Genomic DNA, 55,394 nt, shown 5'->3' with positions numbered 1-55,394 from the left:
GCTTAAAAGCGTGAAATAGGAACAAATAAAGCGGGACGCTTTTAGAATTCGTCTGTAAGTTTTGGAAGGAGGGATCCATGAATGGCTGATAAACAAGCACACGAGACCGAAACTGAATTCACGTTTGAACAGGTAAGGGACCAATTAACAGAGGCCGGAAAAAAACGCGGTGTGCTCACATATGAAGAAATTGCAGAGCGCATGTCCAGTTTCGATATCGAATCAGACCAAATGGATGAGTATTATGAATTTTTAGGAGAGCAGGGCGTTGAATTAATTAGCGAAAACGAAGAAAATGAGGATCCTAATATTCAACAGCTGGCTAAAGCTGAAGAAGAGTTTGATCTGAATGATTTAAGCGTGCCCCCGGGCGTTAAGATAAACGACCCTGTCCGGATGTACTTAAAAGAGATCGGACGGGTTAATCTCCTGTCTGCAAAAGAAGAAATCGAATATGCCAAAAAGATTGAAGAAGGCGACGAAGATTCCAAGCGGCGCCTTGCCGAAGCAAACTTGCGGCTTGTTGTCAGCATCGCAAAACGGTACGTCGGCCGCGGCATGCTTTTCTTAGACCTGATCCAGGAAGGAAACATGGGTCTGATGAAGGCTGTTGAAAAGTTTGACTACCGCAAAGGATACAAATTCAGCACATACGCTACTTGGTGGATCAGACAGGCGATTACAAGAGCAATAGCCGACCAGGCGAGAACGATCAGGATTCCTGTTCATATGGTGGAAACCATCAACAAACTGATCCGCGTTCAAAGGCAGCTCCTTCAGGATCTCGGCCGGGAGCCAACTCCTGAAGAAATTGCAGAAGATATGGACTTGACACCTGAAAAAGTCCGCGAAATTCTTAAGATTGCCCAGGAGCCGGTTTCCCTTGAAACTCCGATAGGAGAAGAGGATGATTCACACCTCGGCGATTTCATCGAAGACCAGGAAGCGACTTCTCCGTCAGATCATGCGGCATATGAACTGTTGAAAGAACAGCTTGAAGACGTGCTTGATACGCTGACAGACCGCGAAGAAAACGTATTGCGCCTTCGTTTCGGTCTTGATGACGGACGGACTAGAACGTTAGAAGAAGTTGGTAAGGTATTTGGGGTAACAAGAGAACGAATTCGTCAAATAGAAGCCAAAGCACTTCGTAAATTGAGACATCCAAGCAGAAGCAAACGTCTGAAAGATTTTCTCGAGTAAGATGAACGGGTCCGCCGGATCCGTTCTTTTTTGGCTTTTAAAGTTATGAAAGCGCTATTATTGGTAAACTCGATTATATTTTACTTAATTTTTTTCGATTTTGCAAATCGTCAAAAATTGTTTTTCAGCCATTATAACCTTGAGGTTCTAGGAAAAGCCCTTTATAATTGTTGTTGAAACCGCATTCAAAATTTGATTTTCAACTTATGAAATAAAACATCCGGTCTTCATCGATCATTTGTCTAAAATGTGAACTTCATTGGCTTTTGTTTCAAAACCGGTTTACTTTTTGTAAAATTAAAGTAGAATTAGAATTGTTTACATAGGGGCAGGGGTAAATGAAAAAGGGGGATGTAAAATGAACCGCAATCCATTGATTCCATTTTTAGTGATCGCCATTTTGGGCATAGGTCTTGTTGTGATTTTATCGATAAAGGGTAATTACGATGCAAAAGAGATTGCCGGAGAAGGGAATAAAACCGCTGAGGAAAACAAAGCGGATGCATCGCCGGAAGAGATCTACAAGGCGAACTGCGTGACGTGCCACGGCGAAAACTATGAAGGCGTATCAGGTCCGAAATTAAAAGGAGTCGGAGACCACCTTGATCAAGGACAAATTAAAGAAAAGATTGAAAAAGGCGGAAACGGAATGCCTGCCGGACTTGTTCCTGCTGAAAAGCTGGATGATATGGCGAAATGGGTTTCCGAGATCAAGTAGCCGTTTTCCGACGGCTGTTTAGGCCATAATATGAAATGGGCAGTATATGCCAAAATCCATAAAAAAAGATTCGCAAAAGAAAGCCTGTCAAGGCCTCTGTGCGAATCTTTTTTTATGGATTCAAAGCATTCGAACACCCGATACTCGGAAGCCACGAAATTTCAATTGCTAAAAGATCTGTTATCCGATTCAGCTTTCTTCAGGAGGATCGGGTGAAAAAGCAGGTTCATTTTACTTTTGGATAGAAGGGGATATTGCAGGGAGTGGGGATTCGTCTGTATATTGCGTCTTTTTTGGGTGAAGCATATGAGTCGTGCATGCACATTGGATTACAGTAACAGCACGATTAACCAAAATTTGAATGATGTATAAAAGAGGCAAAAAGGAAAATTGAGAAAGAACAATATTGCACCTGGAGCATCAGCGATATCGTTAACTTTGTAAATTGGACGCTTGACGATTATATTGATAATATGTCTAAAGCTCAAAAAAAACTGGCAGGACACCATCAACGCCGTTAATGAGCTGGATGAATCGCTCAAATCCGAAGAGCGGCAAAACAGCTGACAAACGCATCCCGCTCGCCAAATCGCCAAAAACGGCGATTACACAAGAAGAAAACAAAATCCTTTCAGGTCCCAACGAAAGTCCGAGTCTATGCCGAACAGTCGTCGTCAGCCACCGGCCACCTCATGATTGATTCTTTAGTTTATAGGTATTATATGTTGAGCTTGATTGGGATCCCTTCAAAACAATTTGGAAAAGAGATGCGGCGTTGACAAAGAACTTTGGGAAAGGTGGTATTATAAATAATGAGTCAAAGTGTATTTAATATCCCAGTTGAAGAAGTTATTCAATTCTCGAAAAGTTTCCAAGTTGAGCGTTCTGAAGCTGTTTTCAATGATATTGTTCTTATTAAAGATTTTAAAACGGCTGAACATTTAGCGTTTGAAGCAACAGTGGGTGAGGATGAATATAATTGGAAAGATATTAGAGAATTAGAAATGAGTGAAGTTTGGGATGTTTATTATTCAATGTCAGAAAGTGAAAAACCTAAAGGATTGGAAGAATTATTAGATATAATTGCTGATAATGTAAGAAAAAGCTCGTTTGAATATGGCATGTTTTATGATGATGTTGTCGCTGATCTTCATAATTGTGCCATAAATAGAGCGATACATGGAAAAACCAATTCCTTTTTTGAAAAAATATTTGAAATATATCAGTTTGGTGCTTTCCCTTGCGGTTGGAGTGGTGATTATCCAGAGGGGAAAATTGTAGCGTATAAATTTGATGAAGTGTCATAAACCGTTTTGGCAAATAAAATATTCGGTCGGCATCTTTTACAACGTAAACGCAAGGAAGCGTGCTCCTTTTTGCAAAGGTTAACCCCCTTTCATTCCCAGGAATAGCCGGTACATTTATTTCCCGGTCATTACCGAGAGGCTAGAGAAATTGCACAGGGAGCAAAACACAAACACAGTATTTGCCTTTAACTTTAACAAGAAAAAACAATAACGGGGGTGAGCGGTGAACTTATGGATTATATCATGGTCACGGATCAGCCGTTATTTGTACAAAATGATTCAAGGGACGAATAACAAATAAGGAGTGATCGATTTGCTTAATTCCATTACATCTTTAGAACCTATAAATATACCAAGCGGCTGGTTCGTTAAATATAATGATTTAACCGTCTCACAAGATAAAGTTAAACCAAATACCAAATTGATAGAATTGGTAAAACAAAGATATAACGCTGTGGTAAACATCATTAAAGGAGAAGATGAATATCTTATACATATTTGCGACGACCATGGGGAACTGAAGGATACCATCAATGTTGAAGAGCGCCGGCAGCTGGTAAACGAATTGGAACGGATCATTTGGAAAATAGAAGCAGCGGCATTTGGAGGGAACATTTTGATTTTTGAAGGTCCTCTTGACTATTTACGTCTGAGAATCCCTCAAGGATGGACCGTCTCTTATAATAAACTAATTGATATCGATCCCGATCAGTTGGAGGAGGACAGTGATGACTGGTTTAACTTTACATCATCATTATTACAGTTAGAACATAAAGAGAGCCGCTTGATTTTAGATGTTGGCTGGTATGAAGATATTGAACCTTCAGGCACTTTTTATGTGCTCTTAATTAAGAATCTAGACTGGGAAAACCCGTTAGAAGATATGGATACGAGAAGACCGGAAAAATTAGTGTCCCAAATAGAAGCAATTCTTCAAAACGCAGCTGAACAAAAATATGCTTAACTAAGCTGAAATTTCGTCGGATTCCCGCTGAACCGAAACACCGGCCAAAAGGTCAACCTGAAGACGATGTATACGTAGATAAAGCTGTATATGTTCGGCCTTACAGCCCGTCATTGGCATGACAAACTGATGATGGGAAGGAAAAATTTTGCACGATGCATTTAGTAGGAGAAGAATGAATGTTTTTTTAAAAAAGAAGGCAAAAGTGACAGAAGGAAAGTGCAAAAGCTTGTTCAGCAGCTGGAAGTTGACCGACATGTGATGACGATACCCAATCCGACATCATGAACATAGACATATTACATATATCTGAGAAAGAAGACCGTTTACATACACTCGTAAATATATCGATAAAATGGGGACAACGTTCTTTATATTTCGAGGCTGAAAATTAAAAGTCATTTAATCATTTTTAAGTCAAAGTACCCCATATCAATATTCTCCCAATGATTACATTACTGACGTGCACAAGAAATAGTGTGAAAGGAAATGAAAAACGTGGAATTTACAATATGATCAGCCAAGCAAAATTCATGAATCCCCAGGCAATGACCAACATATTTGGGGATATGCCTGAATTCACCGGTTCAGAATTAATGAGTGTGGAACTTAGAAGAGACGGTCCTTGTTTATTGATTAGACTTATGACAGAAGAGAAAGTTGAGAATAAACCAAAACGGTGGGATAAGTGGGATGTAATCTATATTGACATGTCCTTTATAGGCGTGCGTCATTTAAACATAAAAGATATTGGTACGGACAATATAATCAATCAATTTGAAATAGATGAGACTGCAAATTCATTAAAAATTAAATGTCTTAATCAAATGCAGATTGAATGTATTTTTGAATGGGAAAGAATTGACAGGATCTCTCCCGGATTATTAGATACATAAATATATGAGAGTCTTTGCTTTGTGATGTCCTGATCGGATAAATTAGATAAGGGAGTTCGGTTTAAAACATGCAAGTAAACAATATCCACGATTTTCACCTGAATAATGAAGATGCTTTTTTAACTTTGCAAATGGAGCTTAAAAGCCAAATTCAGTTAACAAAATCGATAACCGCCGATTCTTTAAAAACCTGCGCAGGTGTCGATTTAGCTTATTGGGAAGAAGGTGGCGAATCAGTCGGTGTCTGCAGTATAGTAGTGTTGGATGTCAACAGCAAGAATATCATTGAAAAAGTTCATAGCGTGGGGAAAATCAATGTGCCGTATGTTCCGGGATTTCTTGCGTTCAGGGAGCTGCCTCTTATCATTGAAGCGGCAAAAAAGCTAACGGCTGAACCTGATGTTTTTTTATTTGACGGAAACGGTTATTTGCATCATAACCATATGGGGATTGCGACACACGCATCGTTTTTTTTGAATAAACCAACTGTCGGTATTGCGAAGACTTACTTGAGAATCAAACAAACCGGCTTTGAGATGCCTGACGATAGAGCCGGCGCTTATACAGACATCGTGATTGACGGTGAGGTTTACGGGCGGGCTTTGCGGACGAGGCAAGGCGTGAAACCCGTTTTTTTATCATGCGGAAACTTCATTGATTTAGAAAGCAGTTATCAAATTGCGATGAGCCTGGTCAATCAAGAAAGCAGACTGCCGATTCCCGTTCGGCTGGCTGATCTTGAGACACACGCTTTAAGAAAATATTATCGGGAAAATAAAAAACTTGCTGAGTAAATTCGCACCGGCTTGGAAACCAACCCGTTTTTTTATATGATAGTAAAGGAAAAATGAATCAGAAAAGTTGTGATGATTGTGAATGAAATGAAGTTATCAAAAAGGCTGCAGACTGTAGCGGAATACATACCAAAAGGGGCGGTGATGGCGGATATAGGATCTGACCATGCTTATCTTCCCTGCTATTGTGTGCTGAATGATCTGGCAAGCGCTGCGATCGCCGGTGAAATTACGGATGGACCTTTTCTTTCTGCGAAACAGCAGGTTGAGAAATTAAATTTAAGTTCGCTTATTTCGGTGCGGAAAGGGGACGGGCTTGAAGTTATTCAAAAAGGCGAAGCAGATGCGATTGCGATAGCCGGAATGGGGGGATCGCTCATTGCTCACATTCTGGAGTCGGGAAAGGAAAAGCTGACGGGCAGGGAACGTTTGATTTTGCAGCCGAATATTCACGCTTACCATATTAGAGAATGGCTGCATAAAGAAGGCTATGCGCTTATAAGCGAAGACATCCTAGAAGAAGACGGGAAATACTATGAGATTCTTGCAGCCGAAATCGGCGATAAGGATGCGGCATACGAAGACATTTCTTTTGAGGCCGGCTTGCTTGTAGGTCCATTTTTGGCTAAAGAAAAAAGCGCCGTTTTTATAAAAAAATGGTCCCAAGAGCTTGAACATCTGAAAAACATTCATCAACAAATTAAAGGCGCTGCCCCAAGCATGGAAAATCAGCAAAAATTGCATGAGCTGTCAGAGCGGATTGAGATTTTAAAGGAGGTTATAGAACGTGGGTAAGTTGGTGAACGGTCAAGAAATGATTCAACTGTTTGAACAGTTTTCCCCGAAGTCTTTGGCCGTTGAAGGAGATAAAATCGGCCTGCAGATCGGGACGCTTAATAAAAACGTCAAAAACATCATGGTAACCCTTGACGTACTTGAAGAAACTGTGGATGAAGCGATTGCGAAAAACGTAGATTTAATCATTGCACATCACCCTCCGGTCTTTCGGCCGCTGCAGAATATCGTGACAGATCAGCCGGGCGGAAGACTGATTGAAAAATGCATGAAACATGACATTGCCGTTTATGCGGCCCATACGAACCTCGACGTGGCTGACGGGGGTGTCAATGACATGCTGGCAGAAGCTCTTGGTCTTGAGGATACAAAGGTGCTTGTTCCGACGTATGAAGAGCCGCTTAAAAAGCTTGCCGTTTATGTGCCGAAAGATTATGAAGAACAAGTCAGGACGGCTCTTGGGAATGCGGGAGCCGGCCATATCGGGGCGTACAGCCATTGCGCTTTTTCCTCAGAAGGAGTCGGCAGCTTCCGTCCGCTTGAAGAAGCAAACCCGTTTATCGGCCAATCCGGAAAGCTTGAACGGGTTGAAGAGGCCAGGATTGAGACGGTCTACCCGTCAAGCCTTGAAAAGGCCGTATTAACGGCGATGAAGAAGGCTCATCCGTATGAAGAAGTCGCCTACGACATTTACCCGGTCGAACAAAATCCGCTGCAAAAAGGGCTCGGGCGGATCGGCACTCTGAGAGAGGAAATGACGCTTGCTGATTTTGCGCGCCATGTAAAGGAAAGGCTTCATGCGAATGGAGCGCGGATGGTGGGAAAACCCGATTCCAAAGTGAAAAAAGTAGCCGTGCTCGGCGGTGACGGAAACAAGTATATTTACGCCGCAAAACGGATGGGTGCCGATGTATATGTAACAGGAGACCTTTATTTCCATACCGCACACGATGCGATGGCGCTCGGCCTGAATGTCGTAGATCCAGGGCATTACGCCGAACACATTATGAAACAAGGCGTCGCCCAAAAGCTTTCGGAAATGTGTGCAGAGAAAAAATACGAGGTCCGCATTTTCCCTTCAGAAACCGATACTAATCCGTTTGTCTTTCTATAAGAAAAACCTGAGGCAGATGGCCTCAGGTTTTTGACTTTACTTTCGGCAATATTTTTTGCAGCGGGACTTCATGACTGGTTTTCCATGTGGACGGATCATTATGATCAAATTGCTCTAAAAAGCGGATGACTTCTTTAGTAATCGGCGTCGGCGTTGACGCCCCCGCCGTCACGGCCACCGTATCCACTCCTTCAAGCCATTCCAGCTTTAATTCGCTTAAGTCTCCGATCCGGTATGCTTTCGTGCCGGCGATTTCCTCAGAGACCTGTGCAAGACGGTTCGAATTGTTGCTTTTTGGATCGCCGACGACGATGGTCAAATCGGCTTTTTTCGCTTGTTCAGAGACCGCTTCCTGCCGAACCTGGGTCGCCAGGCAAATTTCTTGGTGGAATTCGACATGAGGATATTTCTCTTTCACTTTTTCCATAATGTCGTGGACATCCCATTGTGACATGGTTGTCTGGTTTGTGACGATCAATTTGTCTGCATCAACAGTCAGGCGCTCGACGTCTTCTTCGGTTTCGACAAGGTGAACGATATCGGGCGCAACGCCGACGGCGCCCTCCGGTTCAGGATGGCCCTTTTTGCCAATATAGATGACATGGTAGCCTTTCGCTTTCATTTCCCTGATTAAATCATGGGTTTTCGTCACATCGGGACAGGTCGCATCAATAGCAACAAGTCCTTTCTCCTCAGCCGCTCTTCGGACTTCGGGCGATACGCCGTGGGCGGTGAATATAACGGTTCCCTTGTCGACCTTATTTAAAATCTCAAGCCGGTTCGGACCGTCCAGAGTATAGATGCCTTCTTTCTCAAAAGCGTCTGTTACGTGTTTATTGTGAACAATCATTCCCAAAATATAGATGGGTCTTGGCAGGCTTTTATCAAGAGCCGCGTTTTTGGCGATCACCATGGCGTCAACGACACCGTAGCAGTAGCCGCGCGGAGAAATTTTAATAACGTTCATTCTAGTAGTCCTCCTAAAAAGAAGTAAGAGCCGGACATGATAAAAAGCCGCAAAAACGGCTTATATTCTCACAGTCTCTATAGACCCCATTATATCCGATCCTTTAGGAGATATCAAAGAATGTTATATATACAGTTTCGGGATTGATGCTCCTTCATTTGTTCTTTTTGGGGATTCAGGCCGGCTGGATTTTTGACCGCTCCTTTCCGCTTTTGATTTTTCCGGTTTTTTCGATTTTTCCGGTTTGGAAGAGTTCTTGCTTTGTTCCGCGGCTTTGCCAGTTTCACCGCTTTTTTCAGATTCGGACGATTCCGGTGATTCGGTTTCTTGCTCTTCTTCGCTTTCGCTTGTTTCATCGTCGGCAGAGTTCAGCTGTCTGAACATTTTGACCATGCCCGGCAGGTTGCGTACGAGGGGGCCGTATTGCTGAATCATCGGCGTCACTTGCTGAGCCACGCCAAGCACTTTTTGCACATTGCCGAGCATGTTTGAGATAGAAGCCGGGGTTGCAAGTCCTTGGAGCCCGCCGAGTCCGCTCCCCGTTCCGCCAAGTCCCGCTCCTGCTCCGCTTCCGCCGAGTCCTGCTCCGGTGCCCCCCGAAGCGGCTGGTCCTCCGGGAAGAAACCTGGAAAGAAATCCTTGTATTCCTCCTCCGCGTGCTCCGGCCTGCTGGGCTGTGCCCATCGGATTAAAAAGCTGCTGGAGTCCTTGCTGCTGCCCGGCGGCCGGCCCCGTTCTCATGCCCATGTTTCTGGGAGTGAGCAGCCTGCTCGGTCTCTGCAGCCCCGGAGGCCTTCTCATAGGCTGTTGTGGAAACATATTTGTACCTCCTTTCACATCCTTCTCTAAAGTAGGATATGCAGGTCCTTCATAAAGTGCTTTTGCCCCCGTGCCCGATTCCGTCTGTGATGATGGTTTTTTTCCGCAGGATCAGTTATAATTTAATGATGGACATGATACCAGCCTTTTTTTGAGCCGCACGGCATAAAAAAGGATACATAAGCGCACAATTCAGCCATATAGGATAAAGCTTGGGACGCTATAAATAGGCGCTTTCCAAGAAGGAGTTGGGAAAATGAAGCAAACGAAATTTGACATGTACGATTTAAAGCCGTTTATCATAGAGGCTGTTCACCAATTGGGATTTTACGAGCCGACTGATATTCAAAAAAGGCTGATCCCTTCAGCGCTGAAAGGAGAGAGTGCCATCGGGCAGTCTCAGACGGGGACGGGGAAGACCCATGCATATCTGCTGCCGATCCTAAGCCGGATCGATCCTGACAAAACATTTGTTCAAGCCGTGATTACGGCGCCGACAAGGGAGCTCGCGAACCAGATTCATCAGGAAGTGTTGAAAATCACCAAGTTTTCGGGACCGGATGATGGGATTCGCTCAAAATGTTTTATCGGCGGTACGGATAAGCAAAAATCAATCGATAAATTAAAAACGCAGCCCCACCTTGTTGTCGGAACGCCAGGCAGAATCGCCGATTTGATCAGGGAACAGGCGCTTGACGTCCATAAAGCGGATGCGCTCGTCATTGATGAGGCCGATTTAATGCTCGATATGGGGTTTTTGGAAGACGTCGATTTTATCGGCTCCAATATGCCTGAGAACCTGCAGATGCTCGTGTTTTCCGCGACGATCCCGGAAAAGCTGAAGCCTTTTCTGAAAAAGTATATGGAAAATCCGAAGTATGCGCACGTCGAACCGCGGCATATCACGGCGGAAAAAATAGAGCACATCCTGATTCCGTCGAGGCACAGGGATAAAAATCAGCTTTTATTAGAGGTTATGACTCATTTAAATCCGTATTTGGCGATCGTTTTTGCCAATACGAAGACGACGGCTGACGAAATCGCCGCATTTCTTGCCGACAAGGGAATGAAAGTCGGGCTTCTTCACGGCGGTCTGACACCGAGGGAGCGCAAAAAAGTGATGAAGCAGATCGGCGATCTTGAATTCACCTATATCATCGCTACAGACTTGGCCGCAAGAGGCATCGATATAAAAGGCGTCAGCCATGTCATCAACTATGAGCTGCCGGAAGATCTCGATTTTTACGTGCACCGTGTCGGCCGGACGGCGCGCGCCGGCACATCGGGAACGGCCATGACGTTTTATGATACTTCTGATGAAGATGCGCTCGCAAGGCTTGAACAGATGGGGATTATTTTTGAAAACATGAGGCTTGAAAAAGGCGAGTGGAAAAAGATTGATGACAGAAAGCGCCGGCAAAACCGCAAGCGCACTCCGGATGAAACGGATGAAATCGCCAAGCGGCTTGTCAGAAAACCGAAAAAAGTCAAGCCGGGCTACAAGAAAAAAATGAAGACGGAAATCAATAAAATCAAAAGACAGCAAAAGAGAAAGCAATTTAGAAAAGGAAAGTAGGGGAAACAGCTTTGTTGAAAATCGGTTCTCACGTCTCAATGAGCGGAAAGCATATGCTGCTTGCGGCCAGCCAGGAAGCAAGCTCATACGGCGCCAATACGTTTATGATTTACACGGGCGCTCCGCAAAACACACGCAGGAAAAAAATCGAGGATTTGAATATTGAAGCGGGCCGGGCTCACATGGAAGAGCACGGAATCAGCGATATTGTCGTTCATGCGCCGTATATCATCAATATTGCCAACACGACGAATCCGGCGACATTTGAGCTCGGCGTCGATTTTCTCCGTTCTGAAATCGAAAGGACGGCAGCCATCGGAGCCAAGCAGATCGTTCTTCACCCGGGGGCACACGTCGGAGCCGGGGCGGAAACAGGCATAAAAAAAATCATCGAGGGGCTGAACGAAGTCATCGATCCCGGCCAGGATGTCCAGATCGCTCTGGAAACGATGGCAGGCAAAGGATCTGAATGCGGACGGACATTTGAAGAGCTCGCTCAGATCATTGATGGCGTCACACATAACGAGCATTTGTCGGTCTGCTTTGATACGTGCCATACCCATGATGCAGGTTATGATGTCGTCTCTGATTTTGACGGTGTATTAAATGAATTTGACAAAATCGTCGGAATCGACCGTTTAAAAGTGCTCCACATCAACGACAGCAAAAATGTCAAAGGAGCAAGAAAAGACCGCCACGAAAACATCGGCTTTGGAGAAATCGGCTTTGATGCGCTTCAATATATCGTCCACCACGATCAGCTTCAGGACATACCGAAAATCCTTGAGACGCCTTATGTCGGGGAAGATAAGAAGAACAAAAAGCCGCCATACCGCTTTGAAATCGAAATGCTCAGAAACAAACAATTTGATGCTGAACTGTTGGAGAAAATCAAACAGCAATAATACAAGGGGCTTTTTTAGCCCCTTGATACATACTGTTCAAACAGCTGGTTGAGCAGCTGAACGGCTTCTTTTGAAGTTACGGCTTCCACTTGGCTGAGCAGTTTGTTCCGTTCTTTTTCATTAAAAATGTTAATGTTTTTTCCGTTTACGAGCTTTTCCACTTCGAGCGCTTGCTTTCTAGTCACATGTATTCCGTACTGTTTTGCGTATTTGAGCACCTCATCGGCAGTTACCTGATTTAAGCGCTGCAATACGATTTTCTGAAATAAAATCACGCCCATTCCTCCCTTCTGAAATAATGTATGGCGGAAAATTAAAAATGTGTCATTTTTTTATTTCACGCTGTTAAATGATATGATAGTAAAAGGAGTAGATTTGGCCAGTTCAGATAAAAAGGAGAGACAGCATGGCAACAAAAAAACAACATAAAAAGGAATCATTGGTCCGCCTGTCGTTTCGGATCATCATGATTCTCATCGGTGCTGCCTGTGCAGCCTTAAGCATTGAATTATTTTTAGTACCAAACAACATCATCGACGGGGGCATCATCGGAATTTCGCTTATTTTGGATCACATTTTCAAGGACAACCCTTATTTGAACTTTGCGCTGTTCGTCGTGGTTCTCAACATCCCGTTTATGATTTCCGGCTACAAGCACATCGGAAAAACGTTTCTTATCTCCACGATCATCGGGATTGTCAGCTTATCAGTAATTGAAACGATGTTGCATCATGTAGAAGGGGTTACGACTCAGCCCATTTTGGCAGCCGTTTTCGGAGGGCTTTTGCTCGGATTCGGCGTAGGGCTTGTTATTCGTAACGGCGGTTCTATGGATGGAACGGAAATACTGGGGATTTTGTTCACAAAAAAACTCCCGTTTTCAGTAGGCGAATTCGTCATGTTCGTCAACGTTTTTATTTTTGCGTGGGCCGCTTTCATATTCGGCCTTGAGCAGGCGATGTATTCGGTTATGACGTACTACATCGCGATGAAGACGATCGATGCCGTCATTCAGGGGCTTGACGAAACGAAAGCGGTCATCATTGTGTCAGATCAGTACGAGGAGATTTCCGACGCCCTTTTGCACCGTCTTGGCAGGGGAACGACAAAGCTGAAAGGAAAAGGCGGCTATTCGGATGAAGATACGGAAGTGATCTATGCCGTGGTGACAAGGCTTGAAGTCACAAAGCTGAAGTCAATCGTATTTGAAATCGACAGAAACGCGTTTATTACGATTATGGATACGCACGAAACAAGAGGCGGAAAGTTTAAAAACGCCATTCATTAGGCTTTCATTTACTTTTTTAAAGATTATATGTATAATTTAAAAATGAACTGGTCAAACGATGAAAATGGTTTGCTGCATTAGGCTGCCATTTTCTTTTTGTTTGCTAAATCGTAATGATTCTGGAGAATGTGAAGGTGAACGAAAATTGAAACAACCGATTATCGAGATGAAACATGTATCATATTCTTATGATCATCGAAATGTGATAGAAGATATCAATTTAACCATTGAGGAAGGGACGTTTCTCGGCTTGGTCGGTCCGAACGGCTCGGGAAAAACGACATTGCTCAAATGCATTCTCGGGCTCATTAAACCGCAAAAAGGAGAACTGAAACTGTTCGGCGTCCCCCAGAAAAAGTTTAAGGACTGGAACCAGATCGGATTTGTCTCACAAAAGGCAAACAGCTTTAACACCGGCTTTCCCGCTTCGGTGTACGAAGTGGTGGCAAGCGGTTTAACCGCCAAGCTCGGCCTGTTTAAACGAATGTCAAAAGAGGATAGAAAAAAAGTGGATGAGGCGATTGACGCTGTTGGAATCGGTTCCCTTAAAGGCAAGAACATCGGCGAGCTATCAGGGGGACAGCAGCAGAGAACGTTTATCGCAAGAGCCCTTGTAAGCGAGCCTAAGCTTTTGATTCTCGATGAGCCGACGGTCGGGGTTGATCAGCTGACGGTTGAAAGCTTTTATCGCCTGCTTGAGAAGCTGAACAGGGAGAAAGGAATTACATTGATTCTCGTCACCCATGATGTAGGCACCGTTTCCGATAAAGTTACACATGTTGCCTGCATGAATAAACATCTTCATTTTCATGGCAATGCAAACGAATTTGAACAGGTGACAGATCGGGACCTTTCGCAATTTTACGGGCACGATGTCCAGGCACTCAGCCACGATCACCATCACCATGGAGGACAAGAAACATGCTGACACCTTTTTTTCATTATGAGTTTTTGCAAAACGCATTTATTTCCGGTTTATTAATCGGCCTTATCGCTCCTTTGCTCGGGGTGTTTATCGTCGTCAGACGGCTGTCTTTGATTGCCGACGCCCTCAGCCACGTTTCGTTGGCAGGGATTGCGGCAAGCCTTTATTTAGGAAGCCGGTTTACGATGCTTGCCGGCGTCAGTCCGATTTATTTCGGGATGCTGTTCTCAGTTACAGGCTCTTTAATCATCGAGAAACTCAGGACGGTATATAAACATTACCAGGAGCTTGCGATTCCGATTATCATGTCGGGAGGCATCGGTATTTCCGTTATTTTCATTTCGCTTGCGGACGGATTTAACACAGATTTGTTCAGCTATTTATTCGGCAGCGTCAGCGCGGTGTCAAGAGAGGATCTTCTCGTGATCATCGGAATTTCTGCCGCCGTTCTGATCGTCATTTTTTCTCTTTTTAAAGAGCTGTTTTTGCTTTCGTTTGATGAAGAGCATGCCAAAGCGTCGGGAATTTCAGCCAAATGGATTCATTTTATCTTTATCCTGATCGTCGCGCTCGTGATTGCCGCTTCGATGAGAATCGTCGGCACATTGCTCGTTTCCGCGCTGATGACGCTTCCCGTCGCGGCCAGCATGCGCATTGCAAAAGGATTTAAACAGGCGATCTTCTTTTCTGTTTTGTTCGGGGAACTGTCCGTCATTCTCGGACTTATCCTTGCTTATCAATTGGATCTCGCCCCGGGGGGAACGATCGTGCTGCTGTCCATTCTCATACTGATATTGTGTATCAGCTACAACAAAATCAAAAGGGGGATTCGCCGTGAACGTACAGGAAGCGCTTGATCTATTAAAGGAAAAAGGCTATAAATACACAAGCAAAAGGGAGGATATGCTTCAGCTTTTCAGTGATTCTGATAAATATTTAACGGCGAAAAACGTGCTTTCCGCTTTAAACGATGATTATCCGGGCCTGAGCTTTGATACGATTTACAGAAATCTGTCCCTATTTGAGGAGCTCGGCATTTTGGAAACGACCGAGCTTTCAGGGGAGAAGATGTTCCGTTTTAAATGTTCTTCCGCCCATCACCACCATCACTTCATTTGCATGGCCTGCGGAAAAACAAAGGAAATCGAATTGTGTCCGATGGAAAAGCTTACAGACAATCTTGACGGTTATCAGATCAGCGGGCATAAGTTTGAAATTTACGGCACATGTCCCGGCTGTGAGGAAAAAAGCGCGGAAGTATAAGAAAAAACCGGCATACACGTTTATGCCGGTTTTTTTATGATGAGCATCTTATATGCCTTTGGCCGTTTCGAGGGCTTTCCGGTTGTTTTTCAGCCAGTCCGCAGCTTCCAGCCAGCTGTTGACTCTGACGATGTTGGAGTCGGTCGGAAGCTGATTGTACGGGGTGTTGAACAAAAGGACCGGTATATTGGCTTCTTTTGCAATCATAGTTGCGTTCCCGTGATGGTCTTCAAAGAAAACATCCACTCCGTGTTTCAAAACAGCTTCCAGCTTATTATGGCCGCCGACTAGCTCAATATCGTCGTAATGAACGCCGTTTTTGCGAAACCAATCGAACGTAATATCCTTCAAATGGTGTCTTCTTGCCGTAATATAGATCAGCCTGCAGTGATCTTTTAATTCATCAAGGGTCTGTTTGGCGTACTCCGCAAGCGATGCTTCTCTATAAATGCGCGGCTCGTTTTCGTTCATCCATTCCCAAAATTCCTCACCAGATATATTCAAAAGTTTTGTCAAGTCATATTCCTTTATATCTTCCAGCGTAATGGACAGGCTGAACGCCTCGTTTAAATAGGGAACAAATGTGTCTTGAGCCGTAATCGTACCGTCAATATCGATTCCTAAATGTAACATGTCCACACTCCTTATTCTCCATTCCTTCAGTGTATCATAAACTTTTAACATTTACAGTAAAGTTTAGCAAACATGAATCAGTCTAAAATGCTTAAACTATAAATGCTCCTTTATGGACTCTAAGAGGGGGGATAACGAATGGAAAGAGGACAAAATGTCAATGATCATAACCGTGATCGTTATGACAGTAACCTAGTCGATGCAAATTTGGATCGTGATGACTTTTTAGAAGAAACGGCAACAGAAGTTGCCCCGCAGCCGTATCGCACAGAAAAAAGCGATAATGGCGCAAGGGATCGAGATGCAGATGCCGCCGGCGGAAGGATTACCGGATATATCGCGTTAGCTCTGTCGATTATTTCTTTGTTTATGCTTCCTGTTCTGTTGGGAATCGCAGGAATCATTGTCGGCTATATTGCCAGAAGACAAGGAGCAGCTGGCTTGGGAGCTTGGGCGATGGGGATCGGTGCCGTTTCGCTAGTGCTCGGCATATTTGTAGCCCCGTTTTTCTAATACAAAAGCTTGACGGATATCCGTCAAGCTTTTTTTGATGGTTACGTGTTTAATTTTTCCTTTTCGGCGGCTTGTTTGGCATAATGCTCTTCCGCCAGTTTGTCGATTTCTTTTTTCAGTTCTTCGACCATCGTTTCTTCCGGAACTTTGCGGACGATTTCGCCTTTCCGGAAAAGAAGGCCTTCGCCGCGGGCGCCTGCAATGCCGATATCCGCCTCCCGGGCTTCACCGGGACCGTTTACAGCGCAGCCGAGAACGGCTACTTTAATCGGGGCCTTGATTTTGGCGATGTATTCTTCGACTTCGTTTGCGATCGAGATCAAGTCGATTTCGATCCGTCCGCATGTCGGGCAGGAAATCAGTGTGGCCGCATTTGCAGCGAGTCCAAATGATTTCAGCAGTTCCCTTGCGACTTTGACTTCTTCAACCGGATCAGCGCTCAAGGAAACGCGGAGGGTGTTTCCGATTCCTTTTGAAAGGATCGCGCCAAGACCCGCTGCGCTTTTCACCGTGCCGGCAAACAATGTTCCGGATTCGGTGATTCCGAGATGAAGCGGATAGTCAAAGGCTTTTGCCGCTTTTTCATAGGCTTCAATGGCAAGGTTGACATCTGATGCCTTCATGCTGACGATGATGTCGTGGAAATCGAGATCCTCAAGAATCTTGATATGATGGAGGGCGCTTTCGACCATGCCGTCCGCTGTCGGATAACCGTATTTCTCAAGGATTCGTTTTTCAAGAGAACCTGCGTTGACGCCGATTCGGATCGGAATCCCTTTTTCCTTTGCGGCGTTGACGACTGCTTCGACTTTTTCGCGGCGCCCGATATTTCCGGGATTGATGCGGATTTTATCGGCCCCGCCTTCAATCGCTTTCAAGGCCAGTTTATAGTTGAAATGAATATCCACGACGAGCGGGATGGATATCCTTTTTTTGATCTCAGGAATGGCGTCTGCAGCCCGTTCATCCGGGCAGGCAACGCGGACGATTTGACAGCCGGCTTCTTCAAGCCGCTTGATTTCGGCAACCGTTGCTTCGACATCGTGTGTTTTTGTCGTTGTCATGCTTTGAATCACGACTTCGTTGTTGCCGCCTATTGTTAAAGGCCCTACTTTAACAGGGCGCGTTTTTGTACGATGTGTGATTTCACTCACTTTGATTCGCTCCTTAAGTATAATTCTAGAGGCGCTGCTCTTTCTTATACCATATCGTTTACAAATCCTATTGTAACAGCACGTTCATGAAACTGACAAGAAATTAACGCTTAATCCTCCCGGTAGACCGGGAACTTATACGTAACACCGGCTTGAATGCTTCCCGCTTTTACATTCGGATTCAGCGTTTCGAAGTCTTCTGTCATCTGATCGGCGGGAACGCCGGTTTGTCCGATGATTGAAAAGACGGTATCACCGGGTTTCACGGTGACGGTTTTGTATTCGATACCGCCAGATGCAGCGTGTGCCGCTGAAGTAGAAACAGGCATTGCATTCTGTGGAATCGTGCCCGATTTCAAGTCATAATAAACGATGAACAAGCTCAGTAAAATAGAAAGAAGTACGGTGAGACGCTTCATTGGACTTGTCCCCATTTCAATCGTTTTTTACTATGTTACGCTTGTTCGATGTTCGGCATGACTACAAATTATTTCACTTTCAGTTTTGCTTAGCCGGCGTTTCTTTCACGGCAAGGAAAAGCATCACAAAATTGACAAACCAGTACAGCAATTCCTGGCTCGGCACGACGGCCTGAAGGCTGTCCATAATGATAAAGAATACAGTGGCCAGCGTGATGGAATATGCCGACATCACCCAAAGCTGTTTATAGGATAGCTTTTTCCTCAGGCTGTTGCGGATGAACAGGCCGATAACGGCAAGGACGCTGACGTTAATAAATTTACCTGCAGCCGTCGACAGAAACAAAAGCACGCACAATACGGGGACGATCACGGCTTTATTTTGTTCAACGAGAGACAGGATGTCCTGTTTTGTCATTTCTTCGGGGAGCATCTTGTACGGCATTTCCTGGGCTTGTCCGTCTATTGCGATGACAAGCTTGTCTTTAAGAATGCCGACCGAATTGCGCTTCTCTTGTATCTGTTTTGATCCATAGGCGCCTGTCGGATCAAGGACAATGACAAACCCGAATGACTGTGATTCGACAGGTTTTTTTGCATCTGTATGTAATGATCCGTCTTTAATCGAGAAAGCGGGAAATTCTTTTACCGCAGACTGAAAGCTGTTCATCGTTTGCACGACTCCGCTCGAGATATGGTAAAGGTTTGGAAGAGCGGCGAGAATGCTGAGCAAAAAGACGAAAAAAATAGCTTTTCCTACTCCTTGAAATCGCGTTTTGGCAATTGCCGGAGGGGAATATGTGCTTTTAAAAAATAGCTGAAAGATATTCATTCGGTTTTCACTTCCCATTTCTATAGTGTATCTGCATTATTGTATCGTCAGGAAAGAGTGAATACAAGGAACTTACGCTAAGGTATAATAAAAAGCATGACAAGGATTGGGGGGAAACGATTGGACATTTTATACTGGATCATTGTGGCTGCAATGTTTGTGATCGCTTTTGCGGGTTTGGTCTTTCCGATCATTCCGAGCGTCGTGTTTATAATCGCCGGTTTTGTTCTGTACGGATTCTTTTTTACGTTCGCACATTATTCATATATGTTTTGGATTGTTGAAGGGGTATTTACAGCTGCTCTGTTTGCGGCCGATTACGTCGCAAACCTTCTTGGGGTCAAGCGCTTCGGCGGGAGCAGGGCGGCAGTGTGGGGAAGCACAGCCGGCCTGTTAATCGGCCCCTTCGTGATACCGGTGGCGGGCATTATCCTCGGGCCGTTTATCGGGGCGCTCTTAGGAGAGATGCTCGTCCATAAAAAGGACATCAAGACCGCTCTCAAAATAGGAACCGGCTCGCTGATCGGCTTTTTAACGGGCGCTTTGGCGAAAAGCGTGATTCAGTTGATGATGATCGGGTATTTTTTATATACCGTTCTGCATTGAAAAAAATGTCTGAAAGATGTTTAAAACGAAGAGGGAACGGTTAAAGTTTATATGTCCGCCCGAAATGCAAATTGTGATCATTTTGTGAGCATTACCATTGAAACACGCCTTTTCTTTTGATACATTGAAAGAGGAAAGGCTTGCTAATGGCGGCATTTCAAGTACATACAATTTTAAGGAGGAATCGATAATGGCTTACAAACTTCCAGAATTACCTTATGCTTACGATGCGTTAGAACCGCACATCGACAAAGAAACGATGAACATTCACCATACGAAGCACCATAACACATACGTTACAAAATTAAACGAAGCGGTGGCCGGCAAACAAGATCTTGAAAGCAAATCTGTTGAAGAGCTTGTTTCAAACCTTGATGCTGTTCCTGAAGACATCCGCACTGCGGTCCGCAACAACGGCGGCGGACATGCCAACCATTCGCTTTTCTGGAAGCTGCTTTCTCCAAACAGCGGAGGCGCTCCTACAGGCGAATTGGCTGAAGCGATCGACAAAAAATTCGGCAGCTTTGATCAATTCAAAGAACAATTCGCAAATGCTGCAGCAGGGCGCTTTGGTTCCGGCTGGGCATGGCTTGTTGTCAACAATGGCGAACTTGAAATCACAAGCACGCCAAACCAAGATTCCCCGCTTTCAGAAGGCAAAACGCCAATTCTGGGACTTGACGTTTGGGAGCACGCTTACTACCTGAACTACCAAAACCGCCGTCCTGATTACATCAAAGCATTCTGGAACGTTGTGAATTGGGATGAAGTGGCACGCCTTTACAGCGAAGCAAAATAATCTAAAACAATGATGAAAGGCCCGCTAAAAAGCGGGCTTTTTTATTTTGCCTTTCCGGGTACATAACTGACTTTTGATGTGACAGACTAAGGAGTATCAGAAAAGGGGAGTCAGTTATGAGCAAACTCAAAAACATAATAGGCGATGTTGAAGTAAACAGAGACTTGCTGCTTTTGCTTACTGTCGGCGGCCTTTATTCGCTGAGCATTGCCCTTTCAAATACGTTCGTGAATGTGTACCTCTGGAAGCAGTCCGGAAAGTTTCTTGATTTGGCGATTTACAATTTGTCGATCGTCGTTATGCAGCCGTTGACATTTATGCTCGCGGGACGGTTGGCGAAAACGATCGACAGGGTGTTTATTTTGCGGTTCGGCGTAACGTTTTTGGCCGTTTTTTATTTGACGGTTCTTCTGGCGGGGGAAAATGCGGCGTCACGATTGGTGCTTCTCGGCGGTGTCCTTGGAATCGGCTACGGGTTTTATTGGCTCGCTTTTAATGTGCTGACGTTTGAAATCACAGAACCGGAAACGAGGGATTTCTTTAACGGATTTCTTGGCGTATTGTCATCGGGCGCAGGAATGATCGGACCGATTGTCGCAGGTTATGTGATTTCACGGCTTGCCGATAACACCGGGTATACCCTGATCTTCAGCTTGTCACTCGCTTTATTTACGATTGCCGTCATCACGAGCTTTTTCCTCAAACGGAGGGAATCGCGCGGACGGTATATTTTAAAAAAGATCTGGGCGGAACGAAATGAAGATGCAAGCTGGCGCAATATCACCAATGCGCATTTTTTCCAGGGGCTGAGAGAAGGGATCTTTGTCTTTTTAATCAATGTCTTCGTGTTCATCACGACAAAAAGCGAACTTGCCCTGGGAAAATTCGGACTGGTCAATTCAGCTGTTTCTTTTTTTGCATACTTTTTTGCCACACGGCTGATTAAAAAAAAGGCGCGCAAAAAAGCGATTCTTTTAGGCGGCCTCATCTTATTCGGATCATTGTTCCTGATTTTATTCAACATGACCTATGTGACCCTGCTCCTTTACGCGGTGGCGATTGCGATCGGTTATCCGATCCTCCTTGTTCCGTACTCATCGCTGACATATGACGTGATCGGAAAGGCGAGATACGCGAGAAAGGCGCGGATTGAATATATCGTCGTGCGGGAGGTTTTTCTCAACATGGGCCGGGTCGTGTCTATCTTGGTTTTTTTATTGCTCGTGCTTTTATTAAAAGACGATCTGGGCATTACGGTTTCATTGGTTCTGCTTGGAGCAGGCCATACGCTGATCTACTATTTCGTTAAAGATATCCGCCTGACGGAGCCCGCTCAGGAAACGGTCGGTGAGGACGCACACAAGCAGAGAGCAGAGCCTAATTTTTTGGAAGGAAAAAGATAAGGGAAAATAGTAGAAAAATGTCGCAGAACGCTTTACAATGTAAAATGGCACCTTTAATTAAGGTGTCTTTTCTTTCTTAAAAAAGGTGATGTTGAATGAGGAAAAACAAGTTGAAAACCGAAAAGCGGAAATCGCTGCCCATCAGGCTGAATATACTGTTTCTGCTCGCGTTTATCATTTTTACGGTTGTCATCGTCCGCCTTGGCATGGTGCAGATCGTGTACGGAGAAGACTATACAAACGCAGTGCAGAAGCAGGAGGAAACCGACGTCTCCTCGACTGTTCCGCGAGGGAAAATATACGACAGGAACTTAAATACGATCGTTACAAATAAGCCGCTTAATGCGATTACATACACAAGGACAGCCTCAACCTCACAAAAGGAACGGCTGTCTGTCGCAAAAAAGCTGGCGGACATGATTGACGTCGATACCGACAAGGTAACAGAGAGGGACAAAAAGGACTACTGGATTTTGACGAGAACGAAGGAAGCGAAGAAGTTGATCACCACTGCAGACCGCAAAAAAGTGAAGGACGGGAAATTGTCGGAGGACGATTTATACCAGCTTCAGCTTGAGAGGATCTCAAAAAGCATGCTCAACGAATTGACCGAAAAGGACATGAAAATCCTTGCGATCAAACGCCAGATGGACTCAGGCTATGCGTTGACGCCGCAGTATATTAAAAACAAAGGCGTTACGGCAAAAGAGATGGCCTATGTCAGCGAGCATCTTGACGAGCTACCGGGAGTGGACGTAACATCGGATTGGGAGCGCGATTATCCGTTCAACGGTCTTCTCAGGACGATGATCGGCAGCATTTCAAACTCGAATGAAGGGCTTCCGAAAAATATGCTCGACCACTATTTGTCCCTCGGCTACAACCGGAACGACCGGGTCGGAAAAAGCTACCTTGAAGCCCAGTATGAGGACGTTTTGCAAGGGCAAAAAGAAAAGGTGAAAAGCATAACCGACAAATCCGGAAATGTCATTGACACACAAGTCGTTTCAAAAGGAAAAAGCGGCAAAGACTTAGTGCTCACCATCGATGTCCAGATGCAAAAAGAAATCGAGAAAATCATCGAAGACGAGCTGAAAAGTGCAAAACTGACAAAAAGCGCTCCCCTTCTTGACCGCGCGTTTGTTGTCATGATGGATCCGAGAAACGGGGAAGTGTTGTCGATTGCCGGGAAACAGATTAAAACGAAGAACGGCAAACTGAAATTTGACGACTATGCTCTCGGGGCAATGACATCGTCATATGCCATGGGATCGGCCGTCAAAGGGGCGACCGTATTAACGGGGCTGGAGACAGGCGCGATCAATTTAAATACGACGTTTAAAGATGAACCGTTGTGGATCGGATCAGGACCTGGCGTTAAACCGAAAAAATCGTGGACAAACAGCTTGGGAACATTAGGTATCGAGGGAGCGCTTGAACAATCGTCAAACGTCTTTATGTTTAAAACGGCCATCGCGCTCGGCAAAGGGCAATATAAGCCGCATCAGCCGCTAGACATAGACACGAAAGCGTTCGACACATTCAGATACTATTTCAGTCAATTCGGCCTCGGCGTGAAAACAGGAATCGATCTTCCGAATGAAATGACGGGGTATAAAGGCTCGCAAAAACTGCCTGGTTTCCTGCTTGACTTCGCCATCGGCCAGTATGATACGTATACACCGCTGCAATTGGCGCAGTATGTTTCAACGATCGCAAACGGCGGATACCGTATGAAACCGCAGATCGTCAAGGAAATCAGAGAGCCTGATTCGAAAAAAGGCATCGGCGCCGTCACGCAGGCCGTTCAGCCTGAAGTGCTGAACAAAATCGACATGAGCGAGGCGTATCTCAAAGAAGTGCAAGAAGGATTCAGGCGTGTGATGACTAAAGGTACCGCAGCTGGGCAGTTTGCATCGGCAAAATACAAGCCCGCCGGAAAAACAGGAACGGCTGAGTCGTATTATGACGGACCGGACAAATCGAAAACGGGAACGAAAACATACAATACAACGCTTGTCGCCTACGCACCGTACGATAATCCGGAAGTCGCGATTTCCGTCGTGGTTCCTTGGCCTTATAACGACTATAGTAGGCGATATTCGATCACAAACGAAATCGGCAGAAAAGTGCTTGATAAGTATTTCGAACTGAAATCGAAACAGGCAAAAGACAATACTGCAGAAAAAAATATGAACAAGATTGAAAAAGAAGCTAACGAATAAGCGCTTCTTTCTGGAACGCCCGCATCCAAGCGGGCGTTTTTTTTACCTCAAGGCTCCCCTTCACCCCGCGTTTTATACAAACTTCAAGCTTCTTTTACAAAACCTTAATAATTCATTTAAACAAGATTAACACTGAAAAGTTACGCTATACACGTAGGACAAATTACACATTTACGCGGGAGGATTAAGAAGTGAAATCATTTAAAAAAGTCACACTGATGTTCATCATGTCCGTTTTAGTTGTCTTCGCAGCAGCTTGCGGAAGCAGTAGTACGAACGGCAGCAGCTCGGGAGAAGGCAAACAAAACGATAAAGCAGAGGATAAGGCTTCAGGATCTTTGACGATTTCCGGTTCTTCGGCGATGCAGCCGCTCGTGTTAGCCGCGGCTGAAAAATTCATGGATGAAAATCCGGATGCCGATATTCAGGTGCAGGCTGGAGGTTCTGGAACAGGTCTTTCTCAAGTAGCTGAAGGAACGGTTCAAATCGGAAATTCCGATGTATTTGCTGAAGAAAAAGAAGGCATCCCTGCCAAGGAGCTTGTTGACCATCAAGTCGCAGTAGTCGGCATGGCGGCGGCAGTTAATCCGGAAGTGGGCGTCAAGGATATTTCATTAGAGGATCTGAAAAAGGTGTTTACAGGAAAGATCAAAAACTGGAAAGAGCTTGGCGGCAAAGATCAAAAGATCACCCTCGTCAACCGTCCTGATTCTTCAGGAACCCGTGCGACATTTGTTAAATATGCGCTTGACGGAGAAACTCCTGCTGAAGGCATCACCGAGGATTCTTCAAACACGGTGAAAAAGTTAATTGCTGAAACACCGGGAGCGATCGGATATCTTGCATTTTCATATATCAAGGACAACTCAATCACTCCTCTTTCAATTGACGGAGTGAAACCGACCGCAGAAAATGTGCAAAAAGGAAAATTCCCGATTTGGGCTTATGAGCATTCTTATACAAAAGGCGAGCCTACAGGTTTGGCTAAAAAGTTCCTCGATTATTTGATGAGCGACGAAATCCAAAAATCGATCGTCACGGATCAGGGCTATATTCCTGTAACAGACATGGAAGTAAAACGTGACGCAAGCGGCAAACAATCGGATAAATAATAAAGTTAGGCCGGGAAAGTGTGCTCCTGACACTTTCCCTATTATGACTTGTTTTAATAGGAGTGTAAAAAATGGTTCAAAAAATAGAGAAACTGTCCGCAGAAGAGCGGCTGATCAGCTCCAAACAAAATCGCAAAATGGATGAAGTCCGCGGGAAGGTACTGGTCGCTTCGTGCGCGTTTATTATGATGGCGGCGGCGATTTCGATTACGATCTTCCTCGGAAACAAGGGGTTGCAATCTTTTCTGGCTAACGGTGTAAGTCCAATTGAGTTCTTAACCAGTCTAGATTGGAATCCAACAAATCAAAACCCTGAATTCGGAGCGCTTCCGTTTATTCTCGGGTCATTTGCTGTAACCTTTCTTGCATCTTTGATTGCTGCACCGCTTGGAATCGGAGGCGCGATTTTCATGACCGAAATCGCACCTTCGTGGGGAAGAAAAGTATTGCAGCCGGTTGTCGAATTGCTTGTTGGCATTCCTTCCGTTGTTTATGGATTCATAGGCCTTACAGTTTTAGTGCCGTTCATCAGTCATCTGAAAACAAGCGGATCGGGGCACAGTCTGCTGGCGGGGACGATTGTCCTGGCTGTCATGATTTTGCCGACGGTCACTTCAATTTCCACGGATGCGCTCAGCTCGCTGCCAAAAAGCTTGAGGGAAGGATCATATGCTCTTGGTGCAACGAGATGGCAGACGATCAGAAAGGTGCTGATTCCTGCCGCTCTGCCGTCGCTGCTTACGGCCGTTGTGCTCGGAATGGCGAGGGCGTTCGGAGAAGCGCTAGCCGTGCAGATGGTGATCGGAAACTCAAGGAATCTTTTTGAGAGTCTCTTGGATCCAGCGGGAACATTGACAACGATTATTACGTTAAACATGGGACATACAACGTATGGAAGCGTGGAAAACAATACGCTCTGGTCGATGGGACTCGTTCTGTTGATCATGTCGTTCTTGTTCATCCTGCTGATCCGATATCTGTCATCCAGGAGGAAACTGTAATGAACAGCAAAGTAACTGATCGTATCGCAACAGGTGTTTTCGGATTGATCGCCGCGGTGATCACCGCGATTCTCGTCGGGTTGTTTTCTTATATTATCGTAGGCGGTTTTTCGCAGATCAGCCTCGAATTTTTGACGTCGCGTTCCAGCGCGCTGTCAAGCGGAGGAGGTATTCGGGATCAGCTGTTCAACTCGTTTTACATTTTGGTGCTGACCATGATCATCACTGTTCCGCTCGGAGTGGGCGGCGGTATATATATGGCGGAATATGCGCCTGACAACAAGCTGACCGACTTTATCCGGATCTGTATCGAAGTGCTGTCATCCCTTCCTTCCATCGTTATGGGGATGTTCGGCATGCTGGTATTTGTCAACATGACCGGCTGGGGATACACCATTATCGGCGGAGCCCTGGCGCTGACGGTCTTTAACCTGCCTGTAATGGTGCGGGTGACAGAGGACGCGATCCGCTCCGTTCCGAAAGAGCAAAAAGAAGCTTCCCTGGCACTGGGCGTATCGAAATGGCATACGATTAAAACCGTTTTAATCCCGGGGGCAGTCCCGTCCATTATTACGGGAGCAATCCTTGCGTCAGGACGAGTTTTTGGAGAGGCGGCCGCCTTATTGTTTACGGCGGGACTAACAACGCCGAGACTGAATTTTGCCGATTGGAATCCCTTTTCGGAAACGTCTCCGCTCAATATTTTCAGACCGGCGGAAACGCTTGCCGTCCATATTTGGAACGTCAATACACAGGGCATTATTCCTGATGCGGAAGCGATCGCAAACGGCGGGTCAGCGGTTCTCGTTTTGTCCGTCCTGCTGTTTAATCTTGCCGCAAGATGGCTTGGCTCCTTTATTCATAAGAAACTAACGGCTAATAAATAAAAAGGAAGGATGACATCTGATGGTTCAAATTCCGGCTTTGGAGATCGCGCGTGAGACGATTGGAATTGCGCCGCTGCCCGAAACGAAAGAACACATTTTAAAAGTGGAGAACTTAAATATATATTATGGAGAGAAACGGGCTGTCAACGACATTTCTTTCGATATTGACAAACACGCCGTTACAGCTTTGATCGGTCCGTCCGGCTGCGGAAAATCAACTTTTTTAAGAAGCATTAACCGAATGAACGACCTGATCGCATCCGCCAGAACGACGGGTAAAATCGTATATGAAGGGCTTAATATTCTGGATTCGAACATCAACGTTGTCAATCTCAGAAGGGAAATCGGGATGGTCTTTCAGAAGCCGAATCCTTTTCCGAAATCGATTTATCACAACATTACCCATGCGTTAAAATATGCTGGAGAACGAAGGAAATCAGTGCTGGATGATATCGTGGAAGAAAGCTTAACAAAAGCCGCATTGTGGGATGAAGTAAAAGACAGGCTCCATCAGTCGGCACTGTCATTGTCCGGAGGCCAGCAGCAGCGCCTCTGCATCGCGCGGACGCTTGCCATGAAGCCGGAAGTGCTGCTGCTGGATGAACCGGCTTCTGCCCTTGACCCGATTTCAAATGCGAAAATAGAGGAATTAATCGTTGCGTTAAAAAAGGAATATTCGATCATCATTGTCACGCACAATATGCAGCAGGCTTCAAGAATTTCCGATAAAACGGCGTTTTTCCTGAACGGTGATTTGGTGGAATACGACCGGACGGAAAAAATCTTCACCAATCCATCAGAAAAAAAGACAGACGATTATATCAACGGCAGATTTGGATAAGGAGGACGGCTTCATGAGCGCAGTTGCAGCAGTAAAGCAAAAAGAGGTGTACCGGATCAGCGATTTGAATCTGTGGTACGGCAGCCACCATGCATTAAAAAATATTAACCTGACCATTCCGGAATACGAAATTACCGCGATCATCGGCCCGTCCGGCTGCGGAAAATCGACTTTCATTAAGACGCTGAATCTGATGATCAATATGGTTCCGAACGTTAAAATGACCGGTGAAATCGCCTATGACGGAAAAAATGTGCTGAACAGCAAAGTCGATCTCGTCGAATTGAGAAAAAAAGTCGGTATGGTGTTCCAAAAAGGGAATCCGTTCCCGCAGTCGATTTTTGATAATGTCGCATACGGACCGCGAATCCACGGATTAAAAAATAAAAAAGAATTGCACGAAAGAGTGGAAAAAGCGCTGATTGACGTGGCGTTATGGGATGAAGTAAAAGACCGCCTTCAAGCCCCGGCGCTTGGCCTTTCCGGCGGACAGCAGCAGCGTTTGTGCATCGCAAGAGCGCTCGCGACGAATCCGGATGTTTTGCTGATGGATGAGCCGACATCTGCATTAGACCCTGTATCCACCTTGAAAATCGAAGAGCTCATGCTGAAGCTGAAAGAAAAGTACACGATCGCCATCGTGACTCATAATATGCAGCAGGCTTCCAGGATTTCTGACCAGACCGCTTTTTTCCTGATGGGAGAGCTCATCGAATGCAATGATACGGTCAAAATGTTTTCGTCTCCGGACGATGTGAGGACAAAAGATTATATTACCGGCCGATTTGGCTGATGGCAGGCTGCCGACTCATCGGCAGCCTTTTTATTATGCGAGGGGGAGGCTCCGGTCAACGAAAGGAAGCCGTTGGAAGAGGCTTTTTGGCATTGGAAATAGCAAAAAACAGGCTGTGTTGAGACAGCCTGTTTTTTTTAACGGGATAGAGCCTTGACGATGCTTTTTAAGCTCGATCCGCGCTTTAATTCGTATTTGCCCGCGCGGATTTTAGATTCGTAGCCCGCGTCTTTTACATAGTCTTTAAAATCATCTGCTGATGTGACAACTTTTTCTTTTTCGAGAATATCGGCAACCTCTGCCGTGCTCATGCCCTTTTTGATCTCAAGCTTGTATTTGGAGCCTTTTTTCTGCTCGTTGTCTTGTCCTGAGTCTTTCTCATTTTGGCTGGTGTCATCCTGTTTTAACGCCTTTTCTTTATATTGCAGAAGGTCCTGGTAATCTGTGCGTGTAAGCGAGACCTGATCATTGTCTTTCAAATATGTTTTGACATCGGCTTCACTGAGTTTGTTTTTTGAAGATTCTGCGTTTCCGCTGCCCGTCAGGTAAAAAGTGCCCGCCAGAACAGCCGTCGCCAAAATCATTCCCCCGGCGAAAGCTTGTACACTTTGTCTGGTCATACGAGCACCCTCTCATTATCCTTGATGATCGCTTTTACATCTTCAACAGAGACATGCTCTGCTTTGGCAATCGCTTCTTCTGACATGCCGTTTTGATATTTTGAAAGAATTTGTTTTGCGATATGCTGGCTGATGCCTGCGTTCGGTCTGCGGACAACGACGTTTGAATCGAGGAGCTCTTCCTCAAGCACCGTCATTTTCTTTTTCAGTTTATAGATTTCCTGCATGGCGGACAGCTGGAGCGTTTCCAGTTCCTGTTCAACTTCTTTAATCGGTTCTCTCTGAAAATATGAGAATGCGATCAGCGCAATGCTGACAACGAGCAGCGCAATGATAGCAATTTCCACGTTCATCACCTTCAATTCTTATTTTCTCCTTCTTTTTTATACCATAAAAACGCTTGCTTCAAAAGGAATTAATAAAAAAAATAAAAAATTTGTCGACAAAATTCATTTTCATTGGTGCCTTTGCATGATGTATAAGAACACAGGCTCTTCGGGGAGCGGCGTGGTAGTGAAGCGGCAAGCCGGGAAAACGCCTTTTCAATATAATATTCGAAACGGTTATTCGTTTTCTAGCGATCGTTTGCAAATAGATTCCGAACATTAGCCGTCCCTCGGAGTTGAGGATTCTATCCTGTCAGCGGCTTAAGCCGTGCCATGGCGGTCGATGAACTATTTCGGGACATAGCGCCCTAAAGAGGACAAATAAAAGAGGAAGGCTATTATTTTCGGCCTGCATGACCGGCAAACAGCAGAAAAGCATTTTTGGAAGGCGTATATGCCTCAAACTTTTGACTAAACCCGCACAAACTGAAAAAAACGCCTGGCATTCCGGCTTCAATAGTGGTATTATAGATAAGTCTGAACAGCAAATGATATATAGTTTGGAGGGAAAATAATGCGCGTAAATATTACTTTGGCTTGCACTGAATGCGGCGAGCGTAACTATATTACTAAAAAGAACAAGCGTAACAACCCGGATCGCGTTGAATTCAAAAAGTATTGCCCACGTGACAAAAAATCAACTTTACACCGCGAAACAAAGTAAGCAGCAGGAATTTTCCTGCTGTTTTTTTCAATTTGAAAGGGGGATCGATGTGAAGCGTTCGTTAAGAAGCGAGGTCAGAAATCAACTTGCAAAGCTTACGGATCAGGAATTTCGGCAAAAAACAAAGGCGATCCATCAGACGTTTTTGGAGTCGAGGGAGTGGGCGGAATCATCCGTCATCGCCATGACCATCTCAAGAAAGCCGGAGGTTCCGACAAGGCCGATTATTGAGCGGGCTTGGCGCGAAGGCAAGACGGTGTGCATTCCAAAATGCCTCCCTGAAACAAAAGAGATGCATTTCCGCCGCTTCAAAGATGACAGCGAGCTGGAGGTCGTCTACTTCGGGCTTCAGGAGCCGATCATACATAAAACAGAGCTGATCAAACCGGAGGACATCGATCTTATCGTCGTTCCGGGGATATGTTTTGACCTTGAGGGCTACAGAATCGGTTATGGCGGCGGTTATTATGACCGGTATTTGGAGGGCTATATGAATGAGACGGCTTCGCTTGCCTTTCACTGCCAAATCGTTGAGCGCGTTCCCCGCGAGGTGCACGACATCCCGGTGAAGCAAATTTTCACCGAGGAAAGGACATTCGTTTGCCGCTGAATAAATATTGCAAAATGAGACACGATACGGTTATAGGAGGGATGATATGAGGAAAATGACTTTTATTGTGCTGGGCACGCTTGCCGCTCTCGTATTTTTTCAAAACCGCTATCGTGTGATCAATTTCATTCTTGGCCGCGACCGAATCCGCCACTACTTCATTCATTGGATCATGAGAATTCCGTTTATCCGAAACAAGTTTATCCAGCAGGCGTTTTAAATCCCGTGCAAAAAACGGGATTTTTTCATGCGCGATGTGAAACCGCGCATGAAAGGGCGTTTCCTGTTATAATGAACAAAAACCATTGTGGAGCGACGCTATGTATTCATTTGATTACCTGTACTGGAATTTCATCAAACACCTCTTGGAACGGGACTATGAGCTCGTGCAGGCGCCGGCTTCGTTCGGGGAAGCCTGGCTAGAAGCCGGGGGAAGCGCACCGTACGATTTGATCCGCATCTACCGGCAGGATATTGATTTTAGACAGGAGCTCGTCCGCGATCTTGAGTCATTAGCAGATAGAACGGAGCGTTTAAGGGCCGCCTCAGGCAGACGGAAGCTTTCGGTTTTAACCGTTTATTTATCACAGCAAGCGCCTGTTGACGAGTGGGAAGACGTTGTCAGCCATTCGATTGAAGGCAAAAGAGTCAGCATTGCGCCGATATTCATCGATGAAGCCTCCATAGAGGAAGGCCTCAAGAAAATCGCCGTCGCCTTACACATACATACTGGCGGCTGGACGGAAGACATCAAGGATGCTACATACGAAGAAGCCAAGAAAATCAGGGTTGAAGTTTTGGAGGCTGCAAAGCGCAGGGAAGAAGAAAGAAAGCGGGAAGCGGCGCTTTTTGAAAGGGGAACGCCGATTGTCACCTGGTTTTTCGCCGGTCTTCAAGTCATCATGTTTCTTCTATTAGAAATATCGGGAGGCAGCCAAAATACCGAAACGCTCATTCGGTTTGGCGCAAAGGAAAACAGCTTAATATTGGCGGGGGAGTGGTGGAGACTGCTTACGCCGATCGTCCTCCATATCGGACTCGTCCACTTGTTATTTAACACGTTTGCATTGTTGTCGGTAGGAGCGGCAGCAGAAAGGGTCTACGGTTCATTCCGGTTTCTCGCGATTTACTTAACGGCCGGGATTTTCGGTTCGATCGGCAGCTTTTTGTTCAGTCCGTATCCTTCTGCGGGAGCGTCAGGGGCAATCTTCGGATGCTTGGGAGCCCTTTTGTTCCTCGCTTTTTCAAACCGAAAGGCCTTTTTAAAGACGATTGGAACGAATATTATCGTCATCATCATCCTGAACCTCGGGCTCGGCTTTGCCGTTTCGAACATTGACAACGCCGGGCATATCGGCGGCTTGATCGGGGGATTGCTTTCGGCAATGGCAGTCGGGCTCCCCGGGAAAAGGAACGCGGGGCAGCGGGTGATCGGCTGGGTTTCAGTCCTCGTCATTGGCGGAGGAGCGCTTTACTGGGGCTTTCATTCCGCGCCCGTTCAGGAAAGCGCCCTCCTGTATCAGGCTAAGAAGTGGTATGAAGAAGGCGAATACGAAAAGGTGAAGAATGCGCTGCAGGAAGCCGGCGAACGGAAAGATGCTTCAAGCGACATTTTGAAAATGCTCGCCGCTTCCGAATTTCAGCTCGGCGAATACGGCCCCGCTGAAAAAAGGCTCGCGGCAGCTGTTAAAAAAGACCCTTCAGATCATGCTTCCCTCTATTATTTGGCTTTGCTTTACACCAGTAAGGGAGAATTGACAAAAGCGGAACAGACCGTTGAAAAAGCGATAAAAGAAAAACCGGATGAAGCGATGTATCAAACGCTGAAGAATGAAATTAAAAATGAATTAGACAAGTAATCAAGTATGAAATGCTTCCGTTATGTTAAAAATGGTCTGAAAAACAGATCTTTTGACGGGAGCTTTTTCATGGGAAAAAAACAGTTTGTGAAGGAAAATCTGGCTGAAAATGTCAAATATTTAAATGAAAAATTGGGGATCGGCAAAAGCTTTGACATGATCCGGCTCGATGTGATCTACGCCGGAAGAAACATGGCCCTGTATTTGGTCGACGGGTTTGTAAAAGACGATATTACGCATCATTTGCTAAAAAATCTTTCAAAGCTTTCTCCTGAGTGTCTGGAAGACGATCCGCTCGAAAAGCTGATCAAAACCTATATACCTTATATCGAAGTTTCGACAGAGGATGACCTCGACAAAGCAGCAGACCAGGTGCTGGCGGGTCCGGCCGTGCTGTTTGCAGACGGTGTCGACCATGCCATTGTTATAGATGCCAGGACATATCCGGCGAGAAATCCTGAAGAGCCTGACAATGAACGTGTCGTCAGGGGATCGAGGGACGGTTTTGTCGAAACGATTGTATTTAACACAGCATTGACAAGAAGAAGAATCCGCGACCGTTCGTTGAGAATGGAGATTCTCCAAGTCGGGAGAAGAAGCAAAACGGACGTTGTCGTGTGCTATCTTGAAGACATCGCTGATTTGGAGAACGTGAAAAAGCTAAAAAAATCACTGGAAGCGATCGATACGGATGCTTTGACAATGGCCGAAAAAACGCTGGAAGAGTACATCGGCGGCCGACATTGGAATCCGTATCCGACGGTCCGCTATACAGAAAGGCCTGATACGGCCGCAGTACATTTGTATGAAGGCCACATCCTCGTCTTTGTCGACGGCTCGCCGAGCGCCCTGATTACGCCTGTAACCTTCTGGCACCATTTGCAGCATGCAGAAGAGTACAGAAATAAACCGCTGGCAGGGGCTTATTTGCGTATGGTTCGCTTTATATCGGTATTGGCATCGATCTTCCTGCTGCCGCTGTGGTTTTTGCTGTCCATTCACCCTGAACTGCTGCCGGACGCCCTTCATTATATCGGGCCTGATAAAAAGGGAGCGCTGCCGTTACTGGCGCAGTTTCTGATCATCGAATTAGGGGTCGATATGATGAGAATGGCGGCGATTCACACGCCGTCATCGCTTGCCACAGCTCTCGGTCTTGTGGCTGCGTTAATGATCGGCGAAGTGGCGGTGCAGGTCGGGCTCTTCTCCCATGAGGTCGTGCTGTATTTAGCCGTTGCGGCAATCGGCACGTTCGCCACGCCGAGTTATGAGATGAGCATCGCCAACCGCCTTGTCAGGCTCGCCCTTCTCATTGCTGCGGGGGCTTTTGGTCCGATGGGCTTTGTCATCGGCATTTTCTGCTGGATCATTTATCTGGTAAGGATGAAATCCTTTCATGTTCCTTATTTATGGCCGTTTATTCCCTTTGATTACAGGGCTTTCCGCGATATCGCGATTCGCACTCCGATGCCGCTGAAAAACAGAAGGCCCGTATTTTTAGACCCGCAGGACCCCGACCGCTAAAGTCTGTTTTCACAAATAGAAGACAGGCTTTTTTTTTGCTTGACGCCAACCGGGTTTATTTATACGCTATTGTTAGGTTTTTAAAAGAATGGTGGATGACATGAAAACAGCATACGATGTACAGTTGTTCTTGAAACGATTCGGGTGCTATGTGTATTTCGGAAATCGGGAGCTGGAGCTTGAGTATATGATGGACGAACTCAAAGAAATGCTTCTTGCAAACCTGATCGAAAAAAAAGAATGGGCACAAGCGATGTCGATTTTGCAGAATGAACTGACAAATATAAAGAGAAAATAAAACAGTTGGGTTTTAAGGGGGACTTATGATGAATGAAAGCTGGCTGGTCGGAGTCGACCTCGGGGGAACGACCGTAAAACTCGCTTTTGTAAGCGCTTATGGGGAGATCCGCCACAAGTGGGAAATCCCGACGGATAAATCTGGAAAAATGGTGACGGTAGACATCGCAAAAGCGATTGACAGCAAGCTGAAGGAAATCGGAAAGCCGAAACACATTTTAAAATGGATCGGAATGGGTGCGCCTGGACCGGTTAATATAGAGACGGGCGTTGTTTACAAGACGACCAATATGGGCTGGGAAAACTATCCGTTAAAAGACCATCTGGAGGCGGAAACAGGGCTTCCGGCCGTCATCGAAAACGACGCAAACATCGCCGCGCTCGGGGAAATGTGGAAAGGTGCGGGTGACGGCGCAAAAGATCTCATTCTCGTTACGTTAGGAACCGGTGTCGGCGGCGGCATTATCGTCAACGGTGAAATCGTCCACGGCAAGAATGGAGCCGGAGGAGAAATCGGCCACATTTGTGCTGCTGCAGAAGGAGGTGCCCCTTGCAACTGCGGGAAAACCGGCTGCATTGAAACGATTGCGTCCGCCACCGGCATTGTCAGGATCGCCAAAGAGAAAATTGCGGCAGGCGATTGTGAAACCGTTTTAAAAGATCACCCTGCACTATCTTCACGCGAAATTTTCGAAGCGGCTGAACAAAACGATCCGGCAGCAGCGTATGTCATCGAATATGTTACAAACCACCTCGGACTGGTTCTCGGCAATCTGGCAAGCTCCTTGAATCCTTCAAAAATCGTCATTGGCGGCGGCGTGTCAAAAGCGGGCGAAATCCTCCGCGCCAATGTTGAAAAATCGTTTAAAAAGTACGTGTTTCCAAGAGCTGGAGAGGCTGCTGATATCGTGATCGCTTCACTCGGAAATGATGCCGGCGTTATCGGCGGGGCGTGGATCGCAAAGAACGCATGGCTGCAAAGCGAGGCCCAGCTTCATTAAGGGAAGCTTTGTAAAAATGGATTGATTTTTTTAAAAAGACACGCTAAGATATAATTTAGTTATTTTTAACTTTTTTACTAAAACATGAAATTTATGGAATCTGCCCGAGTGCTGCATAGGGAGGTTTGGAATGCAAAAGTCATTTTTTTCGAAAATTTCGTTTTTGCTCATTGCGACATTGCTGATGTGGCTGAAAACGTATGTCGTGTATAAAACAAGCTTCAACATTAAAATCGAAAATTTTATGCAAGAGTATATTTTGTTCATCAATCCACTAAGTTTTTTGCTGTTTATTTTCGGATTCGGCCTGTTTTTTAAAGAAAAAAACAGAAATCGTTTTATTATCGGGGCGAGCATCGTTCTGACGTTCGTCCTCTTGGCAAATATGATTTTCTACCGTTTTTACAATGACTTTCTGACGATCCCGGTATTGTTCCAGACGAATAACATGGGCGACTTGGGAAGCAGCATCAATTCCTTGTTCATGCCTACCGATCTCCTTCTCGTCGTTGACATCATCATTTTGATGTGGCTGTACAAGCGCCAGCCGGAGAAAACCGTCGGTGCGGCGACAAGGAAAGAGAAGGCGGCTTACTTTCTGTTTGTCGCAGCCGTTTTCTTTTTTAATCTGGGAGTATCGGAAACAGAGAGGCCGCAGCTCTTGACGAGATCGTTTGACAGGGAAGTGCTCGTCAAAAACATCAGCCTCTACAATTTCCACATCTACGATGCCCTGATCCAGTCCAAGCAGTCTGCCCAGCGCGCACTGGCTGACAGCAACAGCCTCACCGAAATCGAAAACTATCTCAGCGCAAACCGGACTGACCCGAGCAAGAAAATGTCCGGAATCGCCAAAGGGCGCAATGTGATTTTAGTTTCATTGGAATCCACCCAAAGCTTTGTCTTGAACCGGAAATTGAACGGCAAAGAAATCACTCCTTATTTGAACGACCTGATCAAAAAAAGCTACAGCTTTGAAAACGTTTATCATCAGACAGGACAGGGGAAAACAGCAGATTCTGAATTCATCGTCGACAACTCTCTTTATCCTTTGGGAAGAGGAGCGGTCTTCTTTACAAATGCCGCAAACAAATATACGGCGATGCCTGCCATTTTAAAAAATCACGGCTACTATTCCGCGGTTTTTCATGCAAACAACAAAAGCTTCTGGAACCGGGACATCATGTACGAGTCGCTTAAATATGATAAGTTTTACGATGTCAAATCGTATGACGTAAATGATGAAAACTCGGTAGGGTGGGGATTGAAAGATAAAGAATTTTTTGAGCAGACATCAGAGCTGATGAAAAAAATCCCGCAGCCGTTTTACACCCGTTTGATCACGCTGACGAATCATTTTCCTTTTGAACTGAACGAAGAGGATAAAATGATCGACGAATTCGATTCGAAAAGCCGCACGCTGAACAGATATTTCCCGACCGTCCGCTATCAGGACGAAGCGCTTAAACGGTTCATTGAAAAGCTGAAAAAGGACGGACTGTATGATAATTCGATAATCGTTTTATACGGGGACCATTACGGAATTTCGGAAAACCATAATGAAGCGATGGGACAGTTCCTCGGCAAGGAAATCACGCCTTTTGAAGAAGTCCAGCTTCAACGAGTCCCGCTCGTGATCCACATTCCGGGCGTCACGGATAAAAAGCCGAAAACGATTGACACCGTCGGCGGTCAGGTAGATATCCGACCGACATTGCTCAACTTGCTCGGGATCGATTCAAGCGATCAAATCCAGTTCGGGAACGACCTGTTTTCCAGCGATAAAACGGAATTCACAGTTCTTCGCGACGGCAGCATCATTACGAAGGACCGCATATATACAGACGGCGTATGCTATGATAAATCAACCGGCGAGCCTGCGAAAGATCCAGAAAGCTGTGAAGCTTTTGCCGAAAAAGCAAAACAGGAGCTTTCATACTCTGATCAAATCATTTACGGGGATCTATTGAGATTTTATGACAGTGAACGTTTAAAAAGTCACCGAAAGAAAAGCAATAAAGAATAAGAAAAAGCTTCCGTGCATTGGCCGGAAGCTTCAGCATGTAGAGAAAACGATGTCTTTTCTACAGGCTTTTTTGTTTATGTGCTGTTTCTTTAGATATTCATCGGATTTTAGATACAAAAAGAGAGCTCCCACATATCTGGCCCTGCTTGGCTGGGTATGTGGCAATCTGTTCTGGCATGCGGCTGTGAGGAGAACTTGTTCAATCACATTCCGTTTTCCCCTCAACCTGCAATAGCGAAGCCCCTGCAGCTGTTTTGAATCTGCAAAGCTTTGCTCTATTTTTTTTATTGGGTTTTCCCTGAAACAGACAAACGATTTTGTCTGACCTTTACTTTGTGGTCCTCCTACTCATGCCGGTGATGTTTTCGCTGTAGTAAGGCTTAACCTTTTCAATGATAAAAGAGAAGTCTATGTGTTTATCAATTTGTTTTTCGAAGTGATGATCCTCTTCGACGAGTTGATCAAGCAGAACAAATTCGGCTGCGTCGTGTGAAACATGAGAAAGACACCATCCTTTTTAGTCTTTCTTTTATTACAGGAGAATGGATATTTTAAGGAAAAATAAAGGCTGTCGAGATTTTCTCGACAGCCTCCTTTGCTTTTGTAAGTATATCCACCAAAGTCCATTTTATGGACGGGATTGATATGATTCATCGAGTGGATTTGCCCTGTTTATGATACCTGTTTCATTTCTTTTCTGGAGCGGTCTTTCTTGTGGTATCCAATAAAATAAATGAGACCGACAAACACGGCTCCGCCAATGACATTGCCGATAAAGGCCGGAATGATGTTTCCGATAAACTGCCCCCACGTGAACGAGCCTGCAAAAATGGCTGCGGGAATCACAAACATGTTGGCGACAACGTGCTGAAATCCGATTGCCACAAAAGCCATAATTGGGAACCAGATGCCAAGGATTTTTCCTGCTCCGTCTTGTGCGCCGAAAGAAAGCCATAACGCAAGACATACAAGCCAGTTACAGCCGATGCCGGAAATGAGAACCTTGCCGAAGCTCATATCGAGTTTTCCTTGTGCAACGGCGATCGTTTTTTCCAAATAAGGACCTGTTTCAGTCAAACCAACCAAATGTCCGAAAAAGTAAGCAACAAACAGTGCTCCGATTAAGTTCATCATCGTGACGATTCCCCAGTTAACCGCCAATTGTTTTAATGATATTTTTCTTGAAAATAAAGCCATCGCAACGGACATCATATTCCCTGTAATCAATTCAGCGCCAGCGAGCACCACAAGTATCAGACCGACAGGAAATACGGCAGCTCCGATCAGGCTGGACAGGCTTCCCCATTCTTTCGGCAGGTCGCCGATTACCCTGATGTCAAGCAAGTACCCAAGCGCGATAAATGCGCCGCCTAAAAACCCCAATACAAGCAGAGACGGCAGCGGGAGCTGTATTTTTTTCATCCCTGCTTCAATTGCTGCATCCGCTATTTCATCCGGTTTTCGAAAAGCCATACTAAAACCCTCCAATATTTCTTCTTTTTTCACAGTTATGGCAGAAAGACAATAAAAAAAGGCAGCACTCAAATAACCTGTGTCAACCAGGCGTTCGAATGCTGCCTAACTTGTATGCAGACCCATACAACAAAATCAAGCAGAATTAAGATATTGAAAGAGAATATATACAGTTCGTGCATACATTCCAGTGCTTTTGTCTTCTATAGCCGTAACAACATTATATCAAATGTGACAAAAATGTGTCAACGACAAATATGCTAGCTTTGCAGCGCTTCTTTTTGATCAAAGACAAACACAGATAAAGCGGGATGGTCCTCAATTTTTATATCAGAAAACACATGAACTAACCCAGCCCAGATCAGCTCCTCTCCATTCCATCCGGCGTTCGTTTGGGATAAAGATCTTGAATCAGGATTGTCCGGGCCGCATGCACCATTTCTCTTCCTTCAGGTCTGCGGGGATAAACTGCTCGCTTGCACTCAGATTTCTGTACAGTGTTGAGACTGCCATGTTTTCTACAAATACAGTATGAATCCTTTCAGGCCCTTTCCCGAACAGTTCTTTGCGAAGTTTTCGAATAATATCATTGAACTTATGAATTTTCTTAGACATGCTGAAGCTTCCGTGCATTGGCCGGAAGCTTTTTTGGCGCTGTCGGAATACAGTAGAGAAACATTTCAAAAAACATCGTGTTTACCTTTGTTTTGTTGTGATATAATCATTTTGATAATGATTCTCTTTATCAAAACTCGGAAAGAAGGAATGAAAGATGACTCATAGATGCAAGAAAATCACGGCGGCTTTTTTTGCCTTATTATTGATTGCAGCCTTGGCAGCATGCGGAAATCAATCAGCGAACAAAGGCTCTTCTTCAGGCTCAAAGCAGAAAGAAACCATTACATACAAGGCCGAAAACGGAACGGTTAAAGTCCCTAAGCATCCAAAACGGGTGGTCGTCTTGGCCGATGACTATTACGGATATCTCAAGACGCTCGGCATTCACGTGGTCGGGGCTTCTGACAGAGTATTCAAAAACCCGTACTTCAAAGGAAAAACCGATGGCGTGACAAACATTGGCGACGGAGTTTCAGAAGAAAAAATCATTAATTTAAAACCCGACCTGATCATCGTTTGGACAACTCAAGGGGCGGATGTCGAAAAGCTGGAAAAAATCGCGCCTACGGTCGCTCTGAAATACGGAAAGGGCATGAGAGAACAACTCGAAGATTTCGGGAAGATGACAGGGACGGAAGATAAAGCGGAAAAATGGCTGGCTGAGTGGGACAAAAAAGTTGCGGCGGCAAAACCGAAGGTTCAAAAAGCCGTCGGTGACAAAACGGTCTCCATTATGCAGACGAACGGCAAAGAGATTTACGTGTTCGGCGAAAAATTCGGACGGGGCGGAAGCATTGTCTATAAAGAACTCGGATTAAACGCCACGAAGCTAACAAAGGAAAAAGCCATCAGCACCGGCCCCGGGTATACGAGCATTTCGTTGGAAAAGCTGCCTGACTTCGCCGGAGACTATATTTTTATAGGTCCTTGGCAATCAGGCGGAGACGACGGCGGTGTGTTCGGCACTTCCATTTGGAAAAACCTCGGCGCCGTCAAAAACGACCATGTCTATAAAATCGACCCGATCGGCTTCTATTTTTCCGATCCGATTTCATTAGAAGGACAGTTGAAATTCATAACGGACAGTTTAACGAAATAGAATAAAAGAGCTGCTTGATTTGCGGCGCTTCCGTCCTTGGGGCGGAAGCTTTTTTATGATTGATGTTCGCCGAACAAGCATTCTTCATATGCTATTGTGGGAGGGATCATTGATGGCATTCATCAACATTAAACCGGAGTTAAAACAAGACATGTCAAGATTGTCAGACATCCTGAACATTCCCGAACCGCTTTTAGTCAGTGCGAACCTTAACGCGGACGTCGGGGAATTTTATTTTCCCGGATTGCATCCACAGGCAGGAAAAGATGCGGCGGCAGCAGAAACATATGAACAGCTGCAATTATTGGTGAATGGAGAGCCCGGGCTGGAAAATGAGCCGTGGCTGACTGATACGGTGATATATGATTCGCAAACGCTGAAACACGAAATTGAAAAAATCGCGGAATGCTTTCCGTTTGTCACATACCATAGTATTGGACGCTCTGTATTGGGCCAGCCGATATACGAGCTGAACATCGGAGCTGAGCATGCTGAAAAAAGAACGCATATCAATGCTTCTTTTCATGCGAACGAGTGGATCACCACTTCGGTGCTAATGAAGTGGGTCAAAGAATATTGTCTGTCTTTATGCAAAGGCGGTGAGATTCTCGGTTTTTCGCCGCTCAGGCTTTTTCAGATGACGAAGCTCTCAATCGTTCCGCTCGTGAATCCCGACGGAGTCGATCTTGTGCTGAACGGCCCGGAGCATCTCGGAATAAATCTTGAGCCCCTTGATGAAATGAACGAATATCAGTCTGAATTTAGGGAATGGAAAGCGAACATTAACGGAGTCGATCTGAACAACCAATTTCCGTCTTTTTGGGAAATCGAAAAACAGCGCAAGCCTCCTAAGGCGCCCTCATACCGGGATTATCCGGGAGACGCTCCGCTTACAGAACCTGAAGCGATCGTCATGCACGATCTAATCGAGAGCCGGCCGCCTGACCGGCTTATAGCGCTTCATACGCAAGGGGAAGAGATCTATTGGGGCTATGAAGGATTCGAGCCTCCGGAATCTGTCAATGTTGTTCAAGTGTTTGAGCGGCTCAGCGGTTATAAAGGCATCAGATATATTGACAGCTACGCCGGTTTCAGGGATTGGTTCATCCATTTTTACGGCAAAGAAGGATACACCGTTGAGCTTGGAAAAGGGAAAAACCCTTTACCCATAGCCGATTTTGACGATATATATTGTAAAAGCAGAGGAATTCTTTGGGCATCTTGTTTTTTTGAAAGCTGAAACCTTTACCGGCGCCACATCGTAAAGGTAGGCAGCGAAACATTTACGGAGGGAGAATGGCCGGTTTGAGAGTTTCATTATGGATCATTGCCGCTGTGTTTACCGTTTTAACAGCCGCCTGCACACCTTCGCAATCAGGCGGTTCAAAGGGCTCCTACAATGCGGATTCTGCTGGAAAGAATCATAGCGATGCAAAAGAAGAAAAGATAATACCGGTGAAGGACCGGTATTTTGATGCGGCGGCAGGGTGGCTTGATAATGAAACGATATTATATACCGCAACTGACCCGGTTGCGGGAAGTGAAGTAAAGTCATATGATATATTTACAGGGACCAAGAAAACGATATACAAAACCGATGAACGGCTGATCACAGCTGAACTGAACCGTAAAAAAGACATGATCCTCATCCAAACCGCCGGAGACGGCTCCGAGTTCAAATTGACGCTGATGAATGTGCGGGGCGAAAAGCTGTTTACAAAAGGTTTTAACACGAACGAACTGCAGGTTGACTGGAATGAGTTTGATCCTTATCTTCTATATGTGACGGCATTCACGAAAGATTGGAACTATCATTCATATTTGATCAATGCAAAAGAACAGACAACGGAGCAAAACATTGCCCAGGCTGCCTTTGTTCATTGGACATCGCCCGATTCATTCGATTATGTAAAGTGGGATAACAGGGACCGGGAAAAGCCGGCCCCTGTGTATTCCTATGACATACCGGCGGGAAGGCAAACGAAGCTTGCCGATGATGCGCTGCTTTCCGACGTGTTTGACAATGTCAGGCTGGTCGTGACATCATCGGGTAAAAACGGGTACGGGACCTACATATTTTCTGATGTGAAGTCATCGGAAAAACGGCTGTCTGTCACGCTCCCGCTGTTTTCCGATGATACAGGACAGTCGCCTATGGAATACGGCTATGATCAGAAAAACGAATGGTTTTACACGTATCAGCCGGGTGCATCGAGCTCCCTGTGCGATCTGATCGCCATCAGCCTTAAGACGGGGGAGCGGCGCGTGATTCAGAAGAGTGTGGAAATGCTTCCGATCACCGTGTCTCCAGACGGTCAATATCTATTGTACGGCTATGCGCACGATGAGATCATTTCACTCGGTTCGAAAACAATAGAACCACTTGTAGTCAAAGAATAGAAAGGAGCATGTTGCGATGGCAATAGCAGACGTAACCATCATCCCGATCGGAACGGAAACCCCGAGTGTGAGCAGTTATGTAGCGGAGATTCAAACGATTTTAGAAGGGTTTCAAAAGGAAGGAAGAATCAAATATCAGCTGACGCCGATGAATACCTTGATTGAAGGGGAGCTAAGCGATTTATTTCACGTCATTCAAACCATCCATGAAGCCCCTTTTCAAAAAGGGATACACAGGGTGGCCACAAACATCAGAATCGATGACAGGCGCGATAAGAAAACGACAATGGAAGGCAAACTGTCAAGCGTTCAAAAACATTTAAACAAATAAGCCCAAGCTTAAAAGCCTTGTTCCGTTTCATAACGGAACAAGGCTGTCCATTCAGCGGCAGAGGCGGTCTTTAGTGAGCCGTCGGATACCCGCTGTTTATAATTGTCATTACCGTAAACCAGCCGAAGACAAAAAAAGCCGCTCCTCCGAACAATATCCCGAGAACGTTGATTTGTTTAAGCGAACGAAGTGCCCCAACAGCAGATAATATCGTGACAAGGCCGAAAATGATCACGAGCAACATCAATATTAACCCCCTTCGTTTGGATCCCCTGCAGTTTATTTCCAATTTTATTTTAACCGTTTTCATTAGCTTTGTCGAGTGGAACATGGTTCATTGAAAGTTTCTCACAAAACGTTCATAATGAGACTGAGGTGAAAAGGATGAAATGGAGAAGAATGCCGTTAGGGCCGATTCAAACAAATGCGTATATTTTAGCAAATGATGACGGCGCCTGCTTAATATTTGATCCCGGCGGTGAAGCCGGTAAACTGAATGCTTATATAAAAGAACATCATCTTAGACCGCTCGCCGTTCTATTGACGCATGCCCATTTTGACCATATCGGAGCTGTTGACAAGGTGAGAAAAGAGTGGGATATTCCCGTCTATGTCCATAAAAATGAAGCGGAATGGCTGACAGATCCTTCATTAAACGGGTCGTCTCTGTTAACTGGTCAGGCTGTTACAGCAGAGAAAGCCGACCGGCTGATCGACAAAGAGCACGAGCTGAAAATCGGTCCGTTCAAGCTTCAGGTTCTTTTTACGCCAGGCCACTCGCCCGGAAGCGTCTCTTATTATGCAGAAGAGGAAAACCTGATCATTTCAGGCGATGTTCTGTTTAAAGGGAGCATCGGCCGCACAGATCTCCCGGGCGGAAGCCACGATGTTCTAATGGACAGCATTCACAAAAAGCTGCTTACTCTTCCTGAAGATACGCTCGTATTGAGCGGACACGGCCCTGAGACGGATTTGCTGACGGAACAGGAACAAAATCCGTTCATCAACGGCTTCACATTATAAAATGAAAAAAGAGACGAAATCCAGGCGGATCGTCTCTTTTTTCGTGCCTTAATGGCCTCCTTGCCCGGGGACCATAATAAACACGGAATAGTATGTAAACGCGGCAAAAAAGACCGTCAAGTATGCGCCGAAAATATAAATGTACATCCGTTCTGTCAAGTTAAGATACGATAAGAACACGAAGAAAACAGTTTGGCCGAAAAACAGCAATGACGCATCTTTCATATCTCCTAAATAAAACATGACCGCAAAAATACCTGTCCAGAAACCTAACACGCGGAACATGCGATTCATTGATATCCCTCCCAGAAAGCCCCTTTGTTTCTATTATAGATCAATCGCTCTTGGAATGTAAACATTTTCATTTTGGGAAAATCAATTCATTTTTTACAATTTTGTGATAACGGAATGTTTTTTGCACGTGTTTAATGAAACAAGATTCCGGGTACTAATCATAACAAAGACAGGACAGAACAATACAGAGGCGGAAACCAACCATGGAAGAGCTGATCTTTTATTCTTACCCGAGCTGCACGTCATGCAGGAAAACAAAGCATTGGCTGAAAGCGAATCAGATCGATTTTAAGGAACGCCATCTGTTCAGGGAGACGCCGAATCAAGAGGAATTAAAACACATTCTGTCTTTGACAACGGAAGGATTCGATGAAATATTGGCGACGAGGAGCCAAGCATTCAAAGAGCTCAATTTGAATATCGAGGAGCTGACGGTGAGCGAAGTAGTAGACTTGCTCATTGAAAAGCCGAAGCTCTTGAGGCGCCCGATCATCGTCAACGGTGAAAAGCTTGTTGTCGGATATAACCCCGGCGAGCTATTAAAGCTATTAAAGAGAAGCGCTTTGCAACGCTCTGTTTCGTGAAAAAACCGAAGATATGCTGAAAAAACTTCATTTTCAGCAATCTTCGGTTTTTACGCTTGGAAACTGGGCTAGCTGGATTCGAACCAGCGCATCACGGAGTCAAAGTCCGTTGCCTTACCGCTTGGCTATAGCCCAATGCCGCTACAAAATTAGTGTTGGCAAAATCGCTTGTTTTATACATAAGCATTTCCGTTTTTGATAAGGAGGATAGTTATGAAAAACAAACATTCAGCCCTGTATCATTATTTAATCAAACGATCGGACAAAATAACGAATCAATGGTTATCCAAAACGTCCGGCATCTCGTCGCCCGATAAGGCAAAGCCGTATATCCGGGCGGTTGCCCACCTATTGACAGCGCATCAGCCGGAAAAAGAATGGGAGGAAGCGCTGGATTGTGCGAGAGAAATGGCGCGGGACAGGGCAGCGAGCCAAGTTCCCATCTATGAAAGCATAAACGGAATCAACGTGTTCCGGAGAATTATTATTGATGAAATCGGGATGTTTTCTCATGAAGAAGCACCCGAAAGTTCCAAGTGCGACGTGTTGGAATGGAGCAGACGGCTCAATTTGATAATGGATGAAATCATCGGGCAATTCATGACGGAATATGATCTGTTGACGATGAGCCAATTAAAGACCCAAAATGAAATGATTCATGAATTAAGCGCCCCGGTGATCCCGATATCAAGCCATATAGGCGTTTTGCCGATCATAGGAGAAATCGATACACATAGAGCGAAGGGGATTTTGGAATCCGCTCTTGAGCGATGCGCAGGGCTCCGTTTATCGCATTTATTTATCGATATTTCCGGGGTTCCGATCATCGATACAATGGTTGTTTATCAGTTGTTCAGAATACTTGACACAACGAAGCTCTTAGGAATTGAAGCGACGATCTCCGGCATTCGTCCCGAAATGGCCCAGACGGTGGTCAAACTGGGCATCGATTTTTCCAATGTCAAAACAGAGCAGAATCTCGCAAAAGCTCTTTCGAAGAAAGGGTTCCGCATCCTGGAAGAAGGCGATGGCACATATAAAAACACGGTTTGAAGAGCAGTATTGTAAAAAATATGAGCCGGAAAAAGCAATTTTCGTGTTTCATAATCTTTTTTTGTCCCACGATAACGGCATATTTCCGTTTTTTGCGGATTTGAAGCTTCCGATGCTTTTCGCTTAAACTGCGATTAGAAAGGAGGCGTAACGATTGTGTACGCGATTGAATCATTAAGCGGGAAATTGATCGAAGAGGCGTGTGCGATGAGAGCTTCTGATATTCATATCGTTCCGGGGGAAAAAGAGGCGGTTATCCGCTTTAGAATTGATGATGAACTATTTCAAAAGGGCAGACTGACGAGAATGGAGTGCTCAAGGCTCATTTCTCACTTTAAATTTCTTTCTTCAATGGATATCGGGGAGCGAAGGCAGCCGCAAAGCGGTGCTTTAACCATTAAAGTGAACAATCAGCCCGTTCACTTGAGAATGTCGACTTTGCCTACCATATACGACGAAAGCCTGGTTATTCGCGTATTGCCGCAGGCAAGCGCCCCGCCGCTCAGAAGCCTGTCTTTGTTTCCAAACGCAACGGCAAAGCTGCTGTCTTTTCTGAAACATTCCCACGGTCTGCTGATCTTCACAGGTCCAACCGGTTCGGGAAAAACGACGACCCTGTACTCGCTGATCGAGTATGCCAAACAGCATTTCAACCGCAATATTATCACGCTGGAGGACCCGGTTGAATCCAGAAGCGAGCATGTTCTTCAAGTACAGGTGAATGAAAAAGCGGGCATGACGTATTCAGCAGGTTTAAAGGCTGTTCTCCGTCATGATCCCGACATGATCATCCTCGGAGAAATCCGCGATGCCGAAACAGCCAAAACCGCCGTCAGAGCTGCGCTGACGGGACATCTTGTATTATCTAGCATGCATGCGAAAAACGCAAAAGGAGCTATATACCGGCTGCTTGAGTTTGGCATTCATATGACCGAAATTGAGCAGACGCTTGTCGCTATAAGCGCACAGCGTCTCGTCAACCTTGTTTGTCCGTTTTGCGGGGAGCGGTGTTCTTTGTATTGCAGGATGTCGGGGAACGGAAGAAGAGTGAGCGTTTTTGAGCTTTTGTACGGGAAGAGTCTGAACCTGTGCATAAAAGAGGCAAAAGGCGCATACGTGAACAGCCGTTTTGAAACGCTGAGAAAATTGATTCGAAAAGGGATAGCGCTCGGCTATCTCCCGAAGGAAACTTATAACAGATGGGTGCATCATGAGACTGAATAACATAAGATGGCCCCTTCGGAAGCAGGCGGAGCTGTTTGAGAAGCTCGGCGAAATGATGATGAACGGGTATACGCTTCTCGACGCTTTGAATATGCTTGAGCTGCAATTCGACAATAAGCAAAAAGCGGACATTTCATTCGGAAGAAAAAAGCTGGCAGAAGGTTATCCCGTTTTTCAGGTTTTGAATATGATTTCGTTTCATAGGGACTCCGTCAGCATTGTTTATTTTGCCGAGCAGCACGGAAATTTGCCATTCGCTTTCAAGCAAAGCGGCGAATTGCTCAGCCGCAAAGTCGACCAGTCCGAAAAATTGAAGAAGGCTGCAAAATATCCGTCATTCCTGGTTGCAACGGTCTGTCTCATCGCCTATATTATGAAATCGGCGATTATTCCGCAGTTTTCCGCGATCTATGACTCCATGAATATCGAAACATCTTTTCTGACCTCCTTCATCTTTTTATTTTTTGACAGCCTCCCGCTGTTTTTTATGTGCATTCTCATCATTGCTGTGGTTTTGTTAACGTATTATGTTTCGATTTTCCGAAAAAAAGCCCCGGAAGAAAAAATGGCCCTCCTCGTTAAAATCCCGCTGGCAGGCAGAATCCTCAAATTATTCAACAGCTATTTTTTATCGCTTCAGCTAAGCAATCTTTTAACATCGGGATTGTCTGTATATGACAGCTTAAAAGCGTTTGAGAGCCAGCCTTTTTTGCCGTTTTTTCACAAGGAAGCAAAGCGCATGATCGAAAGGCTGAAACAGGGGGAAGCGCTGGAACAGATGCTGGACAGGCATCCGTTTTATGAAAAGGATCTCTCCAAAGCGGTGGCTCACGGTCAATTGAACGGTCATCTCCACAGGGAGCTATATTCATACAGCCAATTTTTGATCGACCGGCTTGAAAAGAAAGCGGAAAAGTGGACAAGCATGCTTCAGCCTCTGATTTACGGATTTACCGCAGCCATGATTTTAATCCTCTATCTGTCGATGCTTTTGCCAATGTATCAAATGATGAATCAGTTATAAAGGAGGACATCCATTTGAATGAAAAGGGATTTACGCTGATAGAAATGCTGGTCGTTATGCTTGTCATCTCAATTCTGCTCTTAATTACGATCCCGAATGTGACGAAGCATAATCAAAACATTCAAAAGAAAGGCTGTGAGGGATTGATCAATATGGTTCAGGCCCAAATTACCGCGTATCAGATGGATCACGACGGGAAAACGCCAAGTCTTGGAGAGCTTGAATCAGAGGGATATATCAAGAAAAATTTGGCGTGTCCTAATGGAAAATCGATCGTGATTTCAAATGGCAAGGCACAAACACAATAATGGGAAGGGACCAAACAGGGTTTACCCTTCTAGAAAGTTTAACCGTGCTATTGATCAGCTCGATCATGCTGATTCTTTTGTTTGACAGACTGCCTTCCGCATATGACGCAAGGATCGTCAAGCATTTTGCCGAACAGCTTGAAGGCGATTTGCTTTATGCTCAGCAGGCAGCGCTCGCTCAAAACAAAAAAATAAACGTGCTGTTTGATGCTGATCATTGTGAATACACCATCAAGCCTGCGGATGAGAGCTTGACTCCTTATCTTATCAGGGAATATGATCACAAAATTGCCATCAAAAAGTCGACGCTCAGACAACATTTCACATACAGCCCAAACGGGGCTCCGAGTCAAGGAGGAAAGATGTTGATTGAAGCAAACCGGGCCTCCTTTGAACTGACGATTTATTTAGGAAGCGGTAAGATCAATGTTCAAAAAAAATAGAGGCTTTATGACAATCGAAACTGTTTCTGCATTCAGTATATGGGTGATGATAGCGGCTCTAATGATTCCCGTGTACCATCAGCTTGAATTAAAAGCTGAGATGGCAAAAAAAGAAGAAGCCGGGTACCGCATATTAGATGAGAAGATCAGCGGCTACATGCTGACCGGTCGCTACAAGCCCGCTGAAACCGTGTTTTATCAGGGAGCCGCATATTTGATTGAATGGGAGGAAAAAGGAGAAGAATATGAAGTCTGCATCTCTGTTGAAAACAGGCATGACCGTCAGTATTGCCTTGCGATTCTCAAAACAAAAGGGCTTTACCCTTCTTAATGTTTTGCTGTCATTAACGGTCTACATGTTTATCGCCGGAACGGCTGCCACGATTTTTCAGCTGTTTTTATCCCCGGGTGTCAAAAAAAATGAAATTCGCCCGGAAGAATGGACGATCACAGCTGAACAAATGCAGAAAGAATGCAAAGAAGCCGTTGCCGTTAAAGTGGCAGACAACGGACAGGCGCTTGAAATGACGAATTCCTCAGGTGATGCCGTTCGTTATGAACCGTATCAGGCGCTCATTCGAAAACGAGTGAATTCTAAAGGCCATGTGCCGATGCTGCAGCATGTCAAACGCATCGCATTCCGGCTTCAAGATCACCAAGTCATCATTGAAGCAATCAGTCTTAACGGTACTCAATACCGTGCGGCATTTCCGATCTATCATTCTTTATGAAGGTGATTCATGTGAATAATTCCAGAGGCTTTATTTACCCTGCAGCGGTTTTTTTGGCGATGATCTGCATGCTTTGCGCCGCCCATTCGACAGCGGCTTTTATGACGAAGCATGCTTTTATCAAACAGACGAAAGATTTTTACATTCAGCAAAATCTTCTGCAAAATGGAATCCTTCACTCCATCAGGCACATGCAAGACGAAGAAGCTGGAGAGGAGAACAAAGCGTATGGCTCTGTGATGTATGCCATTGCTTCAGCCGGCAAGGAAACGAAGCGTGTCAGGCTAAAAGTGAAGACGGCAGCTGATTCTGAAAAGACTGCTGATTTTCAATTCCATCTAAGGAAAAAGACCATCAGTCACTGGAAAGAGCATTAGCGATCAAAACGGTTTGGTGTATAAAAAAGAGAGGGGCTGACAACACTTCATCATAAGAGGACTCTCTCATGAGGTGATTTGATGAAAACGAACGATTATGTGAAATATATGACAGAACAGCTTGTCAAATATATGGACACGCCGAAACAAGAAAGAAAAGAAATGAAAGAAAGACGCAGGGAAAGCAAACCGCCGTCCCGCATTTTTCGGTGGTTCGGCATTCTCCCGCTCGGCTGTATGATGTTTTTTAAACGTCATAAATAGCGAAGCAAAGGGCCGTTATTCCGCCCAGGTACGGACATGGTCCGGGCATACCGAAAATGAAGCCGCTTTTCAACAGAAAGCGGCTTATTTATATTCTTCGACGACTACCACTTTATTTATTTTATGGGTTGAGGGCTCATATGAAATGGTGACAAATACGCCAAATTTTCGATTTCCTTCGCTTAATGTTACATGATATTGCTTTACTGCTTCATCGGTTCGTTTTCGGTCCCATACTTTTTGAGTGAGCCGGACTTCAGCTGCAGGGTATCTTTTTTTCGCTGCCTGGACAGCTTTTTCTTCCCATTTTGTCATGCCGGCTGTTGTTTGCTCTGCCGCATGTATATCAAGCGGTCCGGCGATTATTGGCAGTAAAAAAAAGCATGACACGATGATTTTTTTCAGCATGGGTCATCATCCTTTCTCCCCTATTTTTTTCCTCGTTCATTTGGTTTATACGGAAAAATAAGAATAACATGTGTATTTTATAAAGAACTTCATATTTTTCAAAAAGATGAGAATTTGAGAGATTTTTTGAGGATTTAAACGATAATGTTCTGTAAAACGAACTAAATCGACCATTTCGGCAGTTTTCAATTCAATGGGTTGTTCTTTATACTCTAACTGTAAGGTTCTTTAAAACGAACGAAAAGCTGCTAGGAGGGTAGTCATGATTCGATTATCTCGAACTAGGAGATGCCGAAAAAGAAGCAAAAAGGCAGTCATCGGTTTTCAAATAATTTTGATCATTTACCTTTTGATTGGATTGGGGAGTCAGCTGAATCATTATACGAACGCATCATTTCATGATGTGGAAACATACAGCTTGACGATGAAAGCGTCTGCAAAATTTAAGGACATAGATGATAAGGTGTGGGACGGAAGCGATTTAAAGCTTCATAAACAGACAAAAACAAAAGGAAACACTTGTGCGCCGTTGGTTTTATTTGCTGAATTTAAAAACAGCGGCAAACACATTACTTCTTCTGAATGGAAATGGGAGCTGCACAAAATCGATGGTTCTTCAAAGTCGAAAGACGGGACTGTCATCGATAAAGGTACGATTGGCAAAGAAACAAAAAGCCGTGTATACAGGATAGAGTCAAATCGCGCGACAAAGGGAGGAACTTACGTTTTTAAATTGATCAAACCTGAAGGGCATCCCGATCACAAACGGGGAAAGCCGTTTATTTGGTCAAAGGCGATGAAGCTGAACGACTGCAAGGAAAAAACGCCGAAGCCTCCAAAAAAGGCCGAGTCTCATCGTAAGTCTGAGTCAGAAAAAACGAACAAGGTGGAGCGGAAAGAACAAACAAAAGATACAGATGCCAGCCAATCTGTTCGTGAGGAAAAAAATAAAGAGAAACATTCATTAGAAAGCGGGGATGAGTCATGAAAAAAATCATGAAATGGGTCAGCAATATCTTATATGTGATTATTTTCACGCTGATCATTGGGACGGTTATCGTCGTGATTTCGACAAAATCGTCCGGCGGGGAGCCCCAGCTCTTCGGATATCAATTGAAGACGGTTTTATCGGGTTCGATGGAGCCGGAATTTAAAACGGGGTCGATTATCGCCGTTCAAAAGGTTGACAATCCCGAGGCATTGAAAAAGGGCGACATTATTACATTCATGCAAGACCAGAACACAATGGTTACTCACCGAATTATCGGTATAACAAAAAATAAATCAAATCTCATGTTTCAGACAAAAGGGGACAACAACCAAAATCCTGATTCCGATCCAGTTCTTTCGGAAAATGTTGTCGCCAAATATTCCGGAATTACGGTTCCTTATGCCGGATATCTGTTGGACTTTGCCGGCAAACCGATCGGCACGGCCATCTTATTGATCGTACCGGGCCTATTGCTAATCCTTTATGCGGTGATCACTGTTTCGGCGGCATTGCGTGAGATTGAGCAAAAAGCAAAAGCGATCGAAACTGCCGGCAAAGACCGGGTTTCAATGTAACTTTCGTTGGTCACCTGTTATTCAGGTCTCCATATATAGATTTTCTTATTATAAAAGGAGGAGTTATCATGGGTACAAAGAAAAAAATCGGATTGGGAGTTGCATCCGCTGCTCTTGGACTGGCATTAGTAGGAGGAGGAACTTGGGCTGCGTTTAACGATATCGAATCGACTCATGCTACTTATGCAGCAGGAACGCTTGACTTAAATGCAAAAGAAACGTCTGCAAGAGTGAGCCTGTCAAACTTAAAACCGGGTGATAAATTCAAAAAAGAATTTACCTTTAAAAATGACGGATCATTGGCTATTAAAGAAGTGTTAATGCAAATGGGCTTCAGCAATTTCGTTGACGGAAACGCGAAAAACGGCGGGAAAAACTCTGCCGAGGATTTCCTGAAACAGTTTAAAGTGAGCGTACTGACGGTCGGCGTTGAAGGCGGAAACGGCTATCCTAAAAACATCATCCTGGATTCCGCAAACCTCTATGACTTGTACAATATGTCTGTGAAAAAAGATAAAGCATCAATGGACAAAGTCAAAAAGCTGATCGAGCCTGGCTTCCTGCATGACAACGGCAAAATCAATGTAGCGACAATCAACGGAAAGACTGCGCCTGAGTACGACGGAATTCCAAAAGATCCGTACGATTTTGACAAAGTCGAAATGGTCATTGAATTTGTCAATGACACAACAACAGACAGCAACGGCAACATGGTGCAGAACAAATATCAAGGAGATTCTGTACAGCTCGATTTCTCGTTTGAAGCTACTCAATGGAACGGCCTGACCATCGACGGAAATAAACATGCCGATGAAAAAGGTTATGTAAAAGAGAACGAAAGAGCGCACAGTGAAGATAAATAAACGAATGATGAAAAAACGGATCTGGTATGATCCGTTTTTTTATGTATACTTGATCGGCGCCGTTTTATTTTTACAATGCCAAAGGGAGTAAGATATGCGGCACTTACTCCTTTTCCTGACTCTTCTTCCATTTTTGGTAATCTAAAAATTCTCGAAATTGTTTTTTAGAAACCCCTGATGCCATCGCGTCACGAACTAGATTTTCCCATTCACTATCTAATTGACCATCGTATTCGGTTTCATCTTTTTCATCAAGCAGGGTATGAACCGAGACGTCCAGAACAGCGGAGACTTTTTCTAGAAATTGAATGGAGGGGTTTGTTTGCAAATTTCTTTCTATTGAACTTAAATAAGACTTCGCTACCCCAGCCTTTTCAGCTAGTTCAGATAGTGAGTAGCCTTTTTCTTTTCGATATTGTTTAATACGCTGGCCAATCAATGTCATCACCTTCCTTTCGATATTATAGCACATTCAGAAGGGATTTATTGAATGACTTCTTTCAATTGGTGTGGAAGCTTCGGAAGTCTTATTTCCTAAATTGAGAAATATTCTTATTTCTTCCGGACTAATGCCTTCATTGAGAGCACTTTTGATCAGCTCTTCCCACTCCTTGTCCAATTCTTCTTTCTCATGTTCCACTTTATTCATGGCATTTCCCCCCAAAATACTTCATTATGTATTTCAGTTAAACGTGTTGTGATAAACAAAGATCGATCTCTGGTCTCGACACTTTTCCGAGATTTTCCATTTTGTGTTCCAAAAGTTATTCTCCCCACATTCATTATAATGGGAGGGATCTGAATAAAAAGAAGAACGGTGTCGAATCGGAAAATTTATCCTGAAATTTTTTTCTGTAAATAAAACAATCCGCCGTTTTCAATTTTAATTTCGATTTTCGGTTCGTAAAGCGCTTGAAGGGCTTTTTTTTCAATTTCGTATTCTTCGGGCTTTTCTTCCGTCTCTTCGTAAAATTGATTCAGAAGAGAAAGGTCGTTGTTCCATCTTTTAAGAGAAGCTTCGGCCCAGTCGAGGGGTTCTGTTCTGGCCGCTTGTTCGATATAGCGCTCGAGCCGTTTGATGGCGCTTTCCGGTTTGATTAAGGGCGATACTGTATAGCAGTAGTCGGAAATGTGCGAAGAAAGCGACCTGGCTTCCATTCGTTCCTGAAAGTTTTCTGTTAGCTGCCCGCTGATTAAATGGAGGCCGAGGGACAAAAGCTTGTCTTTTTTCATGTCGGACTGGTAGGAAATCGTTACATTCAAACCGAGCCACGGCTCAAGCGGAATATGTCCCTCCGCGGAGCTGATTTTTTCATAGAGGCGGATAAATTTTCCGTTCTTTTTGACCGCCTGAAATATTTGAAACAGCCGCGGCGACCCGAAGTGAATGAATTCGCCGTCAATATCTGCGGGCGCTGCTTCTTCATTTGTGATCAGCGTAATTTTCATCGGGTTGGGCACCCCGCCCGTCTTTTCAAGCCAGTGCCAATAAAATGGCCTGTTCATGATTTGCTTATCGACTTCAGCCGTCAGCTGCACCGTTAAGTGGCCGGGGCTTTTGTCGGTGATGTC

66 protein-coding genes, 1 tRNA gene and 2 pseudogenes (1 of these 69 only partly in view) are annotated in these 55,394 nt (G+C 45.0%); 50 read left to right on the top strand and 19 right to left on the bottom strand.

Annotation, left to right across the window (positions count from 1 at the left end; all coding sequences use genetic code 11):
- Positions 1–81 precede the first annotated feature (81 nt).
- The 8 genes from rpoD (at position 82) to NSQ39_RS11920 (ending at position 7,791) form a co-directional block, all read left to right on the top strand.
- A complete protein-coding gene (rpoD, locus tag NSQ39_RS11955) occupies positions 82–1,203 on the top strand; it encodes an RNA polymerase sigma factor RpoD (RefSeq protein ID WP_046130022.1) in 1,122 nt (373 codons plus the stop codon).
- 358 nt (positions 1,204–1,561) lie between these two features.
- Complete coding sequence (gene cccA, locus NSQ39_RS11950) at positions 1,562–1,921, top strand: cytochrome c550 (protein ID WP_046130021.1); 360 nt, start codon at positions 1,562–1,564, stop codon at positions 1,919–1,921.
- Positions 1,922–2,733: 812 nt separating this feature from the next.
- Entirely contained in the window at positions 2,734–3,228 is a 495-nt protein-coding gene (locus NSQ39_RS11945) for a hypothetical protein (RefSeq protein WP_175077010.1), read from the top strand.
- Positions 3,229–3,532: 304 nt separating this feature from the next.
- A complete protein-coding gene (locus NSQ39_RS11940) occupies positions 3,533–4,192 on the top strand; it encodes a hypothetical protein (protein WP_373688039.1) in 660 nt (219 codons plus the stop codon).
- 512 nt (positions 4,193–4,704) lie between these two features.
- Positions 4,705–5,088, top strand: coding sequence for an immunity 50 family protein (locus tag NSQ39_RS11935; RefSeq protein ID WP_175077012.1), 384 nt, complete (start codon positions 4,705–4,707; stop codon positions 5,086–5,088).
- A 68-nt stretch (positions 5,089–5,156) separates the two neighbouring features.
- The gene (locus NSQ39_RS11930; protein WP_175077013.1) at positions 5,157–5,882 is read left to right on the top strand and encodes an endonuclease V; all 726 of its coding nucleotides are present in this window, start codon (positions 5,157–5,159) and stop codon (positions 5,880–5,882) included.
- Between the two features lie 87 nt (positions 5,883–5,969).
- A complete protein-coding gene (locus tag NSQ39_RS11925) occupies positions 5,970–6,677 on the top strand; it encodes a tRNA (adenine(22)-N(1))-methyltransferase (RefSeq protein ID WP_272901876.1) in 708 nt (235 codons plus the stop codon).
- Positions 6,670–7,791 (top strand): Nif3-like dinuclear metal center hexameric protein, encoded by a 1,122-nt coding sequence (locus tag NSQ39_RS11920; RefSeq protein ID WP_175077015.1) that lies wholly within the window; start codon positions 6,670–6,672, stop codon positions 7,789–7,791. The genes NSQ39_RS11925 and NSQ39_RS11920 overlap by 8 nt, the downstream gene beginning before the upstream one ends.
- A gap of 22 nt (positions 7,792–7,813) precedes the next feature.
- Here the strand turns inward: NSQ39_RS11920 and NSQ39_RS11915 are convergent, their stop codons facing one another.
- Both NSQ39_RS11915 and vrrA read right to left on the bottom strand, forming a co-directional pair.
- Positions 7,814–8,758, bottom strand: coding sequence for a 4-hydroxy-3-methylbut-2-enyl diphosphate reductase (locus tag NSQ39_RS11915; RefSeq protein ID WP_046130013.1), 945 nt, complete (start codon positions 8,756–8,758; stop codon positions 7,814–7,816).
- A 123-nt stretch (positions 8,759–8,881) separates the two neighbouring features.
- Entirely contained in the window at positions 8,882–9,577 is a 696-nt protein-coding gene (gene vrrA, locus NSQ39_RS11910) for a VrrA/YqfQ family protein (RefSeq protein WP_175077016.1), read from the bottom strand.
- A gap of 256 nt (positions 9,578–9,833) precedes the next feature.
- Between vrrA and NSQ39_RS11905 the strand changes: the two genes are divergently transcribed.
- Both NSQ39_RS11905 and NSQ39_RS11900 read left to right on the top strand, forming a co-directional pair.
- Complete coding sequence (locus NSQ39_RS11905; RefSeq protein ID WP_046130011.1) at positions 9,834–11,153, top strand: DEAD/DEAH box helicase; 1,320 nt, start codon at positions 9,834–9,836, stop codon at positions 11,151–11,153.
- A gap of 11 nt (positions 11,154–11,164) precedes the next feature.
- Entirely contained in the window at positions 11,165–12,058 is an 894-nt protein-coding gene (locus NSQ39_RS11900) for a deoxyribonuclease IV (RefSeq protein WP_046130010.1), read from the top strand.
- 14 nt (positions 12,059–12,072) lie between these two features.
- Here the strand turns inward: NSQ39_RS11900 and NSQ39_RS11895 are convergent, their stop codons facing one another.
- Complete coding sequence (locus tag NSQ39_RS11895) at positions 12,073–12,333, bottom strand: DUF2624 domain-containing protein (protein ID WP_046130045.1); 261 nt, start codon at positions 12,331–12,333, stop codon at positions 12,073–12,075.
- A 131-nt stretch (positions 12,334–12,464) separates the two neighbouring features.
- Between NSQ39_RS11895 and NSQ39_RS11890 the strand changes: the two genes are divergently transcribed.
- The 4 genes from NSQ39_RS11890 (at position 12,465) to NSQ39_RS11875 (ending at position 15,534) form a co-directional block, all read left to right on the top strand.
- Complete coding sequence (locus tag NSQ39_RS11890; protein ID WP_046130009.1) at positions 12,465–13,346, top strand: YitT family protein; 882 nt, start codon at positions 12,465–12,467, stop codon at positions 13,344–13,346.
- A gap of 145 nt (positions 13,347–13,491) precedes the next feature.
- On the top strand, positions 13,492–14,274 hold the full coding sequence (locus tag NSQ39_RS11885; RefSeq protein ID WP_046130008.1) for a metal ABC transporter ATP-binding protein: 783 nt from the start codon (positions 13,492–13,494) through the stop codon (positions 14,272–14,274).
- Positions 14,268–15,128: a metal ABC transporter permease gene (locus NSQ39_RS11880; RefSeq protein ID WP_046130007.1), complete on the top strand. Its 861-nt coding sequence runs from the start codon at positions 14,268–14,270 to the stop codon at positions 15,126–15,128. The genes NSQ39_RS11885 and NSQ39_RS11880 overlap by 7 nt, the downstream gene beginning before the upstream one ends.
- The gene (locus NSQ39_RS11875) at positions 15,106–15,534 is read left to right on the top strand and encodes a Fur family transcriptional regulator (protein WP_046130006.1); all 429 of its coding nucleotides are present in this window, start codon (positions 15,106–15,108) and stop codon (positions 15,532–15,534) included. Before NSQ39_RS11880 ends, NSQ39_RS11875 begins: the two co-directional genes overlap by 23 nt.
- 48 nt (positions 15,535–15,582) lie before the next feature.
- Here NSQ39_RS11875 and NSQ39_RS11870 read toward each other — a convergent pair whose 3' ends face one another.
- The gene (locus NSQ39_RS11870; protein ID WP_046130005.1) at positions 15,583–16,167 is read right to left on the bottom strand and encodes a 5' nucleotidase, NT5C type; all 585 of its coding nucleotides are present in this window, start codon (positions 16,165–16,167) and stop codon (positions 15,583–15,585) included.
- 138 nt (positions 16,168–16,305) lie between these two features.
- Between NSQ39_RS11870 and NSQ39_RS11865 the strand changes: the two genes are divergently transcribed.
- Complete coding sequence (locus NSQ39_RS11865; protein WP_175077018.1) at positions 16,306–16,680, top strand: DUF4190 domain-containing protein; 375 nt, start codon at positions 16,306–16,308, stop codon at positions 16,678–16,680.
- A gap of 41 nt (positions 16,681–16,721) precedes the next feature.
- On the opposite strand, the gene ispG is transcribed toward NSQ39_RS11865, so the two are convergent.
- The 3 genes from ispG to NSQ39_RS11850 all read right to left on the bottom strand — a co-directional run bounded on the left by ispG (position 16,722) and on the right by NSQ39_RS11850 (position 19,085).
- Positions 16,722–17,840: a flavodoxin-dependent (E)-4-hydroxy-3-methylbut-2-enyl-diphosphate synthase gene (ispG, locus tag NSQ39_RS11860; protein ID WP_099047060.1), complete on the bottom strand. Its 1,119-nt coding sequence runs from the start codon at positions 17,838–17,840 to the stop codon at positions 16,722–16,724.
- 104 nt (positions 17,841–17,944) lie between these two features.
- A complete protein-coding gene (locus NSQ39_RS11855; RefSeq protein WP_046130002.1) occupies positions 17,945–18,253 on the bottom strand; it encodes a LysM peptidoglycan-binding domain-containing protein in 309 nt (102 codons plus the stop codon).
- Positions 18,254–18,332: 79 nt separating this feature from the next.
- Positions 18,333–19,085, bottom strand: coding sequence for a DUF1189 domain-containing protein (locus NSQ39_RS11850; protein WP_046130001.1), 753 nt, complete (start codon positions 19,083–19,085; stop codon positions 18,333–18,335).
- A gap of 120 nt (positions 19,086–19,205) precedes the next feature.
- Between NSQ39_RS11850 and NSQ39_RS11845 the strand changes: the two genes are divergently transcribed.
- The 9 genes from NSQ39_RS11845 (at position 19,206) to pstB (NSQ39_RS11805) (ending at position 28,752) form a co-directional block, all read left to right on the top strand.
- The gene (locus NSQ39_RS11845) at positions 19,206–19,691 is read left to right on the top strand and encodes a DUF456 domain-containing protein (protein WP_175077019.1); all 486 of its coding nucleotides are present in this window, start codon (positions 19,206–19,208) and stop codon (positions 19,689–19,691) included.
- 190 nt (positions 19,692–19,881) lie between these two features.
- Positions 19,882–20,490 carry a superoxide dismutase SodA gene (gene sodA / locus NSQ39_RS11840; RefSeq protein WP_175077020.1) on the top strand — a complete coding sequence of 203 codons (609 nt, stop codon included), beginning with the start codon at positions 19,882–19,884 and terminating at the stop codon, positions 20,488–20,490.
- A 116-nt stretch (positions 20,491–20,606) separates the two neighbouring features.
- Positions 20,607–21,893 carry an MFS transporter gene (locus NSQ39_RS11835; RefSeq protein WP_046129998.1) on the top strand — a complete coding sequence of 429 codons (1,287 nt, stop codon included), beginning with the start codon at positions 20,607–20,609 and terminating at the stop codon, positions 21,891–21,893.
- Between the two features lie 95 nt (positions 21,894–21,988).
- Positions 21,989–24,118: a peptidoglycan D,D-transpeptidase FtsI family protein gene (locus NSQ39_RS11830; RefSeq protein WP_046129997.1), complete on the top strand. Its 2,130-nt coding sequence runs from the start codon at positions 21,989–21,991 to the stop codon at positions 24,116–24,118.
- Between the two features lie 191 nt (positions 24,119–24,309).
- Positions 24,310–25,230 carry a phosphate ABC transporter substrate-binding protein gene (locus tag NSQ39_RS11825; protein WP_269082022.1) on the top strand — a complete coding sequence of 307 codons (921 nt, stop codon included), beginning with the start codon at positions 24,310–24,312 and terminating at the stop codon, positions 25,228–25,230.
- A 71-nt stretch (positions 25,231–25,301) separates the two neighbouring features.
- The gene (pstC, locus tag NSQ39_RS11820; RefSeq protein WP_046129996.1) at positions 25,302–26,231 is read left to right on the top strand and encodes a phosphate ABC transporter permease subunit PstC; all 930 of its coding nucleotides are present in this window, start codon (positions 25,302–25,304) and stop codon (positions 26,229–26,231) included.
- A complete protein-coding gene (gene pstA, locus NSQ39_RS11815) occupies positions 26,231–27,118 on the top strand; it encodes a phosphate ABC transporter permease PstA (RefSeq protein WP_046129995.1) in 888 nt (295 codons plus the stop codon). The genes pstC and pstA overlap by 1 nt, the downstream gene beginning before the upstream one ends.
- 19 nt (positions 27,119–27,137) lie before the next feature.
- Positions 27,138–27,959: a phosphate ABC transporter ATP-binding protein PstB gene (gene pstB / locus NSQ39_RS11810; RefSeq protein WP_046129994.1), complete on the top strand. Its 822-nt coding sequence runs from the start codon at positions 27,138–27,140 to the stop codon at positions 27,957–27,959.
- 13 nt (positions 27,960–27,972) lie between these two features.
- Entirely contained in the window at positions 27,973–28,752 is a 780-nt protein-coding gene (gene pstB / locus NSQ39_RS11805) for a phosphate ABC transporter ATP-binding protein PstB (RefSeq protein WP_046129993.1), read from the top strand.
- A 137-nt stretch (positions 28,753–28,889) separates the two neighbouring features.
- Here the strand turns inward: pstB (NSQ39_RS11805) and NSQ39_RS11800 are convergent, their stop codons facing one another.
- Together NSQ39_RS11800 and NSQ39_RS11795 are read right to left on the bottom strand one after the other, a co-directional pair.
- Positions 28,890–29,372 (bottom strand): endolytic transglycosylase MltG, encoded by a 483-nt coding sequence (locus tag NSQ39_RS11800; RefSeq protein ID WP_046129992.1) that lies wholly within the window; start codon positions 29,370–29,372, stop codon positions 28,890–28,892.
- Positions 29,369–29,719 (bottom strand): hypothetical protein, encoded by a 351-nt coding sequence (locus tag NSQ39_RS11795; RefSeq protein ID WP_046130043.1) that lies wholly within the window; start codon positions 29,717–29,719, stop codon positions 29,369–29,371. Before NSQ39_RS11795 ends, NSQ39_RS11800 begins: the two co-directional genes overlap by 4 nt.
- Before the next feature lie 553 nt (positions 29,720–30,272).
- Here NSQ39_RS11795 and rpmG point away from each other — a divergent pair.
- The 8 genes from rpmG to NSQ39_RS11755 all read left to right on the top strand — a co-directional run bounded on the left by rpmG (position 30,273) and on the right by NSQ39_RS11755 (position 37,739).
- Entirely contained in the window at positions 30,273–30,422 is a 150-nt protein-coding gene (gene rpmG / locus NSQ39_RS11790) for a 50S ribosomal protein L33 (RefSeq protein ID WP_006637557.1), read from the top strand.
- A gap of 49 nt (positions 30,423–30,471) precedes the next feature.
- Positions 30,472–31,032 (top strand): 5-formyltetrahydrofolate cyclo-ligase, encoded by a 561-nt coding sequence (locus NSQ39_RS11785; protein ID WP_341015034.1) that lies wholly within the window; start codon positions 30,472–30,474, stop codon positions 31,030–31,032.
- Positions 31,033–31,078: 46 nt separating this feature from the next.
- Positions 31,079–31,252, top strand: coding sequence for a hypothetical protein (locus tag NSQ39_RS11780; protein ID WP_096891857.1), 174 nt, complete (start codon positions 31,079–31,081; stop codon positions 31,250–31,252).
- A 100-nt stretch (positions 31,253–31,352) separates the two neighbouring features.
- The gene (locus NSQ39_RS11775; RefSeq protein WP_341015029.1) at positions 31,353–32,891 is read left to right on the top strand and encodes a rhomboid family intramembrane serine protease; all 1,539 of its coding nucleotides are present in this window, start codon (positions 31,353–31,355) and stop codon (positions 32,889–32,891) included.
- Between the two features lie 69 nt (positions 32,892–32,960).
- Positions 32,961–34,415 carry a spore germination protein gene (locus tag NSQ39_RS11770; RefSeq protein WP_046129988.1) on the top strand — a complete coding sequence of 485 codons (1,455 nt, stop codon included), beginning with the start codon at positions 32,961–32,963 and terminating at the stop codon, positions 34,413–34,415.
- Positions 34,416–34,515: 100 nt separating this feature from the next.
- Positions 34,516–34,713 (top strand): YqgQ family protein, encoded by a 198-nt coding sequence (locus NSQ39_RS11765; RefSeq protein WP_046129987.1) that lies wholly within the window; start codon positions 34,516–34,518, stop codon positions 34,711–34,713.
- A 28-nt stretch (positions 34,714–34,741) separates the two neighbouring features.
- Positions 34,742–35,713 carry an ROK family glucokinase gene (locus NSQ39_RS11760; RefSeq protein WP_175077022.1) on the top strand — a complete coding sequence of 324 codons (972 nt, stop codon included), beginning with the start codon at positions 34,742–34,744 and terminating at the stop codon, positions 35,711–35,713.
- Positions 35,714–35,843: 130 nt separating this feature from the next.
- Entirely contained in the window at positions 35,844–37,739 is a 1,896-nt protein-coding gene (locus tag NSQ39_RS11755; RefSeq protein WP_046129985.1) for an LTA synthase family protein, read from the top strand.
- Between the two features lie 30 nt (positions 37,740–37,769).
- Here NSQ39_RS11755 and NSQ39_RS11750 read toward each other — a convergent pair.
- The 3 genes and pseudogenes from NSQ39_RS11750 to NSQ39_RS11740 form a co-directional block, all read right to left on the bottom strand.
- Positions 37,770–38,024, bottom strand: a pseudogene (locus NSQ39_RS11750) (transposase); the annotation flags it as partial.
- Between the two features lie 387 nt (positions 38,025–38,411).
- Complete coding sequence (locus NSQ39_RS11745; protein WP_175077023.1) at positions 38,412–39,212, bottom strand: formate/nitrite transporter family protein; 801 nt, start codon at positions 39,210–39,212, stop codon at positions 38,412–38,414.
- Positions 39,213–39,472: 260 nt separating this feature from the next.
- Positions 39,473–39,827: pseudogene (locus NSQ39_RS11740) on the bottom strand (DUF2294 domain-containing protein).
- A 157-nt stretch (positions 39,828–39,984) separates the two neighbouring features.
- Between NSQ39_RS11740 and NSQ39_RS11735 the strand changes: the two are divergent.
- The 4 genes from NSQ39_RS11735 (at position 39,985) to NSQ39_RS11720 (ending at position 43,660) form a co-directional block, all read left to right on the top strand.
- Entirely contained in the window at positions 39,985–40,929 is a 945-nt protein-coding gene (locus NSQ39_RS11735; RefSeq protein ID WP_216899486.1) for an iron-hydroxamate ABC transporter substrate-binding protein, read from the top strand.
- A 112-nt stretch (positions 40,930–41,041) separates the two neighbouring features.
- Positions 41,042–42,169 (top strand): M14 family metallopeptidase, encoded by a 1,128-nt coding sequence (locus tag NSQ39_RS11730; RefSeq protein WP_046129982.1) that lies wholly within the window; start codon positions 41,042–41,044, stop codon positions 42,167–42,169.
- Positions 42,170–42,234: 65 nt separating this feature from the next.
- Positions 42,235–43,329: a YqgU-like beta propeller domain-containing protein gene (locus tag NSQ39_RS11725; RefSeq protein ID WP_444876409.1), complete on the top strand. Its 1,095-nt coding sequence runs from the start codon at positions 42,235–42,237 to the stop codon at positions 43,327–43,329.
- 16 nt (positions 43,330–43,345) lie between these two features.
- Positions 43,346–43,660: an MTH1187 family thiamine-binding protein gene (locus tag NSQ39_RS11720; RefSeq protein ID WP_046129980.1), complete on the top strand. Its 315-nt coding sequence runs from the start codon at positions 43,346–43,348 to the stop codon at positions 43,658–43,660.
- 70 nt (positions 43,661–43,730) lie between these two features.
- Here the strand turns inward: NSQ39_RS11720 and NSQ39_RS11715 are convergent, their stop codons facing one another.
- Entirely contained in the window at positions 43,731–43,904 is a 174-nt protein-coding gene (locus NSQ39_RS11715) for a DUF2759 domain-containing protein (protein ID WP_046129979.1), read from the bottom strand.
- Positions 43,905–44,044: 140 nt separating this feature from the next.
- Here NSQ39_RS11715 and NSQ39_RS11710 point away from each other — a divergent pair, with 140 nt between their 5' ends.
- Positions 44,045–44,683, top strand: a complete 639-nt coding sequence (locus NSQ39_RS11710) for an MBL fold metallo-hydrolase (RefSeq protein ID WP_046129978.1) — start codon at positions 44,045–44,047, stop codon at positions 44,681–44,683.
- A gap of 48 nt (positions 44,684–44,731) precedes the next feature.
- On the opposite strand, the gene NSQ39_RS11705 is transcribed toward NSQ39_RS11710, so the two are convergent.
- Positions 44,732–44,977, bottom strand: coding sequence for a DUF2626 domain-containing protein (locus tag NSQ39_RS11705; protein WP_046129977.1), 246 nt, complete (start codon positions 44,975–44,977; stop codon positions 44,732–44,734).
- Positions 44,978–45,180: 203 nt separating this feature from the next.
- Between NSQ39_RS11705 and NSQ39_RS11700 the strand changes: the two genes are divergently transcribed.
- Positions 45,181–45,561: a Spx/MgsR family RNA polymerase-binding regulatory protein gene (locus NSQ39_RS11700; protein ID WP_046129976.1), complete on the top strand. Its 381-nt coding sequence runs from the start codon at positions 45,181–45,183 to the stop codon at positions 45,559–45,561.
- A 63-nt stretch (positions 45,562–45,624) separates the two neighbouring features.
- Here the strand turns inward: NSQ39_RS11700 and NSQ39_RS11695 are convergent.
- Positions 45,625–45,696 (bottom strand) — tRNA-Gln (locus NSQ39_RS11695).
- Positions 45,697–45,774: 78 nt separating this feature from the next.
- On the opposite strand from NSQ39_RS11695, the gene NSQ39_RS11690 reads away from it, so the two are divergent.
- The 9 genes from NSQ39_RS11690 to NSQ39_RS11650 all read left to right on the top strand — a co-directional run bounded on the left by NSQ39_RS11690 (position 45,775) and on the right by NSQ39_RS11650 (position 50,985).
- Positions 45,775–46,614 carry an STAS domain-containing protein gene (locus NSQ39_RS11690; RefSeq protein ID WP_216899483.1) on the top strand — a complete coding sequence of 280 codons (840 nt, stop codon included), beginning with the start codon at positions 45,775–45,777 and terminating at the stop codon, positions 46,612–46,614.
- Positions 46,615–46,770: 156 nt separating this feature from the next.
- A complete protein-coding gene (gene comGA, locus NSQ39_RS11685; protein WP_175077029.1) occupies positions 46,771–47,838 on the top strand; it encodes a competence type IV pilus ATPase ComGA in 1,068 nt (355 codons plus the stop codon).
- Entirely contained in the window at positions 47,825–48,862 is a 1,038-nt protein-coding gene (comGB, locus tag NSQ39_RS11680) for a competence type IV pilus assembly protein ComGB (RefSeq protein ID WP_341015013.1), read from the top strand. Before comGA ends, comGB begins: the two co-directional genes overlap by 14 nt.
- Before the next feature lie 14 nt (positions 48,863–48,876).
- Positions 48,877–49,170, top strand: a complete 294-nt coding sequence (gene comGC, locus NSQ39_RS11675; RefSeq protein WP_046129972.1) for a competence type IV pilus major pilin ComGC — start codon at positions 48,877–48,879, stop codon at positions 49,168–49,170.
- Positions 49,170–49,613 carry a competence type IV pilus minor pilin ComGD gene (gene comGD, locus NSQ39_RS11670; protein ID WP_175077030.1) on the top strand — a complete coding sequence of 148 codons (444 nt, stop codon included), beginning with the start codon at positions 49,170–49,172 and terminating at the stop codon, positions 49,611–49,613. The genes comGC and comGD overlap by 1 nt, the downstream gene beginning before the upstream one ends.
- Entirely contained in the window at positions 49,597–49,944 is a 348-nt protein-coding gene (comGE, locus tag NSQ39_RS11665; RefSeq protein WP_175077031.1) for a competence type IV pilus minor pilin ComGE, read from the top strand. Before comGD ends, comGE begins: the two co-directional genes overlap by 17 nt.
- Entirely contained in the window at positions 49,859–50,344 is a 486-nt protein-coding gene (gene comGF / locus NSQ39_RS11660) for a competence type IV pilus minor pilin ComGF (protein ID WP_236809842.1), read from the top strand. The genes comGE and comGF overlap by 86 nt, the downstream gene beginning before the upstream one ends.
- 11 nt (positions 50,345–50,355) lie before the next feature.
- Positions 50,356–50,721 (top strand): competence type IV pilus minor pilin ComGG, encoded by a 366-nt coding sequence (gene comGG / locus NSQ39_RS11655; protein ID WP_046129969.1) that lies wholly within the window; start codon positions 50,356–50,358, stop codon positions 50,719–50,721.
- An 81-nt stretch (positions 50,722–50,802) separates the two neighbouring features.
- Positions 50,803–50,985 carry a YqzE family protein gene (locus tag NSQ39_RS11650; RefSeq protein ID WP_046129968.1) on the top strand — a complete coding sequence of 61 codons (183 nt, stop codon included), beginning with the start codon at positions 50,803–50,805 and terminating at the stop codon, positions 50,983–50,985.
- Positions 50,986–51,069: 84 nt separating this feature from the next.
- On the opposite strand, the gene NSQ39_RS11645 is transcribed toward NSQ39_RS11650, so the two are convergent.
- Complete coding sequence (locus NSQ39_RS11645; RefSeq protein WP_175077032.1) at positions 51,070–51,393, bottom strand: DUF3889 domain-containing protein; 324 nt, start codon at positions 51,391–51,393, stop codon at positions 51,070–51,072.
- Positions 51,394–51,655: 262 nt separating this feature from the next.
- Between NSQ39_RS11645 and tapA the strand changes: the two genes are divergently transcribed.
- The 3 genes from tapA to tasA all read left to right on the top strand — a co-directional run bounded on the left by tapA (position 51,656) and on the right by tasA (position 53,822).
- Positions 51,656–52,381 (top strand): amyloid fiber anchoring/assembly protein TapA, encoded by a 726-nt coding sequence (gene tapA, locus NSQ39_RS11640; RefSeq protein ID WP_175077033.1) that lies wholly within the window; start codon positions 51,656–51,658, stop codon positions 52,379–52,381.
- Entirely contained in the window at positions 52,378–52,959 is a 582-nt protein-coding gene (gene sipW, locus NSQ39_RS11635) for a signal peptidase I SipW (RefSeq protein ID WP_175077034.1), read from the top strand. Before tapA ends, sipW begins: the two co-directional genes overlap by 4 nt.
- Before the next feature lie 68 nt (positions 52,960–53,027).
- On the top strand, positions 53,028–53,822 hold the full coding sequence (gene tasA, locus NSQ39_RS11630) for a biofilm matrix protein TasA (protein WP_046129964.1): 795 nt from the start codon (positions 53,028–53,030) through the stop codon (positions 53,820–53,822).
- 103 nt (positions 53,823–53,925) lie between these two features.
- Here the strand turns inward: tasA and sinR are convergent, their stop codons facing one another.
- From sinR to NSQ39_RS11615, 3 genes are all read right to left on the bottom strand, one after another.
- On the bottom strand, positions 53,926–54,261 hold the full coding sequence (gene sinR / locus NSQ39_RS11625; RefSeq protein ID WP_096891855.1) for a transcriptional regulator SinR: 336 nt from the start codon (positions 54,259–54,261) through the stop codon (positions 53,926–53,928).
- Positions 54,262–54,294: 33 nt separating this feature from the next.
- A complete protein-coding gene (gene sinI, locus NSQ39_RS11620; protein ID WP_046129962.1) occupies positions 54,295–54,471 on the bottom strand; it encodes an anti-repressor SinI in 177 nt (58 codons plus the stop codon).
- A gap of 185 nt (positions 54,472–54,656) precedes the next feature.
- Positions 54,657–55,394, bottom strand: partial view of a YqhG family protein gene (locus NSQ39_RS11615; RefSeq protein WP_046129961.1) — the 3' portion only. The gene runs 57 nt beyond the window's last position; 738 of the gene's 795 nt are visible here — the last part of the coding sequence; the start codon falls outside the window, past its right edge; it ends in the stop codon at positions 54,657–54,659.

The organism is Bacillus sp. FSL W8-0848, from assembly GCF_038007805.1.
In the GTDB taxonomy this organism is placed as follows: Bacteria; Bacillota; Bacilli; order Bacillales; family Bacillaceae; genus Bacillus; species Bacillus glycinifermentans.
Note: the sequence above shows the minus strand (reverse complement) of the source record. Positions and strands in the feature narration are given on the sequence as shown.

Coding starts and splice junctions, on each gene's coding strand:
- NSQ39_RS11715 (WP_046129979.1), bottom strand. CDS start 43,904: ATGTTGCTCGTGATCATTTTCGGCCTTGTCACGATATTATCTGCTGTT.
- rpoD (WP_046130022.1), top strand. CDS start 82: ATGGCTGATAAACAAGCACACGAGACCGAAACTGAATTCACGTTTGAA.
- vrrA (WP_175077016.1), bottom strand. CDS start 9,577: ATGTTTCCACAACAGCCTATGAGAAGGCCTCCGGGGCTGCAGAGACCG.
- cccA (WP_046130021.1), top strand. CDS start 1,562: ATGAACCGCAATCCATTGATTCCATTTTTAGTGATCGCCATTTTGGGC.
- tapA (WP_175077033.1), top strand. CDS start 51,656: ATGATTCGATTATCTCGAACTAGGAGATGCCGAAAAAGAAGCAAAAAG.
- NSQ39_RS11735 (WP_216899486.1), top strand. CDS start 39,985: ATGACTCATAGATGCAAGAAAATCACGGCGGCTTTTTTTGCCTTATTA.
- comGB (WP_341015013.1), top strand. CDS start 47,825: ATGAGACTGAATAACATAAGATGGCCCCTTCGGAAGCAGGCGGAGCTG.
- NSQ39_RS11690 (WP_216899483.1), top strand. CDS start 45,775: ATGAAAAACAAACATTCAGCCCTGTATCATTATTTAATCAAACGATCG.
- comGD (WP_175077030.1), top strand. CDS start 49,170: ATGGGAAGGGACCAAACAGGGTTTACCCTTCTAGAAAGTTTAACCGTG.
- NSQ39_RS11770 (WP_046129988.1), top strand. CDS start 32,961: ATGGGAAAAAAACAGTTTGTGAAGGAAAATCTGGCTGAAAATGTCAAA.
- NSQ39_RS11755 (WP_046129985.1), top strand. CDS start 35,844: ATGCAAAAGTCATTTTTTTCGAAAATTTCGTTTTTGCTCATTGCGACA.
- sinI (WP_046129962.1), bottom strand. CDS start 54,471: ATGAATAAAGTGGAACATGAGAAAGAAGAATTGGACAAGGAGTGGGAA.
- NSQ39_RS11905 (WP_046130011.1), top strand. CDS start 9,834: ATGAAGCAAACGAAATTTGACATGTACGATTTAAAGCCGTTTATCATA.
- NSQ39_RS11925 (WP_272901876.1), top strand. CDS start 5,970: ATGAAGTTATCAAAAAGGCTGCAGACTGTAGCGGAATACATACCAAAA.
- tasA (WP_046129964.1), top strand. CDS start 53,028: ATGGGTACAAAGAAAAAAATCGGATTGGGAGTTGCATCCGCTGCTCTT.
- NSQ39_RS11775 (WP_341015029.1), top strand. CDS start 31,353: ATGTATTCATTTGATTACCTGTACTGGAATTTCATCAAACACCTCTTG.
- NSQ39_RS11870 (WP_046130005.1), bottom strand. CDS start 16,167: ATGTTACATTTAGGAATCGATATTGACGGTACGATTACGGCTCAAGAC.
- NSQ39_RS11890 (WP_046130009.1), top strand. CDS start 12,465: ATGGCAACAAAAAAACAACATAAAAAGGAATCATTGGTCCGCCTGTCG.
- NSQ39_RS11780 (WP_096891857.1), top strand. CDS start 31,079: ATGAGGAAAATGACTTTTATTGTGCTGGGCACGCTTGCCGCTCTCGTA.
- pstB (WP_046129993.1), top strand. CDS start 27,973: ATGAGCGCAGTTGCAGCAGTAAAGCAAAAAGAGGTGTACCGGATCAGC.
- NSQ39_RS11760 (WP_175077022.1), top strand. CDS start 34,742: ATGAATGAAAGCTGGCTGGTCGGAGTCGACCTCGGGGGAACGACCGTA.
- pstB (WP_046129994.1), top strand. CDS start 27,138: ATGGTTCAAATTCCGGCTTTGGAGATCGCGCGTGAGACGATTGGAATT.
- NSQ39_RS11645 (WP_175077032.1), bottom strand. CDS start 51,393: ATGCTGAAAAAAATCATCGTGTCATGCTTTTTTTTACTGCCAATAATC.
- NSQ39_RS11835 (WP_046129998.1), top strand. CDS start 20,607: ATGAGCAAACTCAAAAACATAATAGGCGATGTTGAAGTAAACAGAGAC.
- rpmG (WP_006637557.1), top strand. CDS start 30,273: ATGCGCGTAAATATTACTTTGGCTTGCACTGAATGCGGCGAGCGTAAC.
- NSQ39_RS11700 (WP_046129976.1), top strand. CDS start 45,181: ATGGAAGAGCTGATCTTTTATTCTTACCCGAGCTGCACGTCATGCAGG.
- comGE (WP_175077031.1), top strand. CDS start 49,597: ATGTTCAAAAAAAATAGAGGCTTTATGACAATCGAAACTGTTTCTGCA.
- NSQ39_RS11765 (WP_046129987.1), top strand. CDS start 34,516: ATGAAAACAGCATACGATGTACAGTTGTTCTTGAAACGATTCGGGTGC.
- NSQ39_RS11705 (WP_046129977.1), bottom strand. CDS start 44,977: ATGAATCGCATGTTCCGCGTGTTAGGTTTCTGGACAGGTATTTTTGCG.
- NSQ39_RS11915 (WP_046130013.1), bottom strand. CDS start 8,758: ATGAACGTTATTAAAATTTCTCCGCGCGGCTACTGCTACGGTGTCGTT.
- NSQ39_RS11850 (WP_046130001.1), bottom strand. CDS start 19,085: ATGAATATCTTTCAGCTATTTTTTAAAAGCACATATTCCCCTCCGGCA.
- NSQ39_RS11855 (WP_046130002.1), bottom strand. CDS start 18,253: ATGAAGCGTCTCACCGTACTTCTTTCTATTTTACTGAGCTTGTTCATC.
- NSQ39_RS11865 (WP_175077018.1), top strand. CDS start 16,306: ATGGAAAGAGGACAAAATGTCAATGATCATAACCGTGATCGTTATGAC.
- NSQ39_RS11710 (WP_046129978.1), top strand. CDS start 44,045: ATGAAATGGAGAAGAATGCCGTTAGGGCCGATTCAAACAAATGCGTAT.
- NSQ39_RS11730 (WP_046129982.1), top strand. CDS start 41,042: ATGGCATTCATCAACATTAAACCGGAGTTAAAACAAGACATGTCAAGA.
- NSQ39_RS11800 (WP_046129992.1), bottom strand. CDS start 29,372: ATGACCAGACAAAGTGTACAAGCTTTCGCCGGGGGAATGATTTTGGCG.
- sipW (WP_175077034.1), top strand. CDS start 52,378: ATGAAAAAAATCATGAAATGGGTCAGCAATATCTTATATGTGATTATT.
- NSQ39_RS11830 (WP_046129997.1), top strand. CDS start 21,989: ATGAGGAAAAACAAGTTGAAAACCGAAAAGCGGAAATCGCTGCCCATC.
- NSQ39_RS11880 (WP_046130007.1), top strand. CDS start 14,268: ATGCTGACACCTTTTTTTCATTATGAGTTTTTGCAAAACGCATTTATT.
- NSQ39_RS11945 (WP_175077010.1), top strand. CDS start 2,734: ATGAGTCAAAGTGTATTTAATATCCCAGTTGAAGAAGTTATTCAATTC.
- comGF (WP_236809842.1), top strand. CDS start 49,859: ATGAAGTCTGCATCTCTGTTGAAAACAGGCATGACCGTCAGTATTGCC.
- sodA (WP_175077020.1), top strand. CDS start 19,882: ATGGCTTACAAACTTCCAGAATTACCTTATGCTTACGATGCGTTAGAA.
- NSQ39_RS11935 (WP_175077012.1), top strand. CDS start 4,705: ATGATCAGCCAAGCAAAATTCATGAATCCCCAGGCAATGACCAACATA.
- NSQ39_RS11720 (WP_046129980.1), top strand. CDS start 43,346: ATGGCAATAGCAGACGTAACCATCATCCCGATCGGAACGGAAACCCCG.
- pstA (WP_046129995.1), top strand. CDS start 26,231: ATGAACAGCAAAGTAACTGATCGTATCGCAACAGGTGTTTTCGGATTG.
- NSQ39_RS11745 (WP_175077023.1), bottom strand. CDS start 39,212: ATGGCTTTTCGAAAACCGGATGAAATAGCGGATGCAGCAATTGAAGCA.
- NSQ39_RS11930 (WP_175077013.1), top strand. CDS start 5,157: ATGCAAGTAAACAATATCCACGATTTTCACCTGAATAATGAAGATGCT.
- NSQ39_RS11650 (WP_046129968.1), top strand. CDS start 50,803: ATGAAAACGAACGATTATGTGAAATATATGACAGAACAGCTTGTCAAA.
- pstC (WP_046129996.1), top strand. CDS start 25,302: ATGGTTCAAAAAATAGAGAAACTGTCCGCAGAAGAGCGGCTGATCAGC.